Annotated in this window: 54 protein-coding genes, 1 tRNA gene, 1 pseudogene and 2 riboswitches (1 of these 58 running past the window's edge); of the genes and pseudogenes, 28 read left to right on the plus strand and 28 right to left on the minus strand. The window is 59.7% G+C overall.

The features are described from left to right. The 3 genes in view from NOR97_RS14605 to NOR97_RS14615 are tightly spaced (each overlapping or abutting the next) and all read right to left on the minus strand, a layout consistent with a single transcriptional unit that may run on beyond the window. Window positions 1-2180, minus strand: the 5' portion of a protein-coding gene (locus tag NOR97_RS14605; RefSeq protein WP_257599569.1) for a DUF4159 domain-containing protein. It extends 583 nt beyond the left edge of the window; 2180 of the gene's 2763 nt are visible here — the first part of the coding sequence; the start codon lies at window positions 2178-2180; its stop codon lies off the left edge, out of view. Next, window positions 2177-3052, minus strand: coding sequence for a DUF58 domain-containing protein (locus NOR97_RS14610; RefSeq protein ID WP_170346772.1), 876 nt, complete (start codon window positions 3050-3052; stop codon window positions 2177-2179). The genes NOR97_RS14605 and NOR97_RS14610 overlap by 4 nt, the downstream gene beginning before the upstream one ends. Continuing rightward, window positions 3049-4056: a MoxR family ATPase gene (locus NOR97_RS14615; protein WP_257599570.1), complete on the minus strand. Its 1008-nt coding sequence runs from the start codon at window positions 4054-4056 to the stop codon at window positions 3049-3051. The genes NOR97_RS14610 and NOR97_RS14615 overlap by 4 nt, the downstream gene beginning before the upstream one ends. 64 nt (window positions 4057-4120) lie before the next feature. Here NOR97_RS14615 and NOR97_RS14620 point away from each other — a divergent pair, with 64 nt between their 5' ends. Then, entirely contained in the window at window positions 4121-4696 is a 576-nt protein-coding gene (locus NOR97_RS14620; protein WP_170346774.1) for a DUF1285 domain-containing protein, read from the plus strand. Here the strand turns inward: NOR97_RS14620 and NOR97_RS14625 are convergent. Next, window positions 4679-5629, minus strand: coding sequence for a DMT family transporter (locus NOR97_RS14625; RefSeq protein WP_257599571.1), 951 nt, complete (start codon window positions 5627-5629; stop codon window positions 4679-4681). The genes NOR97_RS14620 and NOR97_RS14625 overlap by 18 nt on opposite strands. Window positions 5630-5804: 175 nt before the next feature. On the opposite strand from NOR97_RS14625, the gene NOR97_RS14630 reads away from it, so the two are divergent. Together NOR97_RS14630 and NOR97_RS14635 are read left to right on the plus strand one after the other, a co-directional pair. Continuing rightward, window positions 5805-6557: a hydroxypyruvate isomerase family protein gene (locus tag NOR97_RS14630; RefSeq protein WP_257599572.1), complete on the plus strand. Its 753-nt coding sequence runs from the start codon at window positions 5805-5807 to the stop codon at window positions 6555-6557. Between the two features lie 76 nt (window positions 6558-6633). Then, window positions 6634-6864, plus strand: a complete 231-nt coding sequence (locus NOR97_RS14635) for a DUF2798 domain-containing protein (RefSeq protein WP_170346776.1) — start codon at window positions 6634-6636, stop codon at window positions 6862-6864. Window positions 6865-6912: 48 nt separating this feature from the next. Here NOR97_RS14635 and polA read toward each other — a convergent pair whose 3' ends face one another. The 3 genes from polA to NOR97_RS14650 all read right to left on the minus strand — a co-directional run bounded on the left by polA (window position 6913) and on the right by NOR97_RS14650 (window position 10511). Further along, on the minus strand, window positions 6913-9711 hold the full coding sequence (gene polA / locus NOR97_RS14640) for a DNA polymerase I (RefSeq protein ID WP_257599573.1): 2799 nt from the start codon (window positions 9709-9711) through the stop codon (window positions 6913-6915). Window positions 9712-9781: 70 nt separating this feature from the next. Continuing rightward, on the minus strand, window positions 9782-10252 hold the full coding sequence (locus tag NOR97_RS14645; RefSeq protein WP_257599574.1) for a hypothetical protein: 471 nt from the start codon (window positions 10250-10252) through the stop codon (window positions 9782-9784). Window positions 10253-10334: 82 nt separating this feature from the next. Beyond that, window positions 10335-10511, minus strand: a complete 177-nt coding sequence (locus tag NOR97_RS14650; RefSeq protein WP_170346779.1) for a zinc-finger domain-containing protein — start codon at window positions 10509-10511, stop codon at window positions 10335-10337. A gap of 87 nt (window positions 10512-10598) precedes the next feature. Between NOR97_RS14650 and NOR97_RS14655 the strand changes: the two genes are divergently transcribed. Further along, complete coding sequence (locus NOR97_RS14655) at window positions 10599-11591, plus strand: ABC transporter ATP-binding protein (protein WP_257600882.1); 993 nt, start codon at window positions 10599-10601, stop codon at window positions 11589-11591. Here the strand turns inward: NOR97_RS14655 and NOR97_RS14660 are convergent. Then, a complete protein-coding gene (locus tag NOR97_RS14660) occupies window positions 11588-12052 on the minus strand; it encodes a DUF1203 domain-containing protein (protein ID WP_170346780.1) in 465 nt (154 codons plus the stop codon). The genes NOR97_RS14655 and NOR97_RS14660 overlap by 4 nt on opposite strands. Before the next feature lie 110 nt (window positions 12053-12162). On the opposite strand from NOR97_RS14660, the gene NOR97_RS14665 reads away from it, so the two are divergent. From NOR97_RS14665 to NOR97_RS14675, 3 genes are all read left to right on the plus strand, one after another. Further along, window positions 12163-15081, plus strand: coding sequence for an error-prone DNA polymerase (locus tag NOR97_RS14665; RefSeq protein ID WP_257599575.1), 2919 nt, complete (start codon window positions 12163-12165; stop codon window positions 15079-15081). Between the two features lie 47 nt (window positions 15082-15128). Continuing rightward, window positions 15129-15542: a group III truncated hemoglobin gene (locus tag NOR97_RS14670; RefSeq protein ID WP_257599576.1), complete on the plus strand. Its 414-nt coding sequence runs from the start codon at window positions 15129-15131 to the stop codon at window positions 15540-15542. 135 nt (window positions 15543-15677) lie between these two features. Further along, complete coding sequence (locus tag NOR97_RS14675; protein ID WP_257599577.1) at window positions 15678-16616, plus strand: DMT family transporter; 939 nt, start codon at window positions 15678-15680, stop codon at window positions 16614-16616. Between the two features lie 8 nt (window positions 16617-16624). Here NOR97_RS14675 and NOR97_RS14680 read toward each other — a convergent pair whose 3' ends face one another. Both NOR97_RS14680 and NOR97_RS14685 read right to left on the minus strand, forming a co-directional pair. Beyond that, entirely contained in the window at window positions 16625-17353 is a 729-nt protein-coding gene (locus NOR97_RS14680) for an NYN domain-containing protein (RefSeq protein WP_257599578.1), read from the minus strand. Between the two features lie 88 nt (window positions 17354-17441). After that, window positions 17442-18554 carry an S-(hydroxymethyl)glutathione dehydrogenase/class III alcohol dehydrogenase gene (locus NOR97_RS14685; protein ID WP_257599579.1) on the minus strand — a complete coding sequence of 371 codons (1113 nt, stop codon included), beginning with the start codon at window positions 18552-18554 and terminating at the stop codon, window positions 17442-17444. A gap of 130 nt (window positions 18555-18684) precedes the next feature. On the opposite strand from NOR97_RS14685, the gene NOR97_RS14690 reads away from it, so the two are divergent. Together NOR97_RS14690 and NOR97_RS14695 are read left to right on the plus strand one after the other, a co-directional pair. Continuing rightward, entirely contained in the window at window positions 18685-18972 is a 288-nt protein-coding gene (locus tag NOR97_RS14690; RefSeq protein WP_257599580.1) for an I78 family peptidase inhibitor, read from the plus strand. A gap of 62 nt (window positions 18973-19034) precedes the next feature. Next, a complete protein-coding gene (locus NOR97_RS14695; RefSeq protein ID WP_257599581.1) occupies window positions 19035-20687 on the plus strand; it encodes a DNA polymerase Y family protein in 1653 nt (550 codons plus the stop codon). Window positions 20688-20690: 3 nt separating this feature from the next. Here NOR97_RS14695 and NOR97_RS14700 read toward each other — a convergent pair whose 3' ends face one another. Beyond that, entirely contained in the window at window positions 20691-21416 is a 726-nt protein-coding gene (locus NOR97_RS14700) for an SDR family oxidoreductase (RefSeq protein WP_257599582.1), read from the minus strand. 192 nt (window positions 21417-21608) lie between these two features. Here NOR97_RS14700 and NOR97_RS14705 point away from each other — a divergent pair, with 192 nt between their 5' ends. From NOR97_RS14705 to NOR97_RS14725, 5 genes are read left to right on the plus strand one after another with little or no spacing between them, the layout of a single operon-like run. Then, window positions 21609-22940, plus strand: a complete 1332-nt coding sequence (locus NOR97_RS14705) for an NAD(P)/FAD-dependent oxidoreductase (protein ID WP_257599583.1) — start codon at window positions 21609-21611, stop codon at window positions 22938-22940. Beyond that, window positions 22894-23439: a hypothetical protein gene (locus tag NOR97_RS14710; RefSeq protein WP_253283522.1), complete on the plus strand. Its 546-nt coding sequence runs from the start codon at window positions 22894-22896 to the stop codon at window positions 23437-23439. The genes NOR97_RS14705 and NOR97_RS14710 overlap by 47 nt, the downstream gene beginning before the upstream one ends. Beyond that, complete coding sequence (locus tag NOR97_RS14715) at window positions 23439-24662, plus strand: MFS transporter (protein WP_152459483.1); 1224 nt, start codon at window positions 23439-23441, stop codon at window positions 24660-24662. Before NOR97_RS14710 ends, NOR97_RS14715 begins: the two co-directional genes overlap by 1 nt. Beyond that, window positions 24659-25276, plus strand: coding sequence for a DUF3833 domain-containing protein (locus NOR97_RS14720; protein ID WP_257599584.1), 618 nt, complete (start codon window positions 24659-24661; stop codon window positions 25274-25276). The genes NOR97_RS14715 and NOR97_RS14720 overlap by 4 nt, the downstream gene beginning before the upstream one ends. Continuing rightward, window positions 25273-25815, plus strand: coding sequence for a DUF3833 family protein (locus tag NOR97_RS14725; protein ID WP_170346792.1), 543 nt, complete (start codon window positions 25273-25275; stop codon window positions 25813-25815). Before NOR97_RS14720 ends, NOR97_RS14725 begins: the two co-directional genes overlap by 4 nt. Before the next feature lie 29 nt (window positions 25816-25844). Here the strand turns inward: NOR97_RS14725 and NOR97_RS14730 are convergent, their stop codons facing one another. The 3 genes and pseudogenes from NOR97_RS14730 to NOR97_RS14740 all read right to left on the minus strand — a co-directional run bounded on the left by NOR97_RS14730 (window position 25845) and on the right by NOR97_RS14740 (window position 28645). Next, complete coding sequence (locus NOR97_RS14730) at window positions 25845-26069, minus strand: hypothetical protein (RefSeq protein WP_170346793.1); 225 nt, start codon at window positions 26067-26069, stop codon at window positions 25845-25847. A gap of 526 nt (window positions 26070-26595) precedes the next feature. Next, window positions 26596-26800: riboswitch (cobalamin riboswitch) on the plus strand. Between the two features lie 16 nt (window positions 26801-26816). Continuing rightward, a pseudogene (locus NOR97_RS14735) lies at window positions 26817-26966 on the minus strand (IS3 family transposase); the annotation flags it as partial. 743 nt (window positions 26967-27709) lie between these two features. Beyond that, a complete protein-coding gene (locus NOR97_RS14740; RefSeq protein ID WP_257599585.1) occupies window positions 27710-28645 on the minus strand; it encodes a mechanosensitive ion channel family protein in 936 nt (311 codons plus the stop codon). Between the two features lie 141 nt (window positions 28646-28786). On the opposite strand from NOR97_RS14740, the gene NOR97_RS14745 reads away from it, so the two are divergent. Continuing rightward, window positions 28787-29544 (plus strand): IS5 family transposase gene (locus NOR97_RS14745; protein WP_257599340.1). Its coding sequence is split into 2 segments (ribosomal slippage): window positions 28787-29111 and window positions 29111-29544, totalling 759 coding nucleotides; the frame shifts between segments, so codons are not numbered across the junction. Window positions 29545-29628: 84 nt separating this feature from the next. On the opposite strand, the gene NOR97_RS14750 is transcribed toward NOR97_RS14745, so the two are convergent. Both NOR97_RS14750 and NOR97_RS14755 read right to left on the minus strand, forming a co-directional pair. After that, window positions 29629-30009, minus strand: a complete 381-nt coding sequence (locus NOR97_RS14750) for a hypothetical protein (RefSeq protein WP_171329884.1) — start codon at window positions 30007-30009, stop codon at window positions 29629-29631. Between the two features lie 43 nt (window positions 30010-30052). Continuing rightward, entirely contained in the window at window positions 30053-30373 is a 321-nt protein-coding gene (locus tag NOR97_RS14755; RefSeq protein WP_257599586.1) for a monooxygenase, read from the minus strand. Window positions 30374-30510: 137 nt separating this feature from the next. Here NOR97_RS14755 and NOR97_RS14760 point away from each other — a divergent pair, with 137 nt between their 5' ends. Further along, window positions 30511-31407 (plus strand): LysR family transcriptional regulator, encoded by an 897-nt coding sequence (locus tag NOR97_RS14760; protein ID WP_257599587.1) that lies wholly within the window; start codon window positions 30511-30513, stop codon window positions 31405-31407. 781 nt (window positions 31408-32188) lie between these two features. Here NOR97_RS14760 and NOR97_RS14765 read toward each other — a convergent pair. Next, the gene (locus tag NOR97_RS14765) at window positions 32189-33106 is read right to left on the minus strand and encodes a LysR family transcriptional regulator (RefSeq protein WP_257599588.1); all 918 of its coding nucleotides are present in this window, start codon (window positions 33104-33106) and stop codon (window positions 32189-32191) included. Between the two features lie 109 nt (window positions 33107-33215). Here NOR97_RS14765 and NOR97_RS14770 point away from each other — a divergent pair, with 109 nt between their 5' ends. The 4 genes from NOR97_RS14770 to NOR97_RS14785 all read left to right on the plus strand — a co-directional run bounded on the left by NOR97_RS14770 (window position 33216) and on the right by NOR97_RS14785 (window position 37301). Beyond that, window positions 33216-34175 carry a tripartite tricarboxylate transporter substrate binding protein gene (locus NOR97_RS14770; protein WP_257599589.1) on the plus strand — a complete coding sequence of 320 codons (960 nt, stop codon included), beginning with the start codon at window positions 33216-33218 and terminating at the stop codon, window positions 34173-34175. A 69-nt stretch (window positions 34176-34244) separates the two neighbouring features. After that, complete coding sequence (locus NOR97_RS14775; RefSeq protein ID WP_257599590.1) at window positions 34245-34712, plus strand: tripartite tricarboxylate transporter TctB family protein; 468 nt, start codon at window positions 34245-34247, stop codon at window positions 34710-34712. A gap of 5 nt (window positions 34713-34717) precedes the next feature. Further along, window positions 34718-36232, plus strand: a complete 1515-nt coding sequence (locus tag NOR97_RS14780; RefSeq protein ID WP_257599591.1) for a tripartite tricarboxylate transporter permease — start codon at window positions 34718-34720, stop codon at window positions 36230-36232. Continuing rightward, on the plus strand, window positions 36225-37301 hold the full coding sequence (locus tag NOR97_RS14785; RefSeq protein WP_257599592.1) for a lyase family protein: 1077 nt from the start codon (window positions 36225-36227) through the stop codon (window positions 37299-37301). Before NOR97_RS14780 ends, NOR97_RS14785 begins: the two co-directional genes overlap by 8 nt. A gap of 297 nt (window positions 37302-37598) precedes the next feature. Here NOR97_RS14785 and NOR97_RS14790 read toward each other — a convergent pair whose 3' ends face one another. From NOR97_RS14790 to NOR97_RS14800, 3 genes are read right to left on the minus strand one after another with little or no spacing between them, the layout of a single operon-like run. After that, window positions 37599-38588 (minus strand): GTP-binding protein, encoded by a 990-nt coding sequence (locus NOR97_RS14790; RefSeq protein ID WP_257599593.1) that lies wholly within the window; start codon window positions 38586-38588, stop codon window positions 37599-37601. A 4-nt stretch (window positions 38589-38592) separates the two neighbouring features. After that, on the minus strand, window positions 38593-40059 hold the full coding sequence (gene gntH, locus NOR97_RS14795; protein ID WP_257599594.1) for a guanitoxin biosynthesis MBL fold metallo-hydrolase GntH: 1467 nt from the start codon (window positions 40057-40059) through the stop codon (window positions 38593-38595). Continuing rightward, window positions 40060-40299 (minus strand): hypothetical protein, encoded by a 240-nt coding sequence (locus NOR97_RS14800; RefSeq protein WP_257599595.1) that lies wholly within the window; start codon window positions 40297-40299, stop codon window positions 40060-40062. A gap of 109 nt (window positions 40300-40408) precedes the next feature. On the opposite strand from NOR97_RS14800, the gene NOR97_RS14805 reads away from it, so the two are divergent. From NOR97_RS14805 to NOR97_RS14820, 4 genes are all read left to right on the plus strand, one after another. Continuing rightward, complete coding sequence (locus NOR97_RS14805; protein WP_257599596.1) at window positions 40409-41770, plus strand: lipopolysaccharide assembly protein LapB; 1362 nt, start codon at window positions 40409-40411, stop codon at window positions 41768-41770. Window positions 41771-42434: 664 nt separating this feature from the next. Continuing rightward, window positions 42435-42638: a helix-turn-helix domain-containing protein gene (locus NOR97_RS14810; protein WP_257599597.1), complete on the plus strand. Its 204-nt coding sequence runs from the start codon at window positions 42435-42437 to the stop codon at window positions 42636-42638. After that, window positions 42638-43141 (plus strand): helix-turn-helix domain-containing protein, encoded by a 504-nt coding sequence (locus NOR97_RS14815; RefSeq protein WP_257599598.1) that lies wholly within the window; start codon window positions 42638-42640, stop codon window positions 43139-43141. Before NOR97_RS14810 ends, NOR97_RS14815 begins: the two co-directional genes overlap by 1 nt. Beyond that, window positions 43122-44183, plus strand: coding sequence for a tyrosine-type recombinase/integrase (locus tag NOR97_RS14820; protein ID WP_257599599.1), 1062 nt, complete (start codon window positions 43122-43124; stop codon window positions 44181-44183). The genes NOR97_RS14815 and NOR97_RS14820 overlap by 20 nt, the downstream gene beginning before the upstream one ends. Here the strand turns inward: NOR97_RS14820 and NOR97_RS14825 are convergent. The 3 genes from NOR97_RS14825 to NOR97_RS14835 all read right to left on the minus strand — a co-directional run bounded on the left by NOR97_RS14825 (window position 44173) and on the right by NOR97_RS14835 (window position 47004). After that, window positions 44173-46029 (minus strand): 7-cyano-7-deazaguanine synthase, encoded by a 1857-nt coding sequence (locus tag NOR97_RS14825; protein WP_257599601.1) that lies wholly within the window; start codon window positions 46027-46029, stop codon window positions 44173-44175. The genes NOR97_RS14820 and NOR97_RS14825 overlap by 11 nt on opposite strands. Continuing rightward, on the minus strand, window positions 46007-46783 hold the full coding sequence (locus NOR97_RS14830; RefSeq protein WP_257599602.1) for a hypothetical protein: 777 nt from the start codon (window positions 46781-46783) through the stop codon (window positions 46007-46009). The genes NOR97_RS14825 and NOR97_RS14830 overlap by 23 nt, the downstream gene beginning before the upstream one ends. Window positions 46784-46928: 145 nt before the next feature. After that, window positions 46929-47004, minus strand: a tRNA-Lys gene (locus tag NOR97_RS14835). Between the two features lie 210 nt (window positions 47005-47214). Between NOR97_RS14835 and dapF the strand changes: the two genes are divergently transcribed. Together dapF and mtaB are read left to right on the plus strand one after the other, a co-directional pair. Continuing rightward, entirely contained in the window at window positions 47215-48057 is an 843-nt protein-coding gene (gene dapF, locus NOR97_RS14840; RefSeq protein WP_257599603.1) for a diaminopimelate epimerase, read from the plus strand. Further along, entirely contained in the window at window positions 48054-49310 is a 1257-nt protein-coding gene (gene mtaB / locus NOR97_RS14845; protein WP_257599604.1) for a tRNA (N(6)-L-threonylcarbamoyladenosine(37)-C(2))-methylthiotransferase MtaB, read from the plus strand. The genes dapF and mtaB overlap by 4 nt, the downstream gene beginning before the upstream one ends. 22 nt (window positions 49311-49332) lie before the next feature. Here the strand turns inward: mtaB and NOR97_RS14850 are convergent, their stop codons facing one another. From NOR97_RS14850 to petA, 4 genes are all read right to left on the minus strand, one after another. Continuing rightward, complete coding sequence (locus NOR97_RS14850; RefSeq protein WP_170347479.1) at window positions 49333-49749, minus strand: nuclear transport factor 2 family protein; 417 nt, start codon at window positions 49747-49749, stop codon at window positions 49333-49335. Window positions 49750-49899: 150 nt separating this feature from the next. After that, window positions 49900-50685 carry a cytochrome c1 gene (locus NOR97_RS14855; RefSeq protein WP_257599605.1) on the minus strand — a complete coding sequence of 262 codons (786 nt, stop codon included), beginning with the start codon at window positions 50683-50685 and terminating at the stop codon, window positions 49900-49902. A gap of 17 nt (window positions 50686-50702) precedes the next feature. Next, window positions 50703-52034, minus strand: coding sequence for a cytochrome b (gene petB / locus NOR97_RS14860; protein WP_257599606.1), 1332 nt, complete (start codon window positions 52032-52034; stop codon window positions 50703-50705). Window positions 52035-52049: 15 nt separating this feature from the next. Continuing rightward, on the minus strand, window positions 52050-52634 hold the full coding sequence (gene petA, locus NOR97_RS14865; protein ID WP_170347482.1) for a ubiquinol-cytochrome c reductase iron-sulfur subunit: 585 nt from the start codon (window positions 52632-52634) through the stop codon (window positions 52050-52052). Between the two features lie 461 nt (window positions 52635-53095). On the opposite strand from petA, the gene NOR97_RS14870 reads away from it, so the two are divergent. Beyond that, on the plus strand, window positions 53096-53542 hold the full coding sequence (locus tag NOR97_RS14870; RefSeq protein ID WP_257599607.1) for a cytochrome c family protein: 447 nt from the start codon (window positions 53096-53098) through the stop codon (window positions 53540-53542). 19 nt (window positions 53543-53561) lie between these two features. Here the strand turns inward: NOR97_RS14870 and NOR97_RS14875 are convergent, their stop codons facing one another. After that, complete coding sequence (locus NOR97_RS14875) at window positions 53562-54173, minus strand: FMN-binding negative transcriptional regulator (protein WP_257599608.1); 612 nt, start codon at window positions 54171-54173, stop codon at window positions 53562-53564. A 54-nt stretch (window positions 54174-54227) separates the two neighbouring features. After that, a riboswitch (FMN riboswitch) is annotated at window positions 54228-54427 on the plus strand. Window positions 54428-54546: 119 nt separating this feature from the next. Between NOR97_RS14875 and NOR97_RS14880 the strand changes: the two genes are divergently transcribed. Beyond that, window positions 54547-54987, plus strand: coding sequence for a 6,7-dimethyl-8-ribityllumazine synthase (locus NOR97_RS14880; protein ID WP_257599609.1), 441 nt, complete (start codon window positions 54547-54549; stop codon window positions 54985-54987). Window positions 54988-55071 lie beyond the last annotated feature (84 nt).

The following is a 55071-nucleotide window of genomic DNA, read 5'->3' on the forward strand; positions in this document are numbered from 1 at the left end:
TCGTCTCGTTCCAGATCAACGCCGATGGGGTCCGCCGGTTCGACAGAGGTGCGAAAGAACAGGGTTTGTGCCAAGCCCCGCAATCCGGCCTCGGCAATGTCGTCCACCTGCGCGTCACCCGTCAGCACATGCGCCAGCACAAGTTCTTGCGTTGCCGCCAGGGCGAACTCGGTATCTTCGGGCGTCTGCGCCTGTACGTCCGGCACCAGCAGAAAAGCCGCCAGCGCCGCAGCCGTCGTTCGGGCCAGACCCAGCCTGCCCGACAAAGCCAGAGAGGCAATTATGTCAACCGTCAGCAAGATCAGTGCGAGGCTGAGCAACAGGCCACCAAGCGGGGTTTCGGTGCTGATTTCCTGCCCCTTGATCGGCACATTGGCGGGCCAGGTCACCGGGCGCAGCTCGGTTTCTTCCGAGACCACGTTCAATGCCAGCTTCTGTTTGCCGCTTTCATAAAGACCCGGACGCAGCTCTGGCCCGATCCGGCCCGAGATCAGCTGAACCCCATCCACACCGGCCAGCGTTCCGGCATCCGACAAGGCCCCAAACCCGTCCATGATCTGAACCGGTTCCCACGTGGTGCCCTGCAACTGCGCCTCTTGCCGCGACTTGGCTGCCGAAGCCACGGCCAAACGGTCCAGCATCTCGACGAACAGGCCCGACAAGGGCAGGCTGGACCATTCGGCATCCGCAGTGACGTGAAACAGCACCACCTGCCCAAGTCCCAGTGCCTTGCGCGTCACCAATGGAGTGCCGTCGGACAGCGAAGCAATCACGCGATCCGCCAAGTTAGGGTCTGGTTGGGCCATGACTTGTGTCGAGACGACCACGTCATCCGGGATAGCCAGGCCGAAAAAAGGAGAGTTCTCGGGGAATGGAGCCAGCGTCTTGGCTTCGCCCCAGCTCATCGCGCCGCCGACGGATCGCCCACCGCTGCGCAGCCGCGCCGGCAACAGGGTGTCTTCGGTGTCCCTGCCCAGATCGCTGGCCGCCATGCGCGGACCGGCAAAACGCAGCAGCAGCCCACCCTGTTCGACCCATTCGATCAAAGCGGCCTTTTCCGGTTCCGACATCTGGGCCACGTCCGACAGGACGATCACATCCGGGTTGGCGGGCAGAACCTCAAGCAGGGCGCCATCCACAAAATCCGCGGTCGGACTCAGGACCTGTGTCAGGTAATGCAGAGGCGACAACAGCTCCAGCCCTTCACGGTTGAGGGTTCCGGCAATCAGTGCAACCTCGCGCCGACGCAGACTGTCATCGGTCAGGGTCACGGCCCCGGCGGACCTTTGGCCCTGAATTTCAAACCTCGTGATCCGGGCGCGCAATTCCGACGGCAGTGCCAGATCGGCCTGCGCCGTGGTTTCGCCGGCTTCAAGGGTCAGCTCAACGGAATGCAGCACCCGGGCCGTGCCCGCCGGATCACGGCCTTGCGCCAATACCGTCACGCGGTCTTCCAGGCCGGGGCCCGCGCGCTGAACGGTCAATTGGATCAGCCCGTCCTGATAGGCCGCAGGCCGGATCGCAACGGGCCGAGACGCCGCCTGATAGACCGTCACATCACCGCGCGCCTGTAGGCTGGACACCAGTTCAGCGTGGTCTGCATAGTCCAGCCGGTCACTGAACCAATGGGTATCAAACCTGCCGTCAACGGCGTTCAACGCGGAAATGGTCTGAGCAATCTGATCCGCATTCGGCTGCCAGGGGTTCGGGGTCAGCCCCGGCAAACGCCCGCGCCACGCTTCCGCAGCCTGAAATACAGGTGTTTCCGGCTCTGTCAGGCGCAAAATCGCAACCGTGCGGCCCGCGCGCCCGGCTTCGGACAGCTGGGTGTCGATTTGGTCAAGTGTCGCCGGCCAGCGCGCGGCACCGGCCCAACTGGCATCCAGAACCAGCAGCAGCGGCCCGGTTCCGGTTTCATCCCGTGACGGGTTCAGGACCGGCCCTGCCAGCCCGATGATGATCGCAGCCGCCGCCAGCATCCGCAGCAGCAGCAGCCACCACGGGGTGCGGTCGGATACGCTTTCGTCATCCTTCAGGCCCAGCAGCAGCGTGACCGCCGGGAACAAGCGGCGGATCGGTGCGGGCGGAACAGCGCGCAGGATCAGCCACAGGATCGGCAGGGTCAGAAGACCCAGCAACACCCAGGGCGCGGTAAAGCCGATGCCCGCCAGAACCGTCATCGCGTTCCCCCGTCCAAGGCCCGATAAAGCCACAACAGAGCCGCCTGCGCGCTGTCGCCCGTGTGATGCAGGCCCAGTTGCCAGCCCGTCGCCCGGCATAACTGCGTCAGCGCGTCCTTGCGGCGTGCGAGGCGTTCCAGATAACGATCCCGCAACTCAGCAGCCTTGAGCGTTTCGTGTCGGACGGACCCTCCGACGCTTTCGAAGATGGTGCGCCCGCGATAGGGAAACGACTCCTCACCCGGATCCAGCACTTGCAGAACCACGCCGCGCACGCCACGGTCGGCGGCTTTGGTCAGGGCCAGTTCAACCTCATCCATGGGGCCCAGAAAATCAGAGATGAACACGGCGCGGGCATGAGGGATCATGGCGCGGTGTTCGGGCGGGGCGTAATCCGCTTGATCATCCTCGGACCAGGCCTGCGCCAGCCGGATGATCTGCGCATTGCCGCGCCGGGGCGGCAAGGTGGTGCCGGTCAGGCCGACACGTTCACCACCGCGCACCAGAAGGATGGATGTCGCCAGCCCCAACAGCCGGGCGCGATCCGCTTTGGTCGGCAGGGTCTTGTCGGATGCAAACCGCATTGAAGCCCCCTGATCGACCCACAGCATCACGGATTGCGCGATCTGCCATTCCCGCTCACGTACAAACTGCTGATCCCCCCGCGCCGAGCGGCGGTGATCGATCATGCGACGGCTGTCGCCGATCTGGGCCGGACGGTATTGCCAGAAATCATCCCCCATGCCGGACCGCCGTCGACCGTGGTCGCCCAGCAGAACGGTACCTGCCAAATGCTCGGCCCGCGCCAACAGGGGCGGCAGCCGTGATGCCTCGGCTTCGGATCTTTCGCGAAGGGTCAGCGCGGCATTCACGCCGCGGCCTCGGTCCGGATCAGCCCGACAGCGGTCGAGTCGATCAGATCAGCAAGGCTGTCGCCACGCGCCCGTGCCGCAAAGTTCAGTGCCATCCGATGGCTGAGCACCGGGCGCGCCATGTCCAGAACATCCTCGGCATTTGGCGCCAGACGTCCCTGCAACATGGCACGCGCCCGCACCGTCATCATCAGCGCCTGCGCTGCACGAGGGCCCGGGCCCCAGGCCACGGTTTCGGCAACCCGTTCGGACACACCAGATTCTTCGGGGCGGAAGGCCCGCACCAGATCAAGGATCAGCTCAACGACGGATTCTCCGACCGGCATCCTACGCAACAGGACCTGCGCGGCCAGCAACTCTTCCTTGCTGAAAATCTGATGCGCTTCCTCTTCTTCAACCCCTGTCGTGGCCAGCAGAATATCCCGCTCGGTCTGACGGTCGGGGTATTCGACATCGATCTGTACCAGGAACCGGTCAAGCTGCGCTTCGGGCAGCGGGTAGGTGCCTTCCTGTTCAATCGGGTTTTGCGTTGCCAGCACGTGGAAGGGCGTACCCAATGAACGATCCTCGCCCGCTACGGTCACTGTACGTTCCTGCATCGCCTGCAACAGCGCCGACTGAGTCCGCGGACTTGCCCGGTTGATCTCGTCCGCCATCAACAGCTGACAGAAGATCGGGCCGGAAATGAACCGGAAATGGCGGCTGCCATCGTCGGCAGTATCCAACACCTCAGAGCCCAGAATATCGGCGGGCATCAGGTCGGGCGTGAACTGAATGCGGTTGCCATGCAGGCCCATCACCGTTGACAGGGTCTCGACCAGACGCGTTTTGCCCAGCCCCGGCAGACCGATCAGAAGGGCATGGCCGCCACACAAAAGCGCGGTCAGCGTCAGGTCAACGACCCTCTCCTGCCCGATGAAGCGGCGGGTGATCGAGGCCTTGGCCTCTTGCAGCTTGTTTTCCAGCGCTTCGATCTCGGCTACGAGGTCGGCAGGTTCGGTCATGACTTTCCCTTCCGTGGAGTAATATGATTGAAGTGTATCGCGCTGAGAGGAAATGGCAAAAGCAATGAGCGGACAAAAACCTGTGAAACCGTCGCCTGATGGTCTGGCGGCATCGGTCAAGGCGGCCAAAACCAACGGTTTACCGCCCGTTCACCTCTGGAATCCTCCGTTTTGCGGCGATCTGGACATAAAGATCGCAAAAGATGGCACATGGAGTTATTTAGGCTCACCCATCACCCGTTTCGAGCTTGTGAAGCTTTTTTCCTCAATTCTTAAGAAGGAAGACGGCAAATACTACCTCGTCACGCCGGTCGAGAAGGTGGGAATCACTGTCGAAGACGCGCCGTTTGTTGCTGTGGATTTCGACCGGGACGGGGATGGAAAGGACCAGTCCTTGACCTTCACAACTCATGTTGGCGACAGGGCCGTGGCCGGAGTTGACCATCCGATCCGCATTGTAATCGACCCTGAAACAGACGAACCCTCACCCTACATATTGATCCGCGACAACCTCGAAGCCCGCATAGACCGCAAAAGCTTCTACCGCCTCGTCGAGATCGGAACGCATCATGACGGCTGGTTTGGTGTTTGGTCAGGCGGGCAGTTCTTTGGCCTGATCCCCTCAGCCGACCTGAGCTGACCGGGGCGCGCGATCCTGTGCCAGCACGACAGCCATTGCAACAATGCCCGCACCCAGTGCCCGGGTCCAGTTCCACTCGTCCCCCAGCATCAGCATGATCAGCATCACGTAGAACGGGGCAACATTGATGTGAAAAGAGGCCAACGCAACGCCCAGCTTGCCGACGGAGGTGATGAAAAGGACCTGGCTGAGGCCCATGGAAACAAGCGCATAGATCAACAGCATGCCTGCCTGCTGCACGTCGAATGCAGTTGCAGGCATCACTTCCAGGCCAAACTGCGCCGATCCGAAAACCAGCAGCGACGCCATGCCCAGCCCTCCGACGAAGGTGATCGTGGTGCGCCCGGTCTGGCTGAGCTCGGGGAAGTCCCGGGCGGTTGCCATGCTGGCCCAGCAAAACAGCACCGTTGATCCAACCGCACAGGCCGCGCCCAGACCCAACTGTGCCGGGGCCAAGGCGCTGGTGGCGATCAGCCCGCCGACAACCGACACAAGAACGCCCAGCGCAAAATTCCACTTCAACCGGCGTGTGCCAGCAGCCAATTCAAGCAATGTGGCCACCAAGGGCGCACACGAGACGATTAGCGCCACCGTCACCGGGTCGGTCAGCTTTTGCGCCACGATCAAAAGGAACATTCCCGACCCGATCCCAAGGCCGCCGACGGTCATTGCATGACCCCAGCGGGCCGAAACAACCCGGCGCGGTCCGTCCAGAATCACCCAGACCGGCACCATCACCAACACGGCCAGCGCCAGTCGCGCGGCCAACAGGGCAACGGGCGGCCATGTTTGCAACAGCACTTCGGCCGCCGGAAATCCGGCCGCCCATGTCAGCATCGAGGCCACGGCCAACCCGTTGCCCGACAAAGCAGAATACTGTCCCGCCGGCGCAGAAAGGCCGTTCCCGCGGACGGGGTCTGGGCTCATCGCCATCGTTTCAAACCTTCTATTGGCACGGCGCCGGAAAAATGATTCGCCGCAATGCAGGAAGCGTTTCCGATTTCATCGGGTCGATCTGGTCGAATTTCGACAAACTGTCGTTTTCTGTCACTTTCACAGAAATCAACGCGCGGATAAGGTCGGGCCACCTGAAACCCATGGGCCGCCTATGCCAAAATTCGCCGCGAATATCTCGTTGCTCTTTGCCGAACTTCCGTATCTCGACCGGTTTCAGGCAGCGGCAGACGCCGGGTTCCGGGCGGTCGAGATCCTGTTTCCGTATGAACTTGCGGCAAAAGAAACCCGGCGGGCCTTGCTGGCCAACGGGCTCGAACTGGTTCTGATCAACGCGCCTCCGCCGAATTATACCGGTGGCACACCAGGTTATGCCGCCATCCCCGGCGGTGCGTCCCGGTTTCAGTCTGATATCCGCCGCGTTCTGCGCTACGCTCAGGTGCTGCGACCGGGCTTCATTCATATCATGTCCGGATACGCAGCCGGAACGGATGCGATGGACTGCTTCGTGCACAACTTGCAGTGGGCTGCCGATTCCGCACCGCAGCAGACTTTCACGATCGAACCCCTCAATCCGATGTCCCAACCCGGCTATTTTCTGAACGACTATGATCTGGCGGCCGAGGTACTGGGCCGCGTGGATCGCCCGAATGTCGGTCTGCAATATGACAGTTTTCACGCACATATGATCCACGGCGACGCGCTGGCCGTCTGGGAGCGTTTTCACCCCAGTGTTGTCCACGCCCAGATCGGGGCCGCCCCCGAACGTTCTGAACCGGGGCGCGGGCCCACGGATTTCGCGCAGCTTTTCGCGGCAATGGATGATGCTGGTTACACCGGTTGGGTCAGCGCCGAATACGCGCCTTCTACCCGGCACACCGAGGCATCTCTGCACTGGATGCAATAGGCCTGTGCGCCTGCGCACTGGAAATCACATTTCGAATACCGCATATGATCCGGCAAATCAGCAGAGGAAGAGCCGCATGATTCCCGCCCGTTTTGCCCCCGTCCTGTTTGCCTTCATCCTGTCAGGGCTGATGTCCTGCATCGTGACCTGCATCGCAACAGTCAAAGAGATCGGGCTGGGCCCCGAGACACTCGCCAGTTGGATGGGTGCCTGGAGCGTCAGCTGGCCGGTGGCCTTCGCGGTGGTTCTGTTCGTGGCCCCGCTGACCCGCCGGTTGGTCGCGCTGTTGGTCAGGCCCGAGGCCTGACCTGCCGCGAAGATGGCCCGCCGGGCCTGATGAGCGGCATGGCGCTTGCTAATGCGCCTCGGCCCAGTTGGCGCCTTTGCCCGCATCCACCGTCAGTTTCAAGTCCAGCTTCACCGCCGGGTCGGGTGCGTTCTCCATAACGTCGCGTGCAATCTCGATGGTCTGATCCACGGAATCCTCGGCGACTTCGAACAACAGTTCGTCATGGACCTGCAACAGCATCTTGGCGGGCAGCCCATTGATCGCACCCGGCATCCGCACCATCGCGCGCCGGATCACATCCGCCGCCGTGCCCTGAATCGGCGCGTTGATCGCCGCCCGGCGCGAGAATCCTGCATGCGGCCCCTTGGCGTTGATCTCGGGCGTGTGGATTTTGCGCCCGAACAGGGTTTGGACATAGCCGTGCTCTTTGGCAAATGCCACCGTGTCATCCATATACTGGCGAATGCCCGGAAAGCGTTCGAAATAGCGGTCGATGAAACCCTGTGCCTCGGCCCGCGGGATGCGCAGGTTGCGCGCCAGGCCGAAGCCCGAGATGCCATAGATCACACCAAAGTTGATCGCCTTGGCCTGACGGCGGATATCCGGCGTCATCTCAACCAGCGGCACGTCGAACATCTCGGATGCCGTCATCGCGTGAATGTCCAGCCCATCCGCAAAGGCCTGTTTCAGGGTCGGAATGTCGGCGATATGTGCCAGGATGCGCAGCTCGATCTGGCTGTAGTCGAGGCTGACCAGAACATTGCCCGCCTCGGCGACAAAGGCCTCGCGGATGCGGCGGCCTTCTTCGGTGCGCACGGGGATGTTCTGCAAATTGGGGTCGGTCGAGGCCAGACGCCCGGTATTCGCCCCGGTGATGGCGTAAGACGTGTGCACCCGGCCCGTGTCGGGGTTGATATGGGTCTGAAGCGCGTCGGTATAGGTCGATTTCAGCTTGGACAGCTGGCGCCAGTCCAGCACCCGGCGCGGCAATTCATGCTCGGTCGCCAGATCTTCCAGCACATCGGCGCCGGTCGAGTACTTGCCGGTCTTGCCCTTCTTGCCACCTTCCAGGCCCATCTTCTCGAACAGGATCTCGCCCAGCTGCGCGGGTGAGCCGACGTTGAAGGTTTCGCCGGCCAGCTCGTGAATTTCAGCCTCTAACCCGGCCATTTTCTGGGCAAAGGCGTTCGACATGCGGCTCAGCACATCGCGGTCGACCTTTATGCCGTGCATCTCCATTTCCGTCAGAACCGGCACCAAAGGGCGTTCAAGCGTCTCGTAGACAGTCGTCACCTGCACCCGGTGAAGCTGCGGCTTGAAAAGTTTCCACAAGCGCAGGGTGATGTCGGCATCCTCGGCGGCATAGGCGGTGGCCTCGTCGATCGGCACCTTGTCGAAGGTGATCGCCGATTTGCCCGACCCCAGCAGCGGTTTGATCGGGATCGGCGTGTGGCTCAGGTATCTCTCGGACAAGGTGTCCATCCCGTGCCCATGCTCGCCACCGTGCATGGCGTAGGACATCAGCATCGTATCATCGATCGGGGTCACATTGATGCCGTGACGCCTGAATATCTTGGCGTCGTATTTCATGTTCTGCCCGATTTTGAGGATCGAGGGGTCCTCCAGCACCGGCTTCAGCAGTGTCAGCGCCTCATCCAGCGGCATTTGCCCTTCAGCCAGCGCGTCTGAGCCGAACAGATCATCCGCCGCACCATCGCGATGGGTCAGCGGGATGTAACAGGCTTCGCCAGCCTCGACACACAGCGAAATACCAACCAGATCGGCGATCATTTCATTCAGACCGGTGGTTTCGGTATCCACCGCAACCCAGCCTCGCTCATGGGCCTGATCAATCCACTTTTGCAGAGCCACTGCATCACGGACACATTCATACTTCGCCGAGTCAAACGGGATCGTCTCGGCCTCAACTTCCTTGGCCGCAGGCGCCGGTGCATCGGCGATGGCCGGTGCTTCGACGCCCAACTTGTCAGCGATCCGTTTGGTCAGTGTGCGGAACTCCATATCCGCCAGAAAACTCAGCAGGGTCTCTGCGTCGGGCTCCCGCACTTCGAGATCATCCAGCGTGAAATCCAGCGGTGTGTTCTCGTCCAACTGCACCAGTTTCTTCGACAGTTCGATCTGATCGCGCTTGTCGATCAGGGTTTGCCGGCGCTTGGGCTGTTTGATTTCCTCGGCCCGGTCCAGCAGTGTTTCCAGATCACCGTATTCGTTTATCAGAAGGGCAGCCGTCTTGACCCCGATGCCCGGAGCGCCCGGCACGTTGTCGACGGAATCGCCGGCCAGCGCCTGAACATCCACAACGCGTTCGGGGCCAACTCCAAACTTCTCGATCACCCCATCCCGATCAATACGCTTGTTCTTCATCGCATCCAGCATCTCGACACCGTCACCGACCAACTGCATCAGATCCTTGTCGGAGCTTACGATGGTCACGCGGCCCCCAGCCTCGCGCGCCTGCACGGCAAGGGTGGCGATGATGTCGTCGGCCTCATAGCCTTCGAGTTCCTTGCAGGCGATGTTGAACGCTTTTGTCGCCTCGCGGGTCAGTGGAATTTGCGGGCGCAGGTCCTCGGGCATCGCTTCGCGGTTGGCCTTGTACAGGTCGTACAGATCATTCCGGAATGTGTGCGACCCCTTGTCGAAAATCACCGCCACATGGGTCGGTGCATCCGGCCCCGCGTTCCCTTCGACATATTTCTGAAGCATGTTGCAGAACCCGGACACCGCCCCAATCGGCAAACCATCCGACTTGCGGGTCAGCGGTGGCAGCGCGTGATAGGCCCTGAAAATAAAGGCCGATCCGTCGATCAGATGCAGGTGACACCCTTTTCCGAATTTGCTCATGCGCGCGCTCCCTATCGGTCAGGGATGGTTCTGCCACAGGGTCGCGCGGGTGACCAGCCAAGAACGCAGCCTAACCGCCAAACAGCCCCGAGAAGACGTCAGAGAAACTGTTCAGCAAAGCCATGATCACCAACACCCCAAGCAACGCAAAAAACGCAAAGGCAAAGAACTGGAAAAGGATTGCCCCCGTACCGATAACCATTCCGGCGATGGCAGGGCGCCGCTTTTCGTGACGCAGGATGCCAACGGCCGAGATGACGATCGCAAGCCCGCCCAGCATGGCAACACCGATCCGCAGGAAATCATCCAGATCGCGGGCGCGGGCAACGGGCTCGGGTTGTTCCACCCCCGCGGCGGCCCTCAGGGTCGATTTGCCGATCTCGGCTGCCAGTTCACCCAGCGACACACCCGCAGTCTGCTGAGGTGCAAAAGGCCCCGCCCAGAATACGAACAACGCGGCAATCAACGCCAAAGACGCGATGCCGAACCCAACCCATCCGAAAACCGGGTCAGCATTGTCAGTGGTCGAAATTCCGGTCATCACGTATCCCTGCTTTGGTAGCTCCAAAGCACTATCATGAAAACCGGGGCAAGATTTGGGCGAAACCCGGTTGGTCGGGCAATCAGCCCTGTTCGGTGCCTTTCAGCACATATTTGCAGTCGCAATACGGGCACTCGACCCAGCCTGTATCCTCGGGGATTTGCAGCCAGACGCGCGGATGGCCCAATGCGCCTTCGCCGCCGTCACAGGCGACACGGGCGGTTTCAACGATCTTGGTTTCCGGCGCTTCGATGGTCACGGCTGGCGATCCTTCTTCGGTTGTCGGCCTCGCGGGCATGCATTAGGTGCGTTTATGAGCGATGAGCAATCCGGGGGCAAGAGCCACATGAGCGATGCGGCAATCAGGATCGAAGGTCTGCGCAAAACCTATCGTGGCGGCAAGGGTCAGCCTGAGAAACACGCGCTGAAAGGCATTGATTTGACTGTTCCCAGGGGTTCGGTTTTTGGGCTGCTGGGCCCGAATGGCGCCGGGAAATCGACCCTGATCAATATTCTCGCCGGGTTGGTGGTGAAGTCCTCGGGCCGTGTATCGATCTGGGGTTTCGATCAGGATCAGAATCCGCGACAATCCCGCGCCGCGATTGGTGTCATGCCGCAAGAGCTGAACCTTGACCCGTTCTTCACCCCTCGGGGTGCATTGGAGGTTCAGGCAGGCCTGTACGGCGTTCCGAAATCCGAGCGACGCAGCGATGAAATCCTTGAACTGGTCGGCCTCAGCGACAAGGCCGAGGCCTATGCCCGCACGCTGTCGGGCGGGATGCGGCGGCGGCTGCTGCTGGCCAAGGCGCTGGTCCATCACCCCAAAATCCTGGTGTTGGACGAACCCACGGCAGGCGTGGACATCGAACTGCGCCAGATGCTGTGGGCCAATGTGCGCAAGCTGAACGAACAGGGCATGACCATCATCCTGACCACCCACTATCTGGAAGAAGCGCAGGAGATGTGTGACGAAATCGCCATCATCAACCACGGTGAAAAGATCGCTCAGGACAGTACCGCAAACCTGCTGGGCCGCATGGACAGCCGGACCATGGTCATTGATCCCGACACCCCGGTGGTCGACCTGCCGGTGACCGAAGGCGTCGAGGCCAGCTTACGTGAAGACGGCAGCCTTATACTGCAATATCGCAGCACCCGGACCAGCGCCGAGCAGGTTCTGGAATCCGTCCGGGCGGCCGGCATCCGCATCCGCGACGTGCGCACCGAAGAGGCCGATCTCGAGGACGTGTTCCTGGCCCTGACCTCCTCGCGCGCCGACGATGCCCCGGCCGACGATCAGGACCAGCCACGCCGGGGCTTGCACCGGGTCAAGCTCTAAACCCGGTCTATCCGCGCTTGGTAGCAGTTGTTCCGTGCCGATCTTACGTGAATATAGGCCACGTCCGGGCGGGCAAAGATGGCGCTGACTTTTGCGTCGATCTGATCTTTTGGCGTGATTGCCCCGGTGCCATAAACGATCCGGTCATCTGGTCCATACCCCTTGATCAGATAGTCCGGTGCAGTGGTCAAAATCTCGGGCAGGGCGTCGCCTTCATAGCGCTTGCAAGGCGTTGCGCACAGAAAGATCGGTCCTGTTTCAGCGTAGGGATGTGGCTCTAAAAAGGGGCGATGCGCCAGTATCAGCATCTCTGCGCCTTCGGGGATGTTCCTCAGGCAGTGGCGACAGGGATTGCCAGCCCCCGACGAAACGGCGCGCTCGGGCGTGTGGCCATAGGCATCAGGCTGACCTGCCTGAAGGGCGCGGACTTCGTCAGTGGGCAGAGCGGTGATTTTGAACATCTCGTGTCTCCTTTTTCTGCAACCATGCGCGCCTGTTCAGGTCCAGGCGACCCGTTTCCTGCGCAAAGGACTCGAAAAAGAACAAAACGTGAATATAATGTGGAATCGCCATGTATGCCGAACTGTCGATCACGTCGAACTTCACCTTCCTCACCGGGGCCTCGCACCCCGAGGAGTACATGGAGCGCGCCGTCACCCTGGGCCTGCCCGCCATCGCCATCGCCGATGACAACTCGGTGGCGGGCATCGTCCGCGCCCATACCCAGGCGCGCGAGATCGCCCGCAAGGTCCGTGAACGCCGCGCATGGGACGAGCAGAACACGCCCATCGGCCCGCCCTGCCCCGATCACATCCCGAAACCGCCCTCGTTTCCGGTGCATGCGGTGCCGCGGCTGATCCCGGCGGCGCGGCTGCTCTTTACCGATGCCCCGCCCATCACCGCCCTGCCCCTCAACCGGCAGGGCTGGGCCAGCCTGTGCCGCCTCCTGTCCACCGGACGGCTGCGCGCGGCCAAGGGCGACTGCATCCTGCACCTGTCCGACCTGTTGGAATTTTCCGGCGGTCTGCACCTGCTGCTCTGGCCACAGGCGAGCCATCCGACCGGCGGCGCGAGCGGATGGCGGACACAGGCGCAACAGCTGACGCGCCGCTTTGCCGGGCGCATGCACCTGCTGATGCACCCCCGCTATGACGGGGCAGATTCCGCGTTTTTCTCAATGTTAGAGACTGAATCCAACCATCTGGGCCTGCCCACCATCGCCAGCGCCGCGCCGATGATGCATCACGGCTCGCGCCGCAAGCTGGGTGATGTGCTGACCGCCATCCGCCTGCGCCGCAAGGTGGACGATCTGGGCCGTCACGCGCTGGCAAATGGCGAGCAGCGCCTGCGCTCGGAACCCGAGATGCTGCGCATCTTCAAGGGCTTTGAGGACGCCGTGGCCCGCGCTTATGCGCTCAGCCAGGAACTCACATTCTCGCTGGACGAGCTGCGCTATGAATATCCCAGCGAGGGCAGCGACCAGGAAACCCCGACCCAGCGCCTGCATCGGCTGGCACATGAAGGGTTGAAATGGCGCTATCCCGCCGGGGCGTCCGAGAAAGCCAAAAAGATGCTGGCGCATGAGCTGACGCTGATCGGCAAGCTGAAATACGAGCCCTACTTTCTGACCGTCCGCGACATCGTCCATTTCGCCCGCTCGCGCGGCATCCTGTGCCAGGGGCGCGGCTCGGCGGCGAACTCCGTCGTCTGTTTCTGTCTCGGCATCACCGAGGTCAGCCCCGAGATGGGCACAATGGTCTTTGAACGCTTCGTCTCCGAGGCGCGGGACGAGCCACCCGACATCGACGTCGATTTCGAACATGAACGCCGCGAAGAGGTGATCCAGCACATCTATGAACGCTATGGCCGCCACCGCGCCGGGCTCTGCGCCACCGTGATCCACTATCGCGGCAAGCGCGCCATCCGCGAGGTGGGCCGCGCCATGGGCCTGACCGAAGACACGATTTCCGCCCTGTCCTCGCAGCTGTGGGGGTTTTTCTCGGCCTCGGGGCTCGAGGCGGAACGGATGCGCGAGATCGGCCTCGACCCCGAGGATCGGCGCCTGAAACAGACTCTAATGCTGGTTTATGAAATCAACGGCTTCCCCCGCCACCTGTCCCAGCATGTGGGCGGATTCATCATCACCGAGGGCCGTCTGGACGAGCTGGTGCCCATCGAGAACGCCACGATGGAGGACCGCACCGTCATCTGCTGGGACAAGGACGATATCGACACGCTGGGCATCCTCAAGGTCGATGTCCTGAGCCTTGGCATGCTGACCTGCATCCGCAAGGCGTTTGATCTGATTGGCCAGCACCACCAGGCCAGCTATACGCTCGCCACCCTGCCGCCCGAGGACCCGGCGGTCTATGACATGCTGTGCCGCGCGGATTCGGTCGGCGTGTTCCAGGTGGAATCACGTGCGCAGATGAACTTTCTGCCCCGGATGCGGCCGCGCAATTTCTATGATCTGGTGATCGAGGTCGCCATCATCCGCCCCGGCCCCATTCAGGGCGACATGGTGCATCCCTATATCCGCCGCCGGAACGGCGAAGAGGAGGTCAGCTTCCCCTCGGACGAACTGGGCGAGGTGTTGGGCAAGACGCTGGGCGTGCCGTTGTTCCAGGAACAGGCGATGCAGATCGCCATCGTCGGCGCGGGTTTCACCCCGGAACAGGCGGACCGGCTGCGGCGCTCGCTGGCGACCTTCAAGAAACATGGCAATGTCAGCGAATTCCGCGCCCTGTTCCTGCGCGGGATGCAGCGCAACGGCTATGACGCCGAATTTGCCGAGCGCTGTTTCTCGCAGATCGAGGGCTTCGGCTCCTACGGCTTCCCCGAAAGCCACGCGGCCAGCTTTGCGCTGCTGGTCTATGCCAGCGCCTGGATCAAGTGCCACCATCCGGGGATTTTCGCCTGCGCGCTGCTGAACTCGCAGCCGATGGGGTTCTATGCCCCCGCCCAGATCGTGCGCGATGCGCGCGAGCATGGGGTGCAGGTGCGCCCGGTCTGCATCAATGCCAGCTTCTGGGACAACGTGATGGAGCCCGACGGCCATGGCGGGCTGGCCCTGCGGCTGGGCTTCCGCCAGATCAAGGGCCTGAGCGAAGAGGACGCCAGTTGGCTGACCGCCGCGCGCGGCAACGGCTACCATCAGGTTGACGACGTCTGGCGCCGCGCGGGCCTTGGCCCCTCGGTGATCGAGCGTCTGGCCGAGGCCGATGCCTTTGCCGCCTGCGGCCTGACCCGGCGCGAGGCGCTGTGGCAGGCCAAGGCGATCGCCACCGCCCGGCCCCTGCCGCTGTTCGCGCAGGATCTGGAAGGCGAGGCGCTGGACGAGCCCGCCGCCCATCTGCCCCGGATGTCGCTGGGCGAACAGGTGGTCGAGGATTACGTCGCCACCCGACTCAGCCTGCGCGCGCATCCGGTCGCCCTGCTGCGGCACCTGCTGACGCCGGGGCAGCGCGACAATACCACCTCTGTCACATAACGCCGGAACCGCCTATCTGCCAAAAACAGAGTCGAAAACAGGCCACCATGAACAGACCAACCCTTCCGCCGCGCTTTCCCGCGACGCCCGAGCAGATCAACGCACAGGTTCGCGCCTTTTACGCCCGAGTACGGCAGGACGCGGTACTTGGCCCGGTATTCGCCAACCATGTCACCGACTGGCCCGCGCATGAGGAAAAGATCGCATCCTTCTGGCGCAACGCCATCCTGTTCGAGCGCAGCTATGACGGCAACCCGCAGCGGGTGCATATCGAACGACCGGACGTAAAGCCCGAGATGTTCGCCCATTGGCTGGACCTGTTCGAAAAGGTCGCCACCCAGACCCTGCCTCCGGAAACCGCCACACCATGGGTCGCTCTGGCGCGCCGCATCGGTGTTGGGATGAAGGCTGGGGTGCAATCGGCCCGCCAGCCCAAGGACGCGCCACCGATCCTGCGTTGAGCCCACGTCATGGCTGCCTTGCGATGTTAGCGGTAAATTAGGGGCTATGCGGGTCGAGGAAATAGGGTTAGTCAGAGACAAGACAGCCCCTTTTGCGCTGCCCCTTCACATCGACACATCACCCGAGGCCGACCCATGAGCACTCAGAACACCACCCTCCGGGGTCTTGGCTATGCATTCGCGGGCTTTGCGGTCTTTGCCACCCATGACGCGCTGATCAAGACGCTGGGCGGGACCTATTCGGTGATGCAGATCATCTTTTTTGCCACGCTGTTTTCCTTTGTCCCGATGGCCGTGACGATCTTGACGGACCGGACCACGGGCAACTTCCGGCCGCATCACCCCTGGTTGGTGTTGCTGCGCTCAGGTCTGATGGTCACGGCCATGTCCTGTGCGTTCTATGCCTTTTCGGCCCTGCCCCTGGCCGAGGTCTATTCGTTGCTGTTTTCTTTCCCGCTGATCGTCACGGTCCTGTCGATTCCGATACTGGGCGAAGTCGTCCGGGCCCAGCGCTGGGCTGCGGTTGGCATGGGTCTGATCGGGGTGCTGATCGTCCTGCGCCCCGGCGCGACCGAGATCACCCTGGGCCACCTTGCCGCCCTGACGGCCGCGTTCTGCAGCGCCTTCGCATCGGTGCTGGTGCGCAAGATCGGGAACGAGGAACGCTCGGCCGTCCTGATCCTGTATCCGATGCTGCTGGCGATCGCGGTCATGAGTCTGGCGCAACCGGCGGTCTACCAGCCGCCGTCCCTGCTTCATCTGGCGATGATGGCGCTGGTCGGCGTGTTTTCGGTGATCGCCCAGCACCTGATCATCCTGGCCTATCGGGCTGCGCCCGCCGGCGTGGTCGCGCCCAGCCAGTACAGCCAGATCATCTGGGCCACGATATTCGGCGCTGTGTTCTTTGGTGAACGGCCCGACAAATGGGTGGCCGTGGGGGCCGCGATCATCATCGCGTCCGGTGTGTTCGTCGTCTGGCGCGAGAGCCGGGCCAATGTATCGCCGAACAAACCGGTTCTGCGCGTCCGCTCGCCGCGCTCTGACACCGGCGCCTCAGCGCGACTGGGGTCGTAGGGCGTCTGCTACTGATCTTTCAATCTGATCTTCAGGCCGCCGTTTTCGCCTGTTTCCTCGAACTTCCCGATGGCTCGTACCAAGTCGCTCAGTCGCTTGAAGCCATAGGTTCGCGTGTCAAAATCCGGATAGTTCATGCTGAGCTGACTGCCTAGCCAGCCAAGGCCCGCCCACCCGTCCGGTTCCTCGGATTTGAGCACGACATTCCGGATCAACTGATAAGCATGGTTCAGTTCTTGTTTGGCAGAGGGCTTCTTAGCTTTCTCCGGGGAATCGTTCGCCTGCACCTCCTCCTTTTTTATATTCTCGATGTAGATGAACCGGTTGCAAGCCGCGACAAAGGCTTTGGGCGTCTTTTCCTCGCCGATTCCGAACACGCTCAGCCCCTGTTCGCGGATGCGGCTGGCCAGGCGGGTGAAATCGCTGTCGGATGACACCAGAACGAACCCGTCGAAGCGGCCCGAATGCAGAATGTCCATCGCGTCGATCACCAGGGCGATGTCGCCGGCGTTCTTGCCGGTGGTATTGGCGAATTGCTGATGGGGGACGATGGCGTATTCCGCCAGTTTCTCGGCGCTCCAGCCCTGCGGGATACCGCCGGAAAAATCGCCGTAGATCCGGCGCAGACTGGCCTCGCCCAATGTGGCGACTTCTTCGAAGATTTCGGCGACGTGTTTTGCCGGAACATTCTCGGCGTCAATCAGAACGGCAAGGCGTTCTGTGGTGGTGTTGGTCAACTTGGTCTCTCAATTCAGACGTATAATTCTGACCTGAACATAGGGGCAAACGCGGGCGGGTGTAACCCCGCCCGTTCACATTCGGGGTTCAGTAGATCACCACCGACCGGATGCTTTCGCCCTTGTGCATCAGGTCGAAGCCGGTGTTGATGTCGTCCAGACCCATGGTGTGGGTGATCATCGGATCAATCTCGATCTTGCCTTCCATGTACCAGTCGACGATCTTGGGCACGTCCGTGCGCCCGCGCGCGCCGCCGAAGGCGGTGCCGCGCCACGACCGGCCGGTGACCAGCTGGAACGGACGGGTCGAGATCTCGGCCCCGGCGGGCGCCACGCCGATGATGATCGATTCGCCCCAGCCCTTGTGCGCCGATTCCAGTGCTGCGCGCATCACGCCGACATTGCCGGTGGCATCAAAGGTGTAATCTGCGCCGCCCTTGGTCAGGTTCACCAGATAGGGCACCAGATCGCCCTCGACCTCGGACGGGTTGACGAAATCGGTCATGCCGAATTTCTCGGCCATCTCGACCTTGGCCGGGTTCAGGTCGACGCCGACGATCTGATCGGCCCCGGCCAGACGCAGGCCCTGAATCACGTTCAGACCGATCCCGCCCAGACCGAACACGATGGCGCGGCTGCCGATTTCCACCTTGGCGGTGTTGATCACCGCGCCGATGCCCGTGGTCACGCCGCAACCGATATAGCAGATCTTGTCGAACGGCGCGTCCTCGCGCACCTTGGCCAATGCGATTTCCGGCAGAACCGTGTGGTTCGAAAAGGTCGAGCAGCCCATGTAATGCAGGATCGGATCTCCATCCAGCGTCGAAAAGCGCGAGGTGCCATCGGGCATCAGGCCCTTGCCCTGCGTCTCGCGGATGGCCTGGCACAGGTTGGTCTTGGGGTGCAGGCAGTATTCGCATTCGCGGCATTCGGGGGTGTAGAGCGGGATCACGTGATCGCCCGGCTTCAGGCTGGTCACGCCCGGGCCGACCTCGACCACGACGCCGGCGCCTTCATGGCCCAGAATGGCCGGGAACAGGCCTTCGGGGTCGGCGCCCGACAGGGTGAATTCATCCGTATGACAGATGCCGGTGGCCTTGATTTCAACCAGAACCTCGCCCGCCTTGGGGCCTTCGAGGTTTACGTCCATCACTTCCAAAGGTTTGCCCGCCTGTACGGCGACGGCAGCACGGGTACGCATGGTATTTGTCTCCCTGTCACTTTTGCCCCGACCCTGCGTCAATTGCAGGGTGTTTTCAACTGTGCTTTCTTGGCAGGTCGGCTAATTATTTGATATTGCAGAAACGACATTGCCAGAATGAGGAACGCCAATGCTCCGTTTTTTACCGATCTTTATCCTTCTGGCGGCCTGCGCAGACACAAGCATTCCGCAGGATGTTGCCGTTGTCTCAGAAGATGCACCGGTCGATCTGGCCTTTTGCAAGGGTGAGCCGTTTGCCGATACCGTTGGCCAGCCGATTTCGACCATTCAGGCGAACCTCCCCGAGCGGTCGCGCGTACTTGGACCCGATGATATCGCCACACAGGATTACCGCATCGACAGGCTGAACGTCTATGTGGACGGCGCCGGTGTTATTCAGCGTCTGACCTGCGGGTAAGCGTGGACTCGGCAGGTGATTCTCGGATAGGAACAAAATGAGAACATTTTGATGTCTGCCCGATGCCCAAACGCCGAATACTCTCGCTGTGGTTCCCCCGTCTGGGGGCCGAACGGCTGATCCGCGCTGCGCGGGGCCTGCATGGCGGGCCTTTGGCCGTTGTGGCCGAACAGTCGAACATGCAGGTCATCACCTCGCTGAACTCTGATGCACAGGCCGCCGGTCTGCGCGTGGGCCAGCCGGTGCGCGATGCCCATGCCATGTGCGCCAGCCTGATCACCCGCCCCCGCAACACCCCGGCCGAGGCCGCGTTTCTGACCGCGCTGCGCCGCTGGGCGGGCAAGTTCAGCCCCTGGGTGGCTGAAGAGGCCCCCGATGGCCTGATCGTTGACCTGTCAGGTTGCGCCCATCTGTTCGGCGGTGAAGAGGCCTTGCTGAGCGTGCTTGAAACCGACTGCGCCGATATGGGCCTGAGCGTGCAGATGGGCATCGCCGACACGTTGGGCGCGGCCTGGGCGCTGGCCCGCTATGCCGGGCAAGAAGCCACATCCGACCGCAACGGCGATGCGATTTCCCAAGAAGCCCGCGCCACCCGCGCCCGCGCCGGCAAACGGCGGCACTGGACCAGGGGCGGCGCCGCGCCGCAAGTCGTGGCGCTGGGCGGTGGCGCGCGGATTGCCGCGCCAGGGCAGGCCTATGGCGCGCTCAGCCCCCTGCCCATCGCGGCACTGCGGCTGGACGACCAGACCGTAGCGCAGCTGAACCGGCTGGGCCTGCGGCGGATCGGCGACCTGCTGGGCCAACCGCGCGCCTCGCTGGCCCGCCGGTTCGGGCGCGGGCTGGTGCTGCGGCTGGATCAGGCGATGGGCAGCGCGCCCGAGCCGGTCTCGCCCGCCCGTCCGCCACATCACTTTGCGGTGCGGATGACTCTGCCCAACCCGATTGGCTTGGTCGAAGACGTGATGGCTGCCGTCGATCGGATTCTGCCAACGCTCTGCACCAAGCTGGAAGAGAAAGGGCGCGGGGTCCGCACACTGCGTCTGGAAGCCCACCGGGCCGATCAGGCCGCTGAGGTTATCGAGATCGGCCTGGCCCGTCCGACCTATGACAAAAATCGCATTTGCCCTTTGTTAGAGATGAAAATTGACAAGATCGACGCAGGCTATGGCATCGACATGCTGCGGCTTGAGGCGATCCAGACGGAACCCATCCATGCCCGCACCATCGCCGGTCATGCCGAAGCGCGCCGCGTAGCCCGCAACCGGCTTGAGGGCAATACAGCCGTGGATGATCTTACGGCCAAGCTGGGCGCGCGGGTGGGGCTGGATGCGATCACGCGGCGGCACCCGGCGGCCTCGCACATCCCCGAGAAAACGGCGCAGACGCTGGCGGCGGCCTGGTCGGAACCCGCGCGCGACTGGCCTGCCCCGCCGCGCCCCCGCCCCTTGCAGATGTGGCAGCCCGAACCCGTGATGGCGCCGGAAACCCCGAATGTGCCCTGCACCTTTCGCTGGCGTGGGCGCGACTGGCAACTGGCGCAGGCCACCGGCCCGGAACGTATCGCGCCGGAATGGTGGCTGGATGACCCCAACTGGCGCAGCGGGGTGCGCGATTACTGGGTTGTGGTGACAGAACAGGGGGAACGCCTGTGGTTGTTCTACGGGCACGGAGGCACGATGTCCGCAGGCTGGTTCTGTCAGGGACAGTTTTGTTAGAGTCTATTTCCCACGATAAACCAGCAGGTCCGGCAGGTAGTCAATCAGACGAATGAACCAGGAAAACGGTGCCGGAAAATCCGTACGGAAACGGCGGCGAGACATTGCCTTGACCACGCGATCCGCCGCATCCGCGGGCGTCATCAACATCGGCATCTTGAAGCTGTTCTTTTCGGTCAGTCGGGTCTTGATGAAGCCGGGATTGACGATACGCACTGTCACGCCAGTACCCGCCAGATCATGCCGCATCGTCTCGGCCAGCGAAATCAGCGCGGCCTTGCTGGCGCCATACCCGATTGCGTTGGGCAACCCGTGATACCCGGCCAGTGACCCGATCAAAGTAACCTCTCCCTGGCCTGCCCGGACAAAGCCCGGAACGGTTTCACCCAGAACCCGCAGCGCACCCAGATAGTTCACATCGCTCATCCTGAGGGACGCTTCGGTGTCCCATTCGGCCGAACGCATGGGGTCATAAGCCCCGGCATTGTAAACCAGCCCATCGACATGCCCCGCCTCGGCAACAGCCGAACGAACAGAGTCTAAATCGGTTACATCGCACCGGATCGCGCGCGCATCCGGCAATTCTGAACACATCTCGGACAACCGCTCCAAATTGCGCGCCGACAGGATCAGGGACGCACCCTTCCGGCCAAGCGCCTGCGCCAAAGCGCGGCCCAGACCTTCGCTTGCGCCGATGATCCAAATGGTTTTCCCGTCAAAGCTGCTCATGTGTGGGCCGATTCAGTTGTGTGTCACAATAATACGGCCTCGCATCCGCGTTGGATCAAAACGGTGGCGCAAGTCACGAAGCTCAAACCAGAAGTCACGAGGTAGTGCATCTGTTAAAAACTTCCAATCGGATTGATCCACTTGTGCCTACCCTGCGTATCTTCTTGTAAAACGTCACATAAAGAGGCTGGAATGTTCGACGAAACCCGGGACGTACGGAAAAAGATCGCGATTGTAGGCGCAGGCATTTCGGGTCTCTCCGCCGCTTACTATCTTTCAGAAAACAACGACGTGACAGTCTATGAGGCCGAACCTCGGCTTGGTGGCCATGCCCGCACGGTGATGGCCGGAAAGAACGGGGATCAACCGGTCGATACGGGCTTCATCGTCTTCAACTATGCGACATATCCCTACCTGACCCGGCTGTTTGATGAGCTGGGCGTGCCCGTGATCGAAAGCGAGATGAGCTTTGGCGCGACAATCGACAATGGCCGCATTGAATACGGGTTGAACAATCTGCGCACACTGACCGCTCAAAAGCGCAATCTGGCGCGTCCGGCTTACTATAAAATGATCGCTGATATTCTGCGGTTTGGCAAAGAAGCCCCAGAAGCCGCCAAGGACGATGACACCACGATTGGCGAATTGGTGGACCAGCTGCGGCTGGGTCACTGGTTCCGGCACAATTATCTGATGCCGATGTGCGGTGCCATCTGGTCTACGCCGGTCGAGTTCGTGGATCAGTTCCCCGCACGCTCTTTGGTGCAGTTTTTCCGCAATCACGCCTTGCTGGCAAGCGGTCGTGCAAACCAGCATCAATGGTACACGGTCAAAGGCGGCAGCATAGAGTATGTCCGCCGGATAGACGCGGCCCTTCGTGCGCGGGGGGCAGAAATACGTCTGGCCAGCCCTGTTCAGAATGTATCCCGTGACGAGATGGGCGTCACCATCCACAGCCAGGGCGCCGTGGATCAGTTCGATGAAATCATCCTGGCCACCCATTCGGACCAGTCGCTTGCCATTTTGGGTGATGGCGCGACCCCCGCGGAAGCCGCTGCATTGGGCGCAATCCGCTACCAGCCCAATACGGCCATATTGCATTGTGACCCAGGTCAGATGCCAAAGCGGCGCGCCTGTTGGTCAAGCTGGACCTATCGTTCGCAAGCCGGAGATGTGGGGGTAACCTACTGGATGAACCGGCTTCAGAACATTCCGGACAGTGACCCGCTGTTTGTAACGCTGAACGCTTCATCAGAAATTCCCGCGGAAAAGATCTTTGACCAGGTCGAATTTGCCCATCCGGTCTTCGACAAGGCCGCCCTGAAGGCGCAGGGGCAAATCCGCGAGATGCAGGGACAGAACCGAACTTGGTTTGCCGGTGCTTACAACCGGCACGGATTTCACGAAGACGGGATAGCCAGCGCGATGCATGTCGTTGCTCGAATAAATGGCGCCCCGCAAACCATCGGAGCTGAAAATGGCATTCCTGGGAAAGACCCGGCCCTATCTGTTGCCGCTGAATAAGGCGATATGGCGCACAGCGTTTCTTGCACTTTCCTTGCTGATCCCCAATGGGCTGGTCGCGTCACCGGTCACGGAAGAACTGAACGATGCCCAACTGCGCGGAACCGCGACGTTCCGCTATCTGGGTTTGCCAATCTATGACGCCAAACTCTACACGCCCAAAGGTGCGCCGTTCAGTTGGAGCGAAGATATCGCCCTGCAACTGACCTATCGCAAGAACATCAAGAAGAAAGCGCTGGTCAACTCGACACTTGACGAGATGGACCGCATCGGCCGTTCAGCACCCGTTCGCGACCAACTGAACCGGTGTTTCAAAGCCGTGGCAAAAGGGGACAGTTATCTGGCGGTTTCTGATGGTCCCGACAAGGTCAGTTTCTGGCTGAACGGGCAAAAGACCTGCACCATGGCGTATCCGGGCATCAAGCGCAGTTTCATGTCCGTGTTCCTGGGAGACAACACGCGGTCCGCGTCTTTCACGCGCAGGCTACAGGGGCGGTGATGCTCTATCCCCGGGTCAGTCTCTATGCGTTGATGCTCGCTGCGGCGGGTATCCCGCTTTATATCCACTTGCCGCGCTTTGCAGCCGTGAACCTGGGTATTGGCCTTGGGGTCATTGGTACGGTGCTGCTGGTGATCCGTTTGGTGGATCTGGTGCAGGATCCGCTGATCGGTTGGGCAATCGACCGATGGCCCGGCGGCCAGCTTGCATTTGCGGCGATGGCGGCTTTGGGGCTGGCGATCGGGTTTCCCCTGCTTTTCAATCTGCCGCAGGGTGCCAGCGTGCCGGAACTGGTCGCGATCCTGATCTTGCTGTTCTCGGCGTACAGCCTGGGAACCATTCTTCTATATGGTCGCAGCGCAACTCTGGCGAAGCGAACCGATCCGAAAGAGCTGATGACACTGGCCGCCTATCGTGAAGGCGGGCAGTTGACCGGGGTGGTCATCGCAGCCAGCGCTCCGGCCCTGTTGGTTGCTTTCGGGGCACACTCCCAAGGCTACCCCGCATTCGGAGCGTTTCTGGGGCTGCTCTCCGTTCTGACCCTGATACTAACAATCCCGATCTGGCGGCGCAGACCGATCACCGGATCAGGCCTGTCCTTTGCAGGTCTGGGTCAGGCCGGTGGCTTGCGCCTTCTTGCGCTGGCTTTGGTCAACAGCCTCCCGGTTGCCATAACCTCCACCCTGTTTCTGTTTTTTGTGGAAGACCGGCTGCAACTGCCGGGCAAGGCGGGTCCTTTGTTGATCCTGTTCTTCCTGAGCGCAGGCGCGAGCGTCCCGCTCTGGGCAAAGCTCAGCAACAAAATTGGCCCGAAACAGACTCTGATTATCGCCATGCCGCTCTCGATCGCCGGCTTTATCGGCGCCGCCACACTGAGTGCAGGAAATCTTGCGGGGTTTGCAATGATCTGTCTCGCCTCGGGCGCGGCGCTGGGCGCGGATATGGTCGTGTTGCCGGCCATGTTCTCGATCGTCCTTACCCGGGCCGGGCTGAACGCATCAGCTGCGTTTGGCATCTGGTCCTTCGCTGGCAAACTGGGCCTCGCCCTGGCTGCCTTTTTCACTCTGCCGCTGCTGGAACGCAGCGGTTTCACCCCCGGTCAAACCAATTCCGCACAGGCGCTGGATACACTCAATCTTGCCTATGCTGTGCTGCCCTGCATCCTGAAAGTCGGAGCGTTCGGGATGGTGTTGACCCTGCCCACCGAGGTCACAAGCAAATGAATGCTTTCACCGTCATCCTTCTGGTCCTTCTGACCGCTGTCTTCATCCGTGCAAGGCTGCTGAGCTTTCGCGCGCAATCGCCGTCCGATTACAGTGGCACCGGGCCAGATTTTTCCCTGAAAAAGCACCTGAACGGAGAGATCTTGTCCGAGGGCCTGATCTATGGCCCCAACGGCAAAATGTCGAACAGCTTTGTCGCGCGCATGTCCGGCGAATGGCAAGGCAACTCGGGCACGCTGACCGAATACTTCACCTATTCCAACGGAAAACAGATGACCCGCAAATGGTACCTGACGCTGGGAACCGGCAACACGTTCACGGCAATGGCGGATGATATCGTGGGCGAAGGTCGGGGCATCATCTCGGGGTCCACGGTGAAACTGACCTATCGTATCATTCTGCCAGATGACGCTGGTGGACATACGCTGGACGTCACCGATTGGATGTACCTGACAGAAACCGGCGTCATCATGAACCGGTCCGAGATGCGCAAGTTTGGCGTCAAGGTCGCGGAACTGGTCGCCACGATGCGTGCAAACCCGAAATCAAAACCGATCCACGCGATTGGTTCGAACGGGTATGACGCGACTTCGGAAGGGAAGCCGTTGCAATGATCACCTTTCGCTCTTTCATCGCCTGCGTCGCCATCACGAGTCTCGCGCTTCTGGCGGCCTGCTCCAGCAAACCCAAAGTACCAAAAACATTTCTGTCGGACCGACAGTTGAACCTCGAGGAATTCTTCGACGGTAAAACCGTGGCCTACGGTCAGTTTCAGGATGTTCTGGGAAATATCCCCCGCAGATTCACAGTTGATATCGATGGGACATGGGACGGCGAAACCCTGACCCTGGTCGAAGACTTCGTCTACGACGATGGCGCGACGGAACAACGCATCTGGACATTGACCAAAACCGGAGAGGATACATGGACCGGTACGGCGCCCGGCGTACTGGGCACCGCCAGCGGGATTGAACGCGGGGATACGTTCAACTGGAAATACAAGATCGACCTGCCGATCAAGGACGGGACCATGCGTGTCAAATTCGACGACTGGATGTGGCTGCTGGATGACGACCGTCTGCTGAACCGCGCGTATGTCTCACGCTATGGCGTCCGTCTGGGTGAAGTCATCCTGTTCTTCGAGAAGAAATAGGGCCGCCAGGCCCGGTTTCATCACAACAGTCAGTAGAAAATAAACTCGTCCACCAATGCGGTCGTCGATCCCTTGACCTCACCGGCCGTGTTCGCCCTTGGCCCGTCCGAGGCTGCGCCCTCGGCGCGTTCGCCGCATTCGATTTTCAAACGCGCGCGTTCTATCTGCCCCCAGAGGAAAAACAGACCATCCCGTTTTCCCATGAGGCGCGCAGGAACCCTTGCCCGCAAAACACCTGTTTTCGGTTTTGGCATCTGCTCTCTTACTGCCTCCGGTGTTTTCCACCATTGTCGGAAAACGTAATGGTTTTTCCGAAAAAAGACAATTTTTTATGGACAAAACGAGGTTTTCTACCATCCGTTGACAGGATGGGCTGGCAACTCTCGCATGACGGATATTCGCCGTCTTTACCTGCCTCATGGCAAGCCAGCACCATCCCGCACGGATCAACGTCACCCAAACGGGCATTGCTGCAAACCGCTTTCCTTTGGCCTGACACTCTCTTTCCCAGCCAAGGTCAGGCGACGCGCAACGTTTCGTTTCTGATCACAGCAACCAGGCTGTCGTCGTCGCGGTTGGGGGTCAGTTTGACGGCGCGGATGCCAGACGCGACCGCATACTCCGCAAGGCCATTGGACCCGCAGAACGCCGTGCTTGCGGGCCTGCCACGCCCCTCAGCCAAGGACCGTGATCCCGGTGCTGTCCACTTTGCCGGAATGTTTCCATGTCTGTATTGAAACCGGAAATGTCGCCAGCATTTCAGCGCCCAAGCGGGTAAAAAGTACGCTGCCATCGTGAGGTGCCGCTGTTTGATTCTCAGGCAGCGGAGAATTGGGAAGCCGGTGGAATTCCGGCACTGCCCCCGCAACGGTAAGGAAGGTCAGGTTCGACAATCAACCACTGGGACGAGGATCCCGGGAAGGTGTCGCAACCGTGTGCAAGCCCCTTTCAGGTCCGGAAACCAGCCTTGCAGATATGTCAAACCGCGGGTGGCGGTGGGGGCACGGGTTTCGGACGTGGTCCTCGCCCTTGAGGCCGTCCAGCACGATCCTGGTCTTCTCTTCGGCCGAATACTGTTTGCGTGTGGCACGGCGGATGTCATTGACAACCTTCTCGCCGTGGCTCTTGCGTGTTCCGGGTTTCTGTCTCATCTCCACTCCTTGGTGGGTACGATGTGCCAGAACCCCTCTCTTATCAAATCGACTTAAACTGTCCCATTGGCGCTGACGTCACACAAGCAGGGTGGAAAAACCGGAAAAGGACGCAGGAAACCAGTTCAAAGTCGTCGTCACTCAGGGCGAGTTCTTTGACAAGCACGGGAGCCCGATTTCGACCGAAAACGGCTGGCCCCCCAATCTAAAAGAGGACGTTCATCGTGCCATAGTGAGCGTTTCGGATTCAGAGGAAACTGTCACTTTGCAACGGAGACAAGACGAGTCGGGCGCTGAGTTCATGCGTCGCTTCGACCAGACAGGCATCGAGATAGGTAAGAAGGTTGGCACGACCGTTTGCCTGCCCTGAGATGCCAAGTGGACTTCATTGCATGTTTGAGCTTCGAGCCAGCCGGAGTCTGAGCGTGAAATGACTGATTAGGATCATATTGACCAGCGCTGGGCCTACCAAGAAAGGTACTGCCGCTCAGGTTCTAGCCCAAGGATTACTATTCGTGACAATCTCCTCTGGCTTGTGTCTCTTCGTTGCCATGCTGATCTTCGGTTTTCCCAAGCATAATGGCGGACCACTTCATTGGGAAAGGATCAGGCCAACTCATTTTGGCGTTTCAGTCGCGGCAATCATTTTACCGACTCAGCCCGATGACCGCACCTCCGTTGCTCAAACCCCAAATTTTGTCTGAAGAGTGCTGGCTTCAGGCATCTGGGGTCAACAGTCAAGGTTACTCTGCCGCGATCGCTTTTTCTCGCTGAGTCTTTTCGCCTTCAATCAGCAGAGTGCGGGTCGGAAACGGAATATTGATATCCGCTTCGTCCAACGCCTCTTTGACTTTGCGCTTCATATCTGCCTGGTATCGGAAGTAGTCCGAAGACTTGCACCACACGCGGACAAGAAAATCGACGCTGCTGCTGCCAAGATTGTTCACCTGGATGAACGGTTCGGGGTCAGCCAGCGAACGGGCGTCCGACATGATCGTCTCGCGAATGACGCGCTCGGCCTCCGCCAAGTTGACGCCGTATCCAACGCCAAACGTCCACTCGGCACGACGGGTCTCGTAGACGGAATAGTTCTTGATGGTGTTTCCCCACACCTCGGCGTTGGGAACGATAACCTTGACGTTCCCCATATCCGCAATTTCGGTGTAGTTCAGGGTGATATCTTTTACAGTTCCGAGCACCCCATTCACGTCGACGAAATCGCCGATCTTGAGCGGCCGGAATAGGATGATCATCACGCCGGCTGCAACGTTGGACAATGTGCCTTGCAACGCAAGACCAATGGCCAAACCGGCGGCACCGATCAGCGCGATGATCGACGTCGTCTGCACCCCGAACGTGTTCAGAATGAACAGCCCGGTAAACGCCAGGATCGTATAGCGCGCCAGATTGCCAAGAAAGTTGAACAGCGTATCGTCCAGGCGTTCCGAGTTTTCACCGACGCCCCGGATCTTCCGGCTGACATATCTTGAAATCACAAGCCCAAGCACCAACAGGATCAGCGCCGCGATCGTGTTCGCGACAAGGCCAAGAAGGGCCTCGAGCGTCAGCAGGTCGCTCAGCGATTTCCCGTCATACAGCTCGGTATTCAGAACTTGCGACAGTTCGGCCCAAACGGTGTTCGTCACGTTCTCTGCGGTCTGTGCAATCTCGTTTTCCATGGTGTTCCTCGTGTTTCATCGCCTGAGTTTTTTCTTGCAGCGCGGTCCTGCCGGGTCAGACCTCGATCACGGCGCTAGGGTCAGGACGCATTGATTTCCCGCGCATGACGTGATTCACGGCCCCAAAAACGGAGCGGTGATATGAGCGACCTTTACTGGCTGAGCGATGAGCAGATGGCCAAGCTTACCCCTTTTTTCCCGAAGTCGCACGGCAAGCCACGTGTCGATGACAAGCGCGTCCTGAGTGGGATTATCTTCATCAATCGCAATGGTTTGCGCTGGCGTGACGCTCCTGCCGCCTATGGTCCGCACAAGACGCTCTACAGCCGCTGGAAGCGCTGGAGCGAGAAAGGCATCTTTGCGCGGATGATGGCGGGTCTGGCCGCCGAACACGGCGAACAGAAGACCGTGATGATCGACGCGACCTACCTCAAGGCCCATCGAACAGCGACCAGTCTGGCCGCGAAAAAGGGGGGCGTGGGCGCCTGATCGGTCGAACCAAAGGCGGCATGAACACCAAACTGCACGCCATCTGCGATAGCCAAGGCCGCCCACTCAACCTGTTCGTCACCGCCGGTCAGGTCAGCGACTACATCGGTGCGCGGGCGTTGCTCAGCAGCCTGCCAAAGGTCGACTGGCTGCTCGGGGATCGCGGTTACGATGCCGATTGGTTCCGGGAAGCGTTGCAAGACAAAGGGATACGCGCCTGCATCCCTGGACGAAAGCAGCGCAAGAAAGCCGTCAGATACGATAAGCGTCGATACAAACGCCGAAACCGGATCGAGATCATGTTCGGCAGGCTGAAGGATTGGCGGCGCGTGGCAACCCGCTACGACCGTTGCCCAAAGGTCTTCCTCTCTGCCATCGCTCTGGCCGCGCTCGTCATCTACTGGTTATGAATCCTGACCCTAGATCTTAACATAAATCCACTTCTTATTGGCAGAAAGCTCGGAGCGGAAAGCTCCGAGCCGCGTTCCCTACCATCAGGACTGACTAAGTTTCTTGAGTTGCAGGAAGCTCATCACCGCAAGAAACGCAAAGAATGCGGGATCCGACCAACCAAAGCCAGTGAAGATACCTGTCAGCGCCGCATATAGCGTTACGACAAAACCAAGTGCGTTGGTTGCCATCAGCCCGGTCAGCAGCTTCCGGGCGGTTGCACCGTCGGTCACATCCCTAAGAAGAAAGCCAATAATGGCAATCCCTCCAAGAAAAATGCTGTTGTGCTGCGACAGGAACCAGGCGTAGCGGTCATTCAGCTCCAATCCGTAGTTTGGCCACAGAAAACCAGGCAGAAAAAACAGCGCAAAGGCAAACAACGCATAGATTGTGCTGTGAAGGGTCAGGAATGTTCGATTGCTCATTTGAAAGCTCCTTGTATGTGCGCAAGTTTAAGAGGGATCCTGATCAGACTACCTCGCGCAAGGGGGCGTTGGTGATTGAGCTGAGGTCTTCCATGATATCAAACACATGGTCCGACGTTACGGTGACACCGATTGCCGCCAGACGCTTCACGTGCATCGCCTTGTAGGTTTCCAGGGCGGCGAGATCCCGGAACAAATAGGTCGAACCGAAATCACCACTGCTTTCATCAACGGTCCAGATTTTCCAGATCACACCAGCTTCCTGCGCAATGCTTTCAGCCAACCGCATAGTGCCCTCGGCAAATTCTTCGGTCATGGGGCCGTCATATGTCATGTGTAGGTCCCAGATTTTCATCGTGCTCATCAGCTTTGTCCTTTTGACTTTCTCGCTCCGGTTTTGCGTGTGGCGAAGCGTGTGGTTTCCATTGCCAAGCAAGATAGTCAGGGATATTTGTTAGATAAACAGCCATTTTTAGATCGCGATGTAAGGAATATCTAACAATGAGGCGAAATGAGTTGAACGACGTGTCGATATTCGTGGCGGTTGCTCAAGAGAACGGTTTCCGCGCGGCGGCTGAAAAACTGAAACTTGGAGCGGGTTCGGTAAGTGAAGCTGTCCAGAGGTTCGAAGATCGCCTTGGCGTGCGCCTGATCGAAAGATCGACCCGGGCCATCGCCCTGACCAAAGCGGGCGAACTTCTTTTTCGCCGTAGCCTGCCAGCAATCAATGATCTGGAAACAGCACTGAAAAGTATTCACGACCTAAACGAAGATCTGTCGGGCACGCTTCGGCTAACGGCCCCGACCGCCGCGGGCCAATTGTTTCTGGATGCCCTAATCACAGGATTTGCAAAAGAACATCCGGCGGTGGCGATTGAACTAATTTATGACGAAACAAAAGTCGATCTCGTAACCAGCGGGGTTGATGCTGCTATCCGTGCTGAGACCCTGCTTGATCCTGATACATATGCCATCGCAATTGGCCCTACACTGAAGATGACGATTGTCGCGTCCCCCGAATATCTAGCCAATTGCCCGCCCCTAGAGAAACCGGCCGATGTGGCGGCACATAGCGGGGTCTGTTTTGCTATTACAGGTGCTGACAAGCTGGCCCCGTGGGAATTTGCAGGCACAGACGGCCCCTATTCGGTCATGCCGCGTCCCAAGATCGTCACCAACGACGTGACCTCCATCCTTGAAGGCGCAAAGGCGGGGCTTGGGCTGGCCTATATCTTTGCAAGCTCTGTCGAGAGCTCGCTGGAAGACGGCAGGTTGGTTCAGGTTCTGGAAGGCCAGACCGCTGATTTGCCCCGGTTCTCCCTGAACTATCTATCCAAGCGCAATATGCCGCCCCGTGTCAGAGCTTTCGTTGATTATGCGAAACGGTGCAATCCTTAAACAAAATCGCTAATCTCTGCACTATCAAACAAGTTCCGTTTCTTGGAACCGAATTGAAGCTTGGTGGAGCATCATCAAGGGTCCAGTACGGGCCGATTCACGGAGCTTTGCAAAGCCCGATTTCTGCCCAAAACAGTCATTGGAACATCGTGCAGTATCCGGAAAAATGGGCTCGTCACTGCCCTTCGCCGCTCTGATCATGAAAGGCGGCTTTCGGCAGTGGCGGAGATGCTGCACGTGCGAAGGGTCCTGCGCCGTAAGCGGCAGCTTTGCGCAGGGAGCGGTCCAACGGGTTGGCATCCTCGACCGGCAGAATTGTCACGCACTGCCGTCGTACGCCCGGCTTGTCACGCTGCACGGCGAACTAACGGCCGGATTGACGAAGCTGCATTGCAGCGGCGCCCCTCTATGGGAATCGTCGTACTCGACCAACGCCATCACGGGCTATGTCCGGTGATCGCGCATTGCACTAGTTCGAGCGGAGCGCAGCATCTGTCGCGATGGGCTCTGAGCAGTCGGTCAGCCATGATAGTCCCAGCGACAGCTTCGGAATTCCGAATGGCGGCCTAGGGGGCTAAGCTAATGCAACGGCAAAATCGTCTCAAATCTCATAATGACCGCTTTTGGGTCTGGGTTGGATAGCGAACCGCCGCAGCGCCGCAAGTCCGCTTTGAGCCCAAAGTGCTAAATGCTGCATCAAACATCAAAGTCCGCTTTCTGGATGCTTAAATTTTGAAATTATCAAAATTTTTTGAAGAGGCCCGCAGGCATACGCGAGTTTCTAGTACATCACTTCTATCGCCTCGCTTGACGCCGCAAGTGCTGTGACATGTGATTTTAGTACATCAACGAACTGGTCGCGTGCTTCGTTTGGCTCTGACTGAACTGGAAAGAGAAGCCCAAACGACATCCAGCGTTCGGGCGTTATGGGGATGGTTCGAATGCGATCTCTATCTACGTTGGCCGCTACAAGCTCATCTGCAATTGTGACACCACCGCCATCCGCTACGAGGGCACATGCCAGCGAGGAAGATGCGACTTCGCAGGTTTGTTTTGGTAGTATCCCAGCGGATCGAAACATATCATCCAGTTGATCGCGCAGAAGCAATCCGTGCATCAGCCTGACAATAGGAACGTCACCTAAATCATCAATGGAAACCTCCTTCAGATCAGCAAGCGGATGATCAATTGGTACGACGGCTTGTGCTCTAACGCGCAACAGCAGTTCAGTCTGGATGTCGGGGTGTTCGACGGGAAGCGCACCAATGCCCACGTCATATTCTCGACCGGCCAGCCACTTCCCAGCCTCTCTGCGGGCACGTACATCCAGGCTGACATTTGTATCAGGGTTCGCCCTTACAAATTGACCGACAGCAGGGGAAGCCAGCGCGCGCGCGATGCGCGGCATTGCGACGATCCGAAGGTTCTGAGTGCGGCCTGCACGAATCTCGGCGGCGATGCCTGGGATTTCATCCAGGTTGTCGAGGATGCGACCAGCTTCGCGATAAAATGCAAGTCCCTCGGGTGTTGGAGTGAGGTTCCGGCCGCTTCGATCAAAAAGATCAAGCCGCAACTCCCCCTCAAGACCGGAAACCAACCGGCTCACCGCTGGTTGCGAAAGGTGCAGTATTTTTGCTGCTGCTGCGAGTGATCCCTCAGACAGCGTTGCTCTGAATGCACGAAGCGCTTTGATGTTCATGTTTGCCACCGTCACTTACATCTTTTGCAAGTAAACTAAACATCTTTGCATTTTTCGCAATCTCTGTGATCTGCTAGGTGAGACCAGAAGAGAATTTAGGGAGGACTCTATGAAACGCAGAAAACTCATTTCTGCCGCACTGGCAGGCATCGCCCTTACGGCATCAGCCACAGCCAGCTTTGCGGCTGACTGGCCCAAGCGCCCGATCAACCTGGTTGTACCCTACAAGGCAGGCGGCGGCACTGATGCCTATGCCCGCGCTATCTCAGCGGCAGCCGAAGGCATTTTGGAAGTGCCGGTTGTTGTCGTGAACAAACCCGGCTCGGGTGGCTTGAATGGAGCCAATTCTGTCGTTGGCGCACGGCCTGATGGCTACACGATGATGATGACCTCTGGTGGCTCATTCTTGCTGTCCACCATGACCCGCGACACCGACATTGATGCACTGGACAGCTTTGAGTTCGTTGCGCAGGTCGGCCAATTGCAAACCTCGCTGATGGTCCCGAAAGACAGCCCGTTTCAGACTGTTCAGGACGTGATCGACGCGGCCAAGGCTGATCCTGGATCGCTTCGTTGGGCGCATTCAGGCCGCGGTGGTTTCCACCATGTGGGCGGTCTGGGCTTTCTCGCCAATAACGGCATTGAAGCGCAAGACGTTCCGTTCAAGGGCGGAGGGCCAACTCGCGCCGCTCTAATCGGGGAACAAGCTGACTTCGGCTTCCTGGGCGTACAACAGCTGGCCGGATTCGAAGATCAACTGCGCGCTCTGGCAGTCAACAGTCAAGAACGCGATGCCATCATGAAGGATGTGCCTGCTTTTGGCGAGTTGGGCATTCCGTTTGCAGCTGTGTCCTCGCCGGTGATCGTGTTTGCTCCGAAGGGCACGCCTGCTGAAGTGATCGCGGCGATGGAAATAGCGCTGGAACAGATCGCAGCGAAGCCTGAATTTGCTGAATTGCTGGCGTCGCGTGGGACCGGTCCAGTCTATCAGAGCGGCGCAGACGCCAAGGCAACACTGAGCTCTATGAAAGAGGACGCCACTCCTTTGGTTGAAAGCTTGACCAACTAAGTCCTCACGGCCGGGGGATCGATGATCTCCCGGCTTCTTTCTGTCCACGCATTTTTCAGGGAGGATGACATGCGCGCTTATGCCGAAGGTCTTGTGCTGGCCATCGTTTCACTTGTGGCCATCTGGGGCGCGTGGCAGGTGCCAGCTGCATCGCCCGGCGACACTTGGGCCGGGATCGTGCCCTTTGCTGCCTCCGTCGCTCTTTTGGGCTTGTCGGGTCTCTTGTTACTAGGTGCATCCCGTCAGACTGGAGATGTCGCTACAGCAAGCGGAGACAGCGGTGCCACTATCCAGATCATCGCGCTGTTCATCATTGCGCTGATCTACCAACAGTCATTCCGTTGGTTTGGCTACTTGCTACCCACGGCCATAGTAGCTCCCATCGTGCTGTATATGTTCGGTGTGCGGAGCTGGATCGGCCTTGCGGTCTCCGTGGTCATCTGCCCGCTGGTGTTCCACCTCATCTTTTTTGTGCTGCTTGGTGTTTTCCCGCCCTATGGCGAAGTGTTTGACCTGCTCAGCTGGATACAGGGGTAAGTCTCATGGAAATTTTTCCCGCCCTTCTTTCGGTCATCACCGACCCAATGCTGCTCTTTGCCATCGTCCTTGCCGCTGCCGTGGGCATGATCGTGGGCGCAACGCCGGGTCTGACAGCTTCAGCGGCAATCGCGATGCTGCTGCCAATCACCTTCTATATGTCGCCCCTCTTTGCGCTCGCCTTTCTTTATGTGATCGGAAAATCCGGGCGCTATGGCGGTTCCATCGCAGCGATCCTGTTTAATACGCCTGGCACAGCCGCGAGCGCCGCGACGCAGATTGACGGCTATCCACTGGCCCGCGCTGGTAAGGCAGGTAAAGCAATGAAGGTTGCCACGATCTCATCTGTGATCGGCGATCTCATGGGCGACATTCTGTTGGTTGTTGGCGTTGGTTTCATCGCGGCAATTGCGCTGAAACTCGGACCACCGGAAACCTTTGCCATCTATTTTGCGGCCTTTGTGGTGATCGGTTCGGTAATCGGAAAGTCCATCGTCAAAGGTCTGGCCTCTGCGCTCCTGGGTATTCTGGTGGCAATGGTTGGGCTCGATCCAATTTCCAGCGAAGAGCGTTACACATTCGGCTCGTTCGATCTCTCCAACGGGATCGGCCTCGTACCGCTGATGATTGGTGTCTTTGTCTTAGGTGAAGTCTTTGCGCAGCTCGAAGAACGGCGAAAAGCAACTGGCGAGACCAAGGAAAACGAAAGCTCTGCTGATGGCAATGATCTGACATGGGAGGAATACAAACCCTGTCTGCCCCATGCTGTGCGTGGTGGTTTCATCGGTGCTGGCATTGGTGTTTTGCCGGGTCTGGGGTCAGCTATTGCGGCTTTCATCTCCTATGGGGAAGGCAAGCGCCGCGCGAAGAACCCCGAACAATGGGGCAAGGGCGCATTGGAAGGTGTCGCCGCGCCAGAAGCGGCCAACAACGCAGTGTCCGGCCCGTCCATGGCTCCGCTGCTGACTTTAGGTATTCCAGGCTCGACCATCGGCGCGATCCTGTTGGGTGTGTTCCTGATCCATGGCATCCAGGTCGGGCCGACGCTTTTCCTGACCGACAAGGAACTGGTCTACAAGCTCTTTGCTTGTGGTATGCTCGGCATCCTCGCATATGGCCTGATCGGCTATTTCGGTGCCACGCAAGTCGCCCGATTGATCCTGAAAATCCCGACCAATGTGCTCTATCCGCTGATCTTCATGACGGCCTTTGTTGCGGCCTATTCGGCGCGCGGCTCTATGTTCGATGTGACGGTGATGACCTGTGCTGGTTTCGTCGGCTGGCTGATGCGCAAATATGACTTCAACATTGCGGCCTTCGTGATCTCCTTCGTTCTGGCCAAGGGCGCAGAAGAAACATTCCGGCAATCCCTGCTGATGTCAGATGGCGGTGCGCTGATCTTTGTCGAACGACCGATTGCGCTCGCCTTCCTGATCCTTGGTGCCGGGGCGATTGCCTTCCGCGTTCGCGGAATCATGAAAGAACGCAAACTGGCGCAAGGAGGGTTGGGTGATGCTTGATTGGCAGCTCTTGCAAGGTAGCTTTTCCAGCACAGATATGCGGCACATCTGGTCGGAATCCTCGACAATCTCCGCATGGATCAAAGTCGAACAAACGCTGGCGCGTGTGCAAAGTGATGTGGGTCTCGTGCCGAATGAAGCTGTTGTTGCACTCGACGGGTTTTGCATCGGAAAGCTCGATCAGGAACGCTTGCGGCAGGACATGGCGCTTGTCGGGCGACCCATCTTGGGATTGGTCGGGCAACTGCGCGAACACGTCGGCGAGGATCTCGCCAAGTTCGTCCATTTCAATAGTACGACGCAAGATATCATGGACACTGCGCTTGCGATGCAAATGAAGCTCGGTCTGGCGACCGTGTTGAGCGACCTCGATCAGCTCGTGTCCTCGCTGACGGGTCTGATCGAGGCGCACCCCAACACGTACATGATCGGACGCACCAATGGGCAACACGCGATCCCGATGCTGCTTCGGACCAAGTTTGAAGTCTGGCGCGCGGAGCTTATGCGTCGTCGCGAGGCGATCACCGAAGCGGAAAGGCGCGGAGCGCTGGTTCAGGTCGGCGGACCCCTGGGCGATTTGTCCAACTACGAAGAAGGAAAAGGGGCCGAGGTAAAGGCCGGCTTGGCGGAGGTCCTTGGGTTGAACGCAACCGAACCCCATTGGCAGAATGCGCGTGATGGCGTTGCCGATATTGCCTCTGCTCTCGGCTGTCTCTGTGCGTCGATCTGCAAGATTGCACACAACATCAATCTGCTGTCATCCAGCGACATCGGCGAGATTTGCGAGTGCCATGAAAACGGAAAGGGTGCGTCGTCCTCGATGCACCATAAGCGCAACCAGCGGGCTAGCGAATTTGCCGAAGCTGTTGCAAGGCTTGGGCGCCAAAGATCAGAGCAAGTCGGAGAATTGACCCTCCACCAACATGAGCGTTCCGGGGGTGTCTGGGTCGGCGAATGGGTGGTGGTGCCAGAAGTTTTTCTACTGACCTCTGGCGCGCTGTCCTGGGCAAAGCGGATGCTTTCAGATCTCACGGTCAAAGAAGATCAGATGGCGGAAAAGGTAGCCTGAGACTACACTAAGACAACTAAAGCTCATGCGCTTCTGTCACCAGTGAATACTACCGTTACTGGCTGTCGATAAGAGCAGCCGTTGGCGCACCCGCAGCGAAAGAGCGGTTTGTCCGGCACTGTCGCCTTCGGGCACCCGGCAGCTAAGGTCTCGAATGAGCCCATACTACCCGTCTGTGGACCGCGAAGCACCGGCCGCGAAGGGCGGTCTCCCGACCTACGCTGCGATCTCAACGAAGGTCCGGTTCGCTCTTTTCGACGGTATTTGGCAAGGTAAACGCGGAAAGAGTGGTCTCCTTTATGCCACTTCGAGGAACACTCTTCCCAAGGTGTCTTCCGAAACGGCTCCGGGCGCGCCGATCGCCACGAGGCGGGTTTCCGGCTTGCGCGTTCCCCACTTCTCGTCTCGGGAAATGTCGATACGCTTGCCGACGACTTGCACGACAATACGGTGCTCCGGGTCTTCCTCGCTATAGACAAACCCTTTCACCCGGTAGACCTCACCGGGCAGTCCCTTGATTGCGTCTCGCAGGCCGGAGAGATTAACGGGAAGATCCGAGCGTAGCATCGTGGTCGAGAACTTCGCCGCGTGGTCATGGTGATGCGCATGTTCGGGGCAACCGCAGCCAGGGCCATGGGCGTGGTTTGACGGTTCCGCATCCAACTGTTCGGCGGCAAAGCGTCCGACAGAGAGCAGGATGTCGAGCGGCACCTCCGCGTTGACTGCTTCCACCAGCCTGTAGCGACGGAAGCGCGATCCAAGCCAGTCATGGACCTTCTGCACCGTCTCCCGATCCACGAGGTCGATCTTGTTGAGGATGACCATGTCCGAGAAGGCGATCTGGCGCAGTTTCAGTTCCATCTGCTCGGGTGCCGCAAAGATCTGCTCTGCATCCACGAGGCACATGATGCTATCGAGGCGGATCGTGTCACGGAAGCGCTGGTCGGTGAAAGTCATGGCAATGGAGGACGGGTCCGAGACACCACTTGCTTCCAGCAGGATGTATTCCGGTCGCTCCGGACGGGCGAGCACCGCTTCAACCGTCTCGATCAAATCGTCCCGGATCGAACAGCAGACGCAGCCATTTGCAAGACTCATCACGTCGTCCTCGACGCCGACAACAAGGTCGGCATCGACATTGATCGACCCGAAATCATTGACCAAAACCGCAACGCGCAGGCCGTGGTTTCCAGTCAAGATCCGGTTCAGGAGGGTCGTCTTACCGGCCCCGAGGAAGCCGGTAAGAATGGTGACGGGAACAGCTGAAGCGGAGCCGAACTCGATCATGCGATCACTCCGCTTTCTTCTTGCGGTTGGGGATCACGTCGTCGACCTTTATGGTGAAGTCGCTCGGCCATTCCGGAGCCGGGGCGCGGAACACATCTGCAGGATAGTAGGCCTTCGGGTCGATCTCCATGTCTCGGTATTTCTGGTCCTGCTGGTCGGCGCGGGTCAGGCGCGGTGCCGGTGGTTTGATTTCGTCCGGCAACTCGATCCGGCCCTCGGCTTCCATCTTGCCAAGTTCCCGGAAGGGAGCCACAGACCCCGACTTGCCAGGCAATGTCGCCTTGCGATACCAGATCGCATCCTTGGTGACATTCACCACCGCCACGTCCAGACCCCAAGCAAACAACCCGTCGTAGTGGGCCCGAATGCCGGCGAGCATCTCGGCGTCGATATCCTCGTCCTGCGTGTAGTGAGTCACCATCGCAAGGCGTGGGCGCGCTTCGGCCATGATCTTGCCAACGGCGTAATGCGACGTGTGATGGGTATCGATGGTGTAATTGAACAACTCCTGCGGCAGGCCGTATTTATAGGTCATCAACTGACCGATATCCTGTCCGGACATCTCGGTCACAAAGACATCGGCACCCTTGCCGTATTCGAGGCTCAACTCGTCCGGTCGTCCATCGCCCGTCCACACGAAGCTGAGGCCATTCCAATCGAGCCTGTAGCCAACAGCACCGTCTTTCGCGTGACTGCGCGGCCAGGAGCGGACGGTCACACCATCCTCGTCGTAAACGATGCCGCCCTCCTTGCGGAAGTCGAACTCGTTGACTTCGATTTCGTAACCGTCGCCAATGGGGAAGACGTCAAAAGCTTCCAGATGCCATTTCAGCATTTGCTTCATTCCGTTGACCATCCCCTGTGTGCCAAGCTCAGGCGTGCGGCCGGACGGACCATGGATTCGCAGGGGTGTGTAGCCACCCGACCACGCGCGGAATGGGAAGATATACGGAATGTCGGCGTAGTGATCGACGTGCAGGTGGGTTATGAAGATGTCATTGATCAACTGTGCCGGCACCTGCATGCCGATGATGTTGCGCACACAACCCGACCCGAAATCGAAGAAGAAACGCTTGCCGTTGCCAAGTTCGACCATAATGCAGGTGCCCGCCTGATCCTCACGCGGTGGGAAGGGCGTGGAACCGCAGAAGGAAATCCGCATCTCGTCGGGGCCAAGATCCTCCGCCAACGGGAAATAGTTGGCGTTTGAACCCGTCATGTATTTGGTCGGACGGAAGTACTCGGGAAGAGTGATGCCGCCTGCCGGACGGCCGCCATAGGGGTTGGTCAATGCCTCGCCAAGCGGTCCTTCCCCCGGATGCGCCTGAGCGGCACCGCCAAAGCTGACCCCACCGGCAACGATCGCACCGGCACCCGCCCCCTTGAGCAGATCCCGGCGGGAGGGGTCCTGCGGTTCATCGTTCTCTGTGTGGCTCGGCCGTTGCGGATCGTTGCGGTTGTCTTCGGTCATTCAGTTTTTCCTCTGTTGGTCGGGGTTAACGGAAATGCGCCGCGTCTGGCGTTCGATCTCGCGGACCAGTTCCTTTCGGATATTGGCCCATTCAGCACGCAACTCAGGACTGAGCGTCTCATCCTGTTCGCTTGAGCAGGCCAATTCATAATCATCCACGGCTTCCCTGAGCGTCGGGTGATCCAGTGCAAGTGTGAGGATCAAATCGGCGAGATCAGGCAGATCGTTACGAAGGATCAATGTTGGCTCTTAATTAGCGGCTGATAGCTTTGGAGTTCGATCCGAGGGTAATCCAGTATGCTCGCCAGTCAGAGTAAGTTGGGGTAAGTTGGGGTTAGTTGGACGCAAGATGGCGACGCATAAATTGGCGCAAGGCACTGTAAAAAAAGAACTAACGTCTGAACGTGTTGATCAGGCGCGTACCGCGTTGGCCAAGGTTGTCGAGAGCGATGTTTTTGCTGCGTCGCCCCGCTTGAGGCAGTTTCTGACCTACGTCGTCGAGGAGACACTTTCCGGGCATGGCGACCGCATTCGTGGCAAAGCCATTGCTGTAGAGGTGTACGGGCGGCGACTTGACGACAACGGCGGCGGGCTGAGCCTTGTTCGCGTCGAGGCCGGGCGCTTGCGGCGTTTGCTTCAGGAATACTATGAGGGCGAGGGAGAAGAAGATGAAGTGCGCATCCAGATCCCTTCAGGCGGCTACAAGCCTAAACTGACATTTGGGCACGCACCGCCCTCGTTCTCTGAAAAGGTAGGGCCGAAGAAAGCAGAACCCAGCGGCGCACAATCCGCCTCTCGGAGATGGATGGCCGCGATCGGAGTACTCGCCACTGCGCTGATCACGGGTGGATTCTTTGCAGCAAATCTCCGCCAAGAAGCAACTCACACCGCTGCGGACGAGAGCAATGCCAAGCTCGCTGCGCTCAGGGAACGGTCCATGGCCAGTGTGCAGGCGACCAATCTCGCCGAACAGGCGCGCGGAATGTTCTTCCCGCTCTTTGACCTGAAGCGCCAGGAGGTTGCGCTTAACACGTTTCGGCACGCCATCGATCTCGACCCTGGCCTACCCGGCGGATACGCGGGCGCGGCACAGGTCTTGGCGCTTCTGGCCTATCTGTCCAATGACGCCACACGCGCCTCCGACCTAGTTGCCGAAGCACGCAGTATGGCGGAGAAGGCCCTGGAACGCGGCCCAACTGATGGCTGGGCGAATGCCGCAATGGGATGGACATTTGCGGTAGAAGACAACCCCGATGAAGCGCTGCGCAGAGCCCGGATAGCTGTTGATCTTTCGCCGGAGGACGGCCACGTTCTGGACCTCGCGGGCATCGCGGCGCTCATTTCAAATGACCCCACATTCGCGGCAGAGGTCTCGGACCCGGAACGCCCCCGCTCTGGAAGCGGTAGGTTCGGCGCAAACAATATCTGGGGAGCGTCACAGTTGATGCTTGGGGACTATCCGGCATGTATCGAGGCGTTCTCTTTGGCGGCTGAACGCGGTTTCCCGGTCAGCGCGCCGAGCCTGATGCTGCTCGCTACCGCCTATCACGCGAACGGCGAACCCGAGGCCGCACGTCAAGCGATTGACGAAATGCATCGGACTTGGCCTGGCTTCCCTGCCAACAAAGTTGCCAGCCGTTTCTTTGAGCATGCACCGGAAACTCGATCCCGGGTTCTTGACACACTCGAAGCGTACAAGCCGAAACTATAGGGCGGGCAATCCGGCTGATATCGATCTTGGAAAGTCGCAACGTCAGATCAGAAGTTGGACGGGCATTTGGTTCACCATCAGCAATGCCCTCAACACCCGTTTGCGTTCATCCACCAAGTTTAGGCCTTCCTGGGTTCATCCCCTTGACCGGAGTCTGTCGTTCGCTGCACTATGACCAAATGTCAGCTTAGGGCCGAAAGCGCTCGTTCGTGGCGTTTGGCTGAAGGTCCGGAAAGTCCCGCAACTCGGTCATAGGCCCGTCCAACATTGCTGCGCCTCCAACGAAGGGCAGCTTTTCTTTCTGCAGCGCGACTAATGGTTGGTCGGGCAATTCTGCTGCTGGCCCATGCGATCCTTTCCCGGGACGAATTCTCCCGCGGTCCCTGAGACCGGCAACAATGAACAAGTCCCTGTATTCGGACATAATGATAGAGCTGGCGTCCAGACAACGGCCCACAAGGGTCAATGTCCGAGCGCCTTGTCACGCGATCTCGCCGATCTGTCACAAGTTTCGATCCGACGCTCATAAATATCAGCATGTTACCGGCCGCGGGTGTCACGACTTTCTCCTGCCTGACCACATACTTCCGGACCTTTGAGCCACACATTGATGCCATGAAGCCGGGCGTAACAACGCGCCCTGCAACGAAGCCGCGAGGCACTCATGGCGAAGATTACACAAGAGCAGTTGGCGCGGCGGTGGCACCTGTCGCCGCGAACGCTGGAACAATGGCGCTGGCTCGGGAAGGGACCGCGCTTTCTCAAGATCGGTTCGCGCGTCCTCTATGACGAGACCGAGATCGAGGCCTACGAGAACGCGCAAGTCTGCAAGAACACCAACGGCCCCCTGTCGCAGGAGGGCCGGTAATGGCACGCCGGCCATCACCTGCGCGCATCAAAACCCACCGCGTGTACGAGGTCTGGGAAGCGGCGGGCGCCCTGGGCGTTCACCGCCAGACCGTCATCAGGTGGATCCGGCAGCATGGGTTGCTGGCGGACATCAGCCGCAAGCCCTGGTTGATACAGGGTCGCGATCTCAAGGCCTTCCTGGGTCAGCGACGGAACCGCGGCAAATGCAAACTGGAACTGCACCATTGCTACTGCGTCGGGTGCAAGGGTCCCCGCGCGCCGGACGGCAAAATCGCGGATTACACGCAGCAGACAGCCACGAGCGGCCTGCTGTCCGCCCTGTGCCCTACATGCGGCAACATCATGAACAGGGCTGTTCGCCGTGCCGATCTCGACGCAATCCGGGCCAAAATCCAGGTCACAATCCAGAAGGCAAACACAAGATTAGTGTCCCCGGCAGAGCCCCCCTTGAATGTCACCTTGGAAGAGGACCGGAAGACCCATGTCAAAAAGCACTCGTGAGAACCTGCGCATCAAGCACAAGTACCTGGTCTGGCTCCAGGTTGCGAAAGGCCATTCGGAGGCAACGATCGACAAGACCGCAGCCGCGATCTCGGTTTACGAAGCCTTCCTCGGTGGCAGAGATTTTCGCGCCTTTCACTCCGAACGGGCCCGCGCCTTCAAACGGTACCTGGCGGCACAAAAGAACGCGCGGAGCGGAGCACCGCTGTCGCCGTCGACGATCAACAGTACCCTGCGGGAGGTGAAAGCCTTCTTCTTCTGGCTTGCTGATCAGCCCGGCTACAAGTCGAAGATTTCCCACTCCGACACCGACTACCTGACACCGGACCGAAAGTCCGAGGCAGCCCGGCGGTCGACCCTGTGGAAACCGCACCCTTCGCTGGCACAGGTGCAGCACCTGCTTGAACGGATGCCCACGAGCAGCGTGCTTCAGCGTCGAGACCGGGCCCTCGTGGCCTTTCTGTTTCTCACCGGCTCCCGGATCGGCGCAGGCATCGGTCTCCGCCTCGGTCATGTCGATCTGCAGAACGCCTGCGTTCAGTTCGACGGGCGCAGCGTCAAGACCAAGTTCGGCAAGTCCTTCACCACTGCCTTCTTCCCGATCGGTGGCCCGGCCGATCAGATCCTTCGCGACTGGATCGGGGAATTGCGCACCACCCATCTGTTCTCGGATGCGGACCCGCTGTTTCCCAAGACACGGGTCGGTGTTGACGGGTCCCGCAAGTTCGCCGCCCTTGGTATCGCACGCGAGCCATGGTCGAACCCGTCCAGCGCGGCGCGCATCTTCAAGCAGGCCTTCACCGATGCCGGGCTGTCGCCGTTCTCTCCGCACCGGGTGCGCGATACGCTGGCGGAACTGACCCGCGAGTATTGCCGCACTCCGGAGGACTACAAGGCCTGGTCGCAAAACCTTGGGCATGACAATGCCCTCACGACCTTCACCTCCTACGGGGCTGTCGGTCCCGGTCGCCAGATCGAGCTGATGGCCCGGTTCCGCAAGCGTGGGCCGCTCGGCGATGTTGACGTGGAGATCATCGAGTAGGTTTGGCTTTGGGGGCCACCCGAACCTCAACCAGGTCCGGGGCCAGCCGGTACCCGTGCCCGGGAACGCTTTCGATGATGGCCGTCCCACGGTCCTTGTCCAGGCCCGCCGATGCGAACTTCTTGCCCAGTTCGGTGCGCGACCGGTTCACCCTCTGCCGGACGCCTTCGTCGGAGGACAGGTTCAACATTTTGGCCAGCCGCCTTGCCGGGATCGCGGGGAAGTCGAACGGATCCAGCCCCTGCCCCGCGGCTTCAAGAAACGCATTGGACAGCACCAGAATCAGCCCCGCCGTTGCCCCCTTGGCGAGAACAACCACGCTGTCGACCGTGGCCGTTTCGCGGTTCCGGTCAATCACGATGGTCAGTTTCCGGGCCGGAGCCTGACCGCTCACGGCCCCCGGCACCCCGGCAAACAACCGTTCCCTCTGCGCCTCTCCGTACAGTCTCGGCAGGCTGTTTTCGGGAAAGGCGGCCAGCGAGCCAGACCCGCGAACGTTCTGCATCACACCCGCAACAGAGACGCCATGGCGTTTCAAGAGCTCGGCGATCATCGACAACGACGTCTTTGCCGGCTCGCCGAGGTTGCCCACGGCATCCAGAACGGCCGGGTAGTGCTGCGCCAGGACGTCCGCTGAGAGATGTTCGAATTGTTCGGCATTGCGGACATAGGACAGGGCGATCTCCTTGTCCTCGACCCGCTCTCTGCGCCCGTTCAACAGATCAACCCGGTAGGCCTCTTCCGGATCATAAGATTCCAGCCCTGCGGCCAACACTGCAAAACGCCGGTCGATACACTGGGAGCATCGGCCACAATGCACATGTTGCTTGGTCTGGTTGTGAACATCCGCGCAACTTCGGGTATGCCGGATTTGATCTGCCGCGCCCAATCGCGCAATCGTCGATACAACCTCCGTCTTCGTGCGCCAGAAGAACGGGTTGTCGGCCCTCATTCCGCCATCGAACACTTGTGACAGGAACCCTGTCATCAGGGTCAGGGTCCTGGGATGCGTGGTTCGTGTCGCACGGGTTCCCAACACGTTGCCGACCGGCGGCAGATTGAGGCTGACAATACCGTTCTCGTAAAACGACACGCGATCCCGCCCAAAAGCCTGCGCGGTCATCGCTCCCAACACTGCAAACAGGAAAGACCGGCTTCGATGCGTACCTTCCCTGGTTTTGCCCCCGACAAGCTGGATATGCACCGGAACATGGCGGGAGAGGTCCCTTCCATGTTCATCTGAGAGGTATTCCTGCAAGTGCCGTTGAACTGGCGCTATCTTGGTGGCCGAGAAATGACTGACCAGGGCAGTTCTCTGTTTTTGCTCGACGATCTCTTCGAGCGCACCTGCAAAGGAATCCAGACCACCGGAAAACATCAGAATGCGATCCGCTTTCCAAGCGCTCTTACCGCCGAACTTGAAAAACCGGTTTCGCTCCGCATCAGGATAGAGACGTGTGGTAAACGTGAACTCGAAGCGATCGCCACTCAGGAACATCAGCAGGTCTTCCAGAGCCTGTCCTACTCCGGCCCCCTGCCAATGTGGCAGGTCCCGAACCGGCATCTCCACCACGAACCGCCGATGCCACCGTTTGCCCATGTGATGAAGCGCGGGACCGCCGCGGCTCACGGCTGAATCCACCGCGTAGACCAATGCCGCGAGTTCGAGCAGATCCAGCGCCCGGTCTGGCAACCCGGCAACCATCTGCCGGTTCAGTTGTGAAATGCGAAGTGAAACGCCATGTTCCTGGCCATCAAGATCAAAACGCAGGACCTCGTCCCCGCCGGCCTTGGTCAGCGGAGCGAGGAGGCGAACCCGGTGCTCAGGCTGCGCGGCGCCGTCCAAGTTCCGACCTCATTTTCCTGAAGGCATATCGCGTGAAGCCGTTGATGGCCTCCTGATCCAGCCTCTGCTCTTTCCAGACGGTCTTGCCGTACCATCCGCCCGCGAACTCCTGCACGATCCGGGAGGCTTCGAACGTGTGCTGCGCCAGCGCCTGCTGGAACCTCACGCGTTCGGCATCGGAGGCGAACCTTTTATCCCTACCGGTGTGATTGGCCATCTCGCGGCTCAGGTAGTAATCCAGCGACCGGTAGGTGAGCCTGGCAAAGAAATCACGGGCCAAATGCGCAAAATTCTGACCGCTGCCCAAGGATGCCAGGGCTTGCCGGATTTCCACTGGCGTGGGCTCAAACAGCGTCGGCAGCCGGTCGTGAAGCTGGACCGACAGGCTTTCCAGCAATGCACCCTTTGCCAAGTCCCCCGCATCGGATGACCGGCCATGTTCAAACGTATTGCGGTCAATCGCCCGGCTCAACCCGGCCAACAGGTCCGCGACCGACTGCACATCGGCACCGTTGATGCCAAGTTCCTTCAGGAACGCATGATACTCGGGAGACCGCGCCTTGAGCGGTGCGTTGACCAGCAGGCGGGAAATGAACTGGAAACCCGGATCATCCGAGGCCCGCGCCAGATCCCGATCCGAGGCCCGCACCGCGGCTTCTGCAATCCGTTCGACCGGCGCATCCGCGTCCAGCAGGCTGACGACCTCGCGCCACTTCTTCGACTGCGGCAATGTCCCCAGCCTGATATGGCCCATACTTTCCCTCCCATTCACCCAAAGGTTGAATCGGGTAACATCGAAAAGCAACGAAAAAAGAAGAAAACCACGCCCACGCGCTTACCCTGCGCTTACCCGAGAAATGGTGGAGCGCGGAGGATTTCGCGTAAACTATTGAAAACAGTGGTGAGCCGTGCAGGATTCGAACCTGCGACCCACTGATTAAAAGTCAGTTGCTCTACCAACTGAGCTAACGGCCCACTCTTTTGTTGGATCTGATGATCCGTGGCGCTCTTTACGGCAATTCCCCAACCAGGTTCAAGCCCTTAATTTGCGCCTCGTTTCGCCGTAACAACGCGTGTTTCCGGCAACCCGATAGGCGGCCTAATTAGGCAGGTGGCGCTGGAGGGTCAACCCCTTTTTTGAGGAATTTTCGCGACAGGGTGGATTCATGTTCCGACCAACGATATATGCCCGCCATGCAACAGAGACTCGACACCGGATTGCCCTTCATCAAGATGCACGGGCTGGGCAATGACTTTGTCATCGTTGACGCACGCGCGCAGGATGCTCCGATCACACCGGCGCTGGCCAAAGGAATCGGGCATCGGCAATTTGGGGTGGGATTCGATCAGTTGGCCGTTATCGAAAATGGTGAAGCCGACGCGCATCTGGTGTTCTACAATTCCGATGGATCAACCTCTGCCGCCTGCGGCAACGCCACCCGCTGTATTGCACGATTGCTTATGGCTGAGACGGGTCGCTCTGCGCTGACGCTCACCACCGAACGCGGAACCCTTCATGCGCAGGATGCTGGCGATGGGCTTACTGCGGTCAACATGGGGCACCCGCAGCTGGACTGGCGCGAAATTCCGCTGGCAGAAGAGATGGACACGCTGGAATTGCCAATCGAAGGAACGCCGACGGCAACGGGAATGGGCAACCCGCATTGCACGTTCTTCGTTGAGAACGCCGAAGCGATCCCGTTGGCAGAGTTCGGTGCGCGTTACGAATACCACCCGCTTTATCCCGAACGCACAAATGTGCAGGTGGCACAAGTCATTGGCCCGGATCACATCCGTATGCGCGTATGGGAGCGCGGAGTTGGCATCACTCTGGCCTCCGGGTCTTCGTCCTGTGCAACGGCCGTAGCCGCCGCGCGACGGGGGCTGACCGGGCGCAAAGTACAGATCGATCTGGATGGCGGCACACTCTGGGTCGACTGGCGCGACGATGGTGTCTGGATGACCGGGCCGACGTGTCACGTTTTCTCTGGCACTCTGACGCCTGAATTTCTGAGGTCGCTGGGATGAACCCGCCCAAGTTCACCACATTGGGCTGCCGCCTGAACGCCTATGAAACCGAGGCGATGAAAGAGCTGTCGCAGCAGGCAGGTCTGACGGACGCTGTGGTGGTGAACACATGCGCCGTGACGGCTGAGGCCGTGCGCAAGGCCCGGCAGGAAATCCGCAAGCTGCGCCGCGAAAACCCGAATGCCCGGCTGATCGTCACCGGCTGCGCCGCCCAGACCGAACCCCAGACCTTTGCCGAAATGGCCGAGGTCGATGCGGTGATCGGCAACACGGAAAAGATGCGCCCCGAGACCTGGAAGGGCATGGCCGCCGATTTCATCGGCGAGACCGAGGCCGTGCAGGTCGATGATATCATGTCGGTCACCGAAACGGCAGGGCACCTGATCGACGGGTTCGGCACCCGCTCGCGCGCCTATGTGCAGGTCCAGAACGGCTGTGACCACCGCTGTACCTTCTGCATCATTCCCTATGGCCGGGGAAACTCGCGCAGCGTGCCGGCCGGTGTGGTGGTGGATCAGATCAAGCGGCTTGTCGACAAGGGCTATAACGAGGTCGTTCTGACCGGGGTCGATCTGACATCCTGGGGCGCCGACCTGCCCGCAAGCCCCAAGCTGGGCGATCTGGTGATGCGCATCCTCAAGCTGGTGCCGGATTTGCCACGCCTGCGGATCAGTTCGATCGATTCGATCGAAGTTGATGAGAATCTGATGCAGGCCATCGCGACCGAGCCACGCCTGATGCCGCACCTGCACCTGTCGCTTCAGCATGGCGACGATCTGATTCTGAAGCGCATGAAACGCCGCCATCTGCGCGACGACGCCATCCGCTTTGCCGAGGACGCACGCAAGCTGCGCCCCGACATGACCTTCGGCGCGGATATCATCGCAGGCTTCCCGACCGAGACGGAAGCGCATTTCGAAAACTCGCTGAAGCTGATCACCGACTGCGACCTGACCTGGCTGCATGTCTTCCCCTATTCCAAACGAGAAGGCACCCCGGCAGCCCGCATACCGCAACAGGTGAATGGAACGGTCATCAAGAATCGCGCTGCCCGCTTGCGTGCGGCAGGCGACGCTCAGGTCTCAAAGCACTTGTCGCAGCAAATCGGCAAGACCCATCACATCCTGATGGAAAACCCCCATATGGGCCGGACCGAGCAATTCACCGAAGTGTCTTTTTCGGCCCCCCGGACCGAGGGTGAGATCGTCACGGCGGCAATCACCGGTCACACTCAAACCCAGCTGATCGCGTGATGGCGTCGGCGGCCGACGGCATTCATTGCCCGGCCACGTCAGCAAGGGCGGCCGTGTCGTAGAATTCCTGATATTCGCAGACCCGGTCGCCGCGGAATCTGCAAATGACAACGACCGGCGTTTCGACCGTCTGGCCGCTGGCTTTGTGTGTCCATGCCGTGACACCCACACCGACGACCCGGTCGTCCTGGGCTATGGTGTCCTTCAACGTCCAGTGGACCATTTCGAAGGCATCCGTCAATTCCTTCAGATATTGATGCATCTGATCACGCCCGTTGCGGGCGCAACTGAAATCCAGCCCGTTTTTCCCGTCGCCAAGAGACCGAATGCAGAGATCCTCGGTCGTGTAGTCGTCCCACATGCTCGGATCCGAACCCTTGGATTCGTTCCATCTGGCAAAGGCCTCGCGCAGTTTCGCGGCATTCGACAAAGCGTTCATGACAATTCACTCCAAAATGACTTCTACAATGCAACCAGCGTCGTGCTGCACGGGGTTCGCGTCAAGGAACAAGTTGTCGAGCGGTTTCAAAGAAAAAGCCCCGCGCGACGCACGGGGCCTTTTGAATTTCCTTAAACCTACCCTGACGGATCAGGCGGATTTCTTGCCCTTATGCGGAGCCCACAGGCGCTTATTGACCAGATAGAGAAGCACCGACAGAACGGTCAGGAAGATCACGCCAACAAAGCCGGCGTTCTTGCGCTCCATCATCTTCGGCTCGGCCGCCCACATCAGGAACGCCGCGACGTCCTCGGACATGTGTTCGACCGAATTCGAATGCCCGTCAGCAAACTCGACCTGTTCATCCGCCAGCGGCGGCGCCATCGAGATCCAGCCTCCGGGGAAGGCTTTGTTCTCGTAGAGGACAGTGCCTGCCTCTTCCTTCTCTTCACCGGTGTAACCGTCCAGCAGAGAGGCGATGTATTCCGCGCCACCCATGCCTTTGACCAGCTGATTGATGCCCAGACCGTAAGGTCCGTGGAAGCCCGCGCGGGCTTTGGCCATCAGGCTCAGGTCCGGTGCGCCGGCACCGTTGTTGGCCGGGAAGTGGTCTGTCGGGATGGCCGGGCGGAAATCGTCCAGCTCGGGGTCGAACACTTCGAAGTTGCCCGCTGCATAAGCGATGACTTCTTCTTCCGAATAGCCCAGCGCTTCCAGATCGCGCAGGGGCACATATTTCAGGCCGTGGCAGGCCGCGCAGACCTCGGTATAGATCTGAAGGCCGCGTTGCAGCTGGTGCTTGTCCCAGGTGCCGAAGGGCCCCTCGAACGAGAACGCGAAATCTTCGATATGCTGCTCACCGCCACCTGCCGCGAAGGTCGAGGCGGGCGCAAGGGCCAGAGCAAACGCGGCGCCGATTGCAAGTTTCTTGAACATGTTTCCGGTCCCTCTTCTTACTCGGCCGGCGTGGCGTCGGCGTCAGCCTTGCCATAATGCGCGTTGAAGTCTTCTTCGATGGTCTCGGGCTGGGCCAGAGGCTTCTCGATCACTCCGAGGATCGGCAGGATCACGAAGAAATAGGCGAACCAGTAGGCGGACGCGATCAGCGAGAAGGTCGCATAGGGCTCTTCCGCGGGCATCGCACCCAGCCACATCAGGGCAAAGAAGTCGATGACCAGCAGGTAGAACCACCATTTGAACATCGGACGGTACTTGCCCGAACGTACGTTCGAGGTGTCCAGCCAGGGCGCCAGCGCCATGGCCAGGATCGCACCGAACATCGCCAGAACACCGAAGAACTTGGCATCGATGATGCCGCCGGTGATGAAGCTGGCGAACTGAACGACCCAGACCTCACCGGTGAAGGCGCGCAGGATCGCGTAGAACGGCAGGAAGTACCATTCGGGAACGATGTGTGCAGGTGTCACCAGCGGGTTGGCTTCGATGTAGTTGTCCGGGTGGCCCAGATAGTTCGGCATGTAGCCGACGATGGCCCAGAACACGACCAGGATCACGGCCAGTGCGAACAGGTCCTTGATCACGAAATACGGCCAGAACGGCAGCGTGTCTTTCTCGGCCTCGGCTTTCGATCCACGGCGCACTTCAACACCTGTGGGGTTGTTGTTGCCGGTGGTGTGGAAGGCCCAGATATGAACGATGACCAGCGCCGCGATGATGAACGGCAGCAGGTAGTGCAGCGAGAAGAAGCGGTTCAGCGTGGCGTTGTCCACGGCAGGTCCGCCCAGCAACCAGGTTTGCAGCGCATCACCGACAAACGGGATCGCACCAAACAGGCCGGTGATCACGGTCGCACCCCAGAAGGACATCTGACCCCAGGGCAGAACATAGCCCATGAAGGCGGTGCCCATCATCATCAGATAGATCAGCATACCGATGATCCATGTGATTTCACGCGGGGCTTTGTACGAGCCGTAGAACAGGCCGCGGAATATGTGGATGTAAACCGCAACAAAGAACAGCGACGCGCCGTTCATGTGCAGATAGCGGATAAAGTGACCGCCATTCACGTTGCGCATGATGTGTTCGATGCTGGCGAAGGCCAGATCGACATGCGGGGTATAGTGCATCACCAGTACGATGCCGGTGACGATTTGCAGCGCCAGGCAGAACGCCAGAACGATGCCCCAGATCCACCACCAGTTCAGGTTCTTGGGGGTTGGAATCATGAGCGTGTCGTACAGCAGGCCGACAATCGGCAGACGGCTGTTCAGCCATTTCTCGCCGTTTGTCTTCGGCTCGTAATGATCGTGGGGAATTCCGGACATAAGTTTGGGTCTCCCTTAGCCGAGTTTGATTGTGCTGTTGTCCACCCATTCTGCGGGCGGGACAGGCAGGTTCTCAGGCGCGGGGCCTTTACGGATACGACCGGCGAGGTCGTAGTGCGAGCCGTGGCACGGGCAGAACCAGCCACCGAAGTCGCCGGCATCCCCCAGAGGCACACAGCCCAGGTGCGTACATACGCCCATCTGCACGATCCAGGCACCCGGTGCTTCGCCCTCCGGAGACGGCATGACGCGGTTTGCGTCAGTCGCGGGCGCATCGGCGCTCAGGTTGAAGTTGCGAGCCAGCGGATCTGGCAGCGCATCAACGCCTTCGGCGTCCTGTTCCTGGGCTTCCTGAATCTCGGCACCTGTGCGATGACGGATGAAAACAGGTTTCCCCAGCCATTTTACCGTCAGTTGCGTGCCCGGCTCGACGCCGCTCACATCCACACGGATCGAGGACAGCGCCTGAACGTCTGCCGATGGGTTCATTTGGTTGATCAGGGGCCATACGGCTGCACCCGTTGCAACGACACCTGCGCCGCCAGCGACGTAGTACAGGAAATCTCTGCGGGTGCCTTCGTGGTCTTCTGCGTGGGACACGAGGTTATCTCCGATTATCTGGCGCCCGCGGACGGGCAAATAGCTCGCGCACCGCACGAATGCGGTGTCTTAACCGCGCTTACTATCGGGGAGAATAGTGTTCGTCCAGCGTTCATAAATGCGCAATACGCCGCATGTGTCCCTTCATGCACATGACGAGGGGCTTTTTTTGGTGAATCTTGCCCGCAACTTTGCCTGCGACTTCGAATCACCGGGGGATGATTCGAACTACGACCCCGCTTTGCAGCCGCAATCCGGCCCGATTCTGACCACCAGACCGTCAGTCATCTGAGGGCGTATTCTGGACAATCAGCATCACGAAGCAACGATTGTTTGCCGGGAAAATCATATCCGCCAAATAGATGATTTAAATTGAAAATTGAGCGCAATATCGCAGTTGCACTTTTTGCGCGAATACCGGACAGCGCAAAAAACGCGCGAACTCCTGCAAGGAGACCCCTATGTCAAAAGTCACTTCGGCCGCTGCGATGTTCACATTGGCGTTGGCCACGCAATCCTTTGCCGCAGGCGATCCGGCGAAAGGTGAAGCCATGTATAACCGCTGCTCCTCGTGTCATGCGATCATCAAGGACGGTGAAGTCCTGGTCAAAGGCGGAATCACCGGCCCGAATCTCTATGGCGTCGTCGGACGTGTCGCCGGGTCCGAAAAAGACTATCGCTATGGCAGCGCGCGCCTGCCGGTCGGCATGTTCACTGACGATATGATCCGTGCCGGCGAAGAAGGTCTGATCTGGACCGAAGAAAACATCGCCGCCTATTCCAAAGACCCCATCGGTTTCATCAAAGAGTATCTGGATGACGAAACCGCCCGCCCGAACATGAGCGTCAAGCTCAGAAAAGGCGCGGAAGATATCGCCGCCTATCTGGCAACTTTCAGTTCCGAGTAATCCTGTTTCCCGGTGCTGGTTACGCCTTGTGCATCAAGGCGGCCAGCTGACCGGTTTCACTGCCAAATCCGTTGGGCACATTATCGGCAGCAGCGATTCTTGCCTCCTCCGGCTTGTTCTGGCCCAGTTTCCAGGTGCCCTGGATATCCTCTACCTGCATCCGGCATGGAACGATCATCCGCATCATTCTGGCCAAGGCGTCATCAGACATTTTCCCGGTGACCCATGGCGCTTTGGGCAGCAGTCGATCTTCAAAGAATGCAGATTGTCGGTCCAGCAAATCACGCAACTCGTCCTGCGGGCGCAGCTCAAGCCTTCCGGTCAGGTGCACGGCAACATAGTTCCATGTTGGAACCTGATCCGCGACACCGTACCAGTCGGGCGAGACATAGCCATCAGGTCCCTGCACAGCGATCCTGACCACTTTCGGCCCGCACAGCATACGGACAATCGGGTTTGATCGCACCAGATGAAGATCGGCCACCGCACCGTCCTCAGACAGCAGAAAGGGCACGTGACTGATCAATGGTGCGCCGTCGTCGGAAATCGCCAGAACGCCAAAAGCCCGGTCACGGGCGAATTCAATATGACGCGCACGATCCTCGGCGCGGAAGGCTGGATTTGGGTGCATGGGCGACCTCCTGCCAAATCTCTTGCAGATGGGGTTGGTTCTTGGCAAGGTCTGCCTCGTTCTCAGGGCGGGGTGGAATTCCCCACCGGCGGTATGCGGGCGATGACCCGTAAGCCCGCGAGCGGCTCTGCCGTGACCACGATCCGAAAGGCAGAAGCCGGCATTCGGACAAAGCGTGGAACCACGAACGAGTGTCAGCAGATCTGGTGAGAGGCCAGAGCCGACGGTCAAAGTCCGGATGGAAGAGAACGTGCAAGCCGTGCCGGTGAACCGGCGCGCCTGCTCGTGATCGCCTTGGGTGACGTGTCATGCCGGGCTGGCAGCGAAACCGTTCGCAACCGCCAGCAGGCCACCAAACTGAAAGGAGACCACGATGACACACACCCGCTATGCTTTTGTCAAAGCCAACTGGCATTCCGACATCGTCGACCGCGCGCTTGACGGATTTCTTGAATTGATCCCGGCCGATCAGGTCGATGTTTTCGACGTACCCGGTGCGTTCGAGATGCCGCTGCTGGCCCGCGATCTGGCCCAAACCGGCCGCTACGCCGCTGTCGCCTGCGCCGCATTTGTCGTGGATGGCGGCATTTACCGTCACGACTTCGTGGCCCAGGCCGTCGTGGACGGTTTGATGCGCGCCGGCATGGATACAGGCGTGCCGGTCCTGTCCGTTTCCCTGACGCCGCACCAGTACCAGGAGACGGAACACCACAACGCCATCTACCGTGCGCATTTTGTCGAGAAAGGCCGCGAAGCCGCACAAGCCGCGCTGAAAATCACAGCGACCCGAGCGGTGCTGACGCAGGCTGCCTGATCTTCATCTTTTCAAAAATACTCATTCGCGCCACCGCAAGGTGGCGCCCACCAATTCGCAAATCCGCTTGAGGCCAAGGGCCTT

The organism is Ruegeria sp. YS9, from assembly GCF_024628725.1.
GTDB lineage: Bacteria > Pseudomonadota > Alphaproteobacteria > Rhodobacterales > Rhodobacteraceae > Ruegeria > Ruegeria atlantica_C.

What these genes read in the sequence shown, in the direction of transcription:
- NOR97_RS14700 (WP_257599582.1), bottom strand. Translation starts at nt 21,416, where the DNA reads ATGAGCAGCTTTGACGGGAAAACCATTTGGATCATCGGCGCAAGCGAA.
- NOR97_RS14655 (WP_257600882.1), top strand. Translation starts at nt 10,599, where the DNA reads ATGAGCGATGCGGCAATCAGGATCGAAGGTCTGCGCAAAACCTATCGT.
- NOR97_RS14810 (WP_257599597.1), top strand. Translation starts at nt 42,435, where the DNA reads ATGGCGAAGATTACACAAGAGCAGTTGGCGCGGCGGTGGCACCTGTCG.
- NOR97_RS14765 (WP_257599588.1), bottom strand. Translation starts at nt 33,106, where the DNA reads ATGAACATCAAAGCGCTTCGTGCATTCAGAGCAACGCTGTCTGAGGGA.
- NOR97_RS14815 (WP_257599598.1), top strand. Translation starts at nt 42,638, where the DNA reads ATGGCACGCCGGCCATCACCTGCGCGCATCAAAACCCACCGCGTGTAC.
- NOR97_RS14750 (WP_171329884.1), bottom strand. Translation starts at nt 30,009, where the DNA reads ATGAGCAATCGAACATTCCTGACCCTTCACAGCACAATCTATGCGTTG.
- NOR97_RS14880 (WP_257599609.1), top strand. Translation starts at nt 54,547, where the DNA reads ATGACACACACCCGCTATGCTTTTGTCAAAGCCAACTGGCATTCCGAC.
- dapF (WP_257599603.1), top strand. Translation starts at nt 47,215, where the DNA reads ATGCCCGCCATGCAACAGAGACTCGACACCGGATTGCCCTTCATCAAG.
- NOR97_RS14720 (WP_257599584.1), top strand. Translation starts at nt 24,659, where the DNA reads ATGAATGCTTTCACCGTCATCCTTCTGGTCCTTCTGACCGCTGTCTTC.
- NOR97_RS14725 (WP_170346792.1), top strand. Translation starts at nt 25,273, where the DNA reads ATGATCACCTTTCGCTCTTTCATCGCCTGCGTCGCCATCACGAGTCTC.
- NOR97_RS14875 (WP_257599608.1), bottom strand. Translation starts at nt 54,173, where the DNA reads ATGCACCCAAATCCAGCCTTCCGCGCCGAGGATCGTGCGCGTCATATT.
- mtaB (WP_257599604.1), top strand. Translation starts at nt 48,054, where the DNA reads ATGAACCCGCCCAAGTTCACCACATTGGGCTGCCGCCTGAACGCCTAT.
- NOR97_RS14820 (WP_257599599.1), top strand. Translation starts at nt 43,122, where the DNA reads ATGTCAAAAAGCACTCGTGAGAACCTGCGCATCAAGCACAAGTACCTG.
- NOR97_RS14775 (WP_257599590.1), top strand. Translation starts at nt 34,245, where the DNA reads ATGCGCGCTTATGCCGAAGGTCTTGTGCTGGCCATCGTTTCACTTGTG.
- NOR97_RS14695 (WP_257599581.1), top strand. Translation starts at nt 19,035, where the DNA reads ATGCCCAAACGCCGAATACTCTCGCTGTGGTTCCCCCGTCTGGGGGCC.
- NOR97_RS14635 (WP_170346776.1), top strand. Translation starts at nt 6,634, where the DNA reads ATGATTCCCGCCCGTTTTGCCCCCGTCCTGTTTGCCTTCATCCTGTCA.
- NOR97_RS14755 (WP_257599586.1), bottom strand. Translation starts at nt 30,373, where the DNA reads ATGAGCACGATGAAAATCTGGGACCTACACATGACATATGACGGCCCC.
- NOR97_RS14630 (WP_257599572.1), top strand. Translation starts at nt 5,805, where the DNA reads ATGCCAAAATTCGCCGCGAATATCTCGTTGCTCTTTGCCGAACTTCCG.
- NOR97_RS14645 (WP_257599574.1), bottom strand. Translation starts at nt 10,252, where the DNA reads ATGACCGGAATTTCGACCACTGACAATGCTGACCCGGTTTTCGGATGG.
- NOR97_RS14620 (WP_170346774.1), top strand. Translation starts at nt 4,121, where the DNA reads ATGAGCGGACAAAAACCTGTGAAACCGTCGCCTGATGGTCTGGCGGCA.
- NOR97_RS14675 (WP_257599577.1), top strand. Translation starts at nt 15,678, where the DNA reads ATGAGCACTCAGAACACCACCCTCCGGGGTCTTGGCTATGCATTCGCG.
- NOR97_RS14670 (WP_257599576.1), top strand. Translation starts at nt 15,129, where the DNA reads ATGAACAGACCAACCCTTCCGCCGCGCTTTCCCGCGACGCCCGAGCAG.
- NOR97_RS14850 (WP_170347479.1), bottom strand. Translation starts at nt 49,749, where the DNA reads ATGAACGCTTTGTCGAATGCCGCGAAACTGCGCGAGGCCTTTGCCAGA.
- NOR97_RS14805 (WP_257599596.1), top strand. Translation starts at nt 40,409, where the DNA reads ATGGCGACGCATAAATTGGCGCAAGGCACTGTAAAAAAAGAACTAACG.
- NOR97_RS14785 (WP_257599592.1), top strand. Translation starts at nt 36,225, where the DNA reads ATGCTTGATTGGCAGCTCTTGCAAGGTAGCTTTTCCAGCACAGATATG.
- NOR97_RS14870 (WP_257599607.1), top strand. Translation starts at nt 53,096, where the DNA reads ATGTCAAAAGTCACTTCGGCCGCTGCGATGTTCACATTGGCGTTGGCC.
- NOR97_RS14615 (WP_257599570.1), bottom strand. Translation starts at nt 4,056, where the DNA reads ATGACCGAACCTGCCGACCTCGTAGCCGAGATCGAAGCGCTGGAAAAC.
- NOR97_RS14705 (WP_257599583.1), top strand. Translation starts at nt 21,609, where the DNA reads ATGTTCGACGAAACCCGGGACGTACGGAAAAAGATCGCGATTGTAGGC.
- gntH (WP_257599594.1), bottom strand. Translation starts at nt 40,059, where the DNA reads ATGACCGAAGACAACCGCAACGATCCGCAACGGCCGAGCCACACAGAG.
- NOR97_RS14660 (WP_170346780.1), bottom strand. Translation starts at nt 12,052, where the DNA reads ATGTTCAAAATCACCGCTCTGCCCACTGACGAAGTCCGCGCCCTTCAG.
- NOR97_RS14830 (WP_257599602.1), bottom strand. Translation starts at nt 46,783, where the DNA reads ATGGGCCATATCAGGCTGGGGACATTGCCGCAGTCGAAGAAGTGGCGC.
- NOR97_RS14780 (WP_257599591.1), top strand. Translation starts at nt 34,718, where the DNA reads ATGGAAATTTTTCCCGCCCTTCTTTCGGTCATCACCGACCCAATGCTG.
- NOR97_RS14770 (WP_257599589.1), top strand. Translation starts at nt 33,216, where the DNA reads ATGAAACGCAGAAAACTCATTTCTGCCGCACTGGCAGGCATCGCCCTT.
- NOR97_RS14625 (WP_257599571.1), bottom strand. Translation starts at nt 5,629, where the DNA reads ATGGCGATGAGCCCAGACCCCGTCCGCGGGAACGGCCTTTCTGCGCCG.
- NOR97_RS14715 (WP_152459483.1), top strand. Translation starts at nt 23,439, where the DNA reads ATGCTCTATCCCCGGGTCAGTCTCTATGCGTTGATGCTCGCTGCGGCG.
- NOR97_RS14740 (WP_257599585.1), bottom strand. Translation starts at nt 28,645, where the DNA reads ATGGAAAACGAGATTGCACAGACCGCAGAGAACGTGACGAACACCGTT.
- NOR97_RS14855 (WP_257599605.1), bottom strand. Translation starts at nt 50,685, where the DNA reads ATGTTCAAGAAACTTGCAATCGGCGCCGCGTTTGCTCTGGCCCTTGCG.
- NOR97_RS14685 (WP_257599579.1), bottom strand. Translation starts at nt 18,554, where the DNA reads ATGCGTACCCGTGCTGCCGTCGCCGTACAGGCGGGCAAACCTTTGGAA.
- petB (WP_257599606.1), bottom strand. Translation starts at nt 52,034, where the DNA reads ATGTCCGGAATTCCCCACGATCATTACGAGCCGAAGACAAACGGCGAG.
- NOR97_RS14710 (WP_253283522.1), top strand. Translation starts at nt 22,894, where the DNA reads ATGGCATTCCTGGGAAAGACCCGGCCCTATCTGTTGCCGCTGAATAAG.
- NOR97_RS14730 (WP_170346793.1), bottom strand. Translation starts at nt 26,069, where the DNA reads ATGCCAAAACCGAAAACAGGTGTTTTGCGGGCAAGGGTTCCTGCGCGC.
- NOR97_RS14665 (WP_257599575.1), top strand. Translation starts at nt 12,163, where the DNA reads ATGTATGCCGAACTGTCGATCACGTCGAACTTCACCTTCCTCACCGGG.
- NOR97_RS14690 (WP_257599580.1), top strand. Translation starts at nt 18,685, where the DNA reads ATGCTCCGTTTTTTACCGATCTTTATCCTTCTGGCGGCCTGCGCAGAC.
- NOR97_RS14760 (WP_257599587.1), top strand. Translation starts at nt 30,511, where the DNA reads ATGAGGCGAAATGAGTTGAACGACGTGTCGATATTCGTGGCGGTTGCT.
- NOR97_RS14790 (WP_257599593.1), bottom strand. Translation starts at nt 38,588, where the DNA reads ATGATCGAGTTCGGCTCCGCTTCAGCTGTTCCCGTCACCATTCTTACC.
- polA (WP_257599573.1), bottom strand. Translation starts at nt 9,711, where the DNA reads ATGAGCAAATTCGGAAAAGGGTGTCACCTGCATCTGATCGACGGATCG.